This window comes from Streptomyces silaceus (genome assembly GCF_001419745.1).
In the GTDB taxonomy this organism is placed as follows: domain Bacteria; phylum Actinomycetota; class Actinomycetes; order Streptomycetales; family Streptomycetaceae; genus Streptomyces; species Streptomyces silaceus.
Genome location: NZ_LIRJ01000034.1, coordinates 57,672 through 115,342 on the forward strand (window position 1 = coordinate 57,672; position 57,671 = coordinate 115,342).

Sequence of the window (57,671 nt, forward strand, 5' to 3'; positions counted from 1 at the left end):
GCACCGCGCCGGAGTGCCCCGAAGAGACCGCCCGTGATCGCCCTCGTGCCCTGTTCCGTCGTCACGCGGATGCCCTGACGGCCCGTCGCTGCGCTGTGCCACAGGCGAAGCCCGCGGGTCGCGAGAGCGTGCGGTGTGAGTGCGGCGAGGTCTCGACTCCCCGTTCCGAAAGCGGTCCTTGTGGTCAGGGCCGCCGTCGTCCTCGGGATCATCCTGGTCATATCCCTCGGCGTCGTCCTCAAGGGGCGCACCCCGGAGTCGTGGCGGCGCTGGCCGGCGTCGCCGCGCTGCCCCTCTGGCTGCCGCCCCAGCAGCGCCGCGCCCTGGTGACCGGTGCGGCCACCTTGGGCGCGACGTTCCTCCTCGGCGCGGACCACTGGCGCGGACGGCCGATCGTCATCGGCCCGACTCTCGTGAACATCACGCTCCTCACCTGCCTCGCCCACCGCCTCGGCCGCAGGCCCTCCGGTCCCGTGGCGGACACCGGCCCGCCCGACTCACCGCACACCACGTCGACGCAGATCGGCGACGTCCGCGTGGAGATGCGCGCCCTGCCCGCCACGGCCGGCGGGTGCATGACCGCCGACTTCTGCGGCCTGCGGCCCACGCCGTTCGGGGTGCGCCTGCTCGTCGTCGACTTCGTGGGCCGGGGCACGGCCACCCGGGAGAAGGCCGTGAGGGTGCTCTACCAATGGGCCAGGGCCGCGGCCGAGGCACCGGGACTCGCGGAGTCGGCCCGGCGCCTCGACACCCTGCTCGCCAAGGAGGACCTGTTCGCCAAGGCACTGCTCGCCGGTGCCGCCGAGGACGGCACCACGACGCTGCTCTGCTGCGGCCATCCGCCGCCCCTGGTGGTGGAGGGCCGTACCGCGCACCCGGTCGACCTCGTCTCCCTGCTGCCGCCGCTCGGACTCTTCGACCTCTTCGACCTGGTCGACGAGGACATCCCCATCTATGCGACGACGGTCCGGCTCACCCCCGGGCGGCGCCTGCCTGGAACGTATGGCGGTGGAGCTGCGGGAGCACCTCGGCGAGCGGGCCAGGGACGAGGCGCTGCTGCTGATGGTCGAGTGCACGCCCCGACCGGTCATGTGGGCGGACCTGCAAGGGAGTTGAGGGGCCGTTCCGCCCGTGCCCGCGCAAGCTTTCCGCGGCGATTCGGGACTTTCGGCCCCTGGCCGCGCGGACAGCCGGCGTTTACGGTGGGGGCAATTCCGTCGGGATCGACGGGACAGAGCCGGGTCGAGACCGTCGAGCGGACCCGGCGCGACGCGTGGAGAGGAGGCGGTCCCCATGGACAAGAGTCCGAGTCGCAGTCGTCGACTCCTCAGCATCCTTCACCCGTCTTCTCGCGGTACGCGCTGACGCCACCTGCGTTTCCTCACGCTCCTCCTGTCGCGTCGACTCGCGCTGCCGCGCCGCCCTTTGGGAGGTGCCCCCATGACGTACATCGTCTTCGCCCACAAGCCCGTCGTCCGCCTCGCCCGCCGTGCCGCCCTGGTCTGGCGCCGGCTGGCCGACGCGCCCCTCGACAGCAGCACCGTCTGCGCCGCGCGTCCTGCCGTGCCCGGCGCGCGGCGCTGCCTGCGGCGCCCGGACCGCGGCCGGCCGCGCGCCAGGAGCCGCCGCTGACCGTCCACCGCCCGGCCAGGAGGCCCGTCCGGCACCCACGAGGGAGCGGACGAGATGGCTTTGTACGGCGGGGTGGGCGTCAAGCGCTGACGGGACGCCCGCGACGGGCGCGCCGCCGGACCTGGTCACGATCCGCGGGCACGGCCCCGACCAGGGGCGCCGCCCCCGTCACGGCCGCGCGTGCCGCCTCGGCCAGCGCGCGCCGGTCGGTGCCCAGCAGCGGGTCGTGCGCCGTGATCCGCGCGGTGAGCCCGCGCGCGGCGGCCACCCGGCGCAGCGAGGCGGCGAAGTCCTCGTCGCCCAGGAAGGCGGGCGCGGTACAGGGGGCGCCGCCCTGCCGGTACTCGACCGTCACCGGCCGCACGGGCGCGCCCGCGTCGGCCGCCGCCTGGAAGACGGCCCGCCGGAACCGGCCGCCCGTCGCGGCGCACCACGTCGTCGCCTGGGGGAACACCAGCAGCGAGGTGCCGCCGCGCAGGTCCCGGGCCAATTCCGCCACGGTGTGCGGCAGTTGGCGCGGGCTGCCGTCGCGGTCGATGAAGCGCGTCCCCACGCGCCGGGTGAGCGTGCCGACGACCGGCCAGCGGCCCACCTCCCGTTTGGCGAGGACGCTCACCGGTTCGACGGCGAGCAGCGCGACGACGTCGAGCCAGGAGACGTGGTTGGCCACGACGAGCGTGCCCACCCCGCCCTCGCGCGCGCTCAGCCGCCCGACTCCCCCGGGCCCCGCCTCCAGTCGCACCCCGAGGGCGCCGAGCACCGCGCGCGCCTCGGACCGCAGGACCCGTGGGTCGGCGAGCCGGTCGCCGCGCGCCACGGCCCGGGTGACGACCACCTCGCAGCGGGTGAACCGCTCGGCGTAGAAGGCGTGCAGTGCCTCGGCCGCCCGTGTCGACTGGAACGCCGCCGCGATGAAGGCGGTGGGTGCCGCGGCCGCCGCGTCGTCGGAGAAGGAATCGACCACTTCCTGTGCGAGCGCACGCAGGTCGCCCTCCAGGCTCCCGGTGTCCGGCGGGGCCCACGCGTCCTCGCCCGCCATGTCCAGAGCGTCGGCGACCAGCCCTTCAAGGCCGCCCCAGCGGCGGTACAGCGTGGTCTTGTGCACCCCTGAGTGATCGGCCACGTACTCGACGGTGAGGCCGGGGTAGCCGTGGTCCGCCAGGCCGCTCAGTACGGCGTCGCGGACGGCCGCGCGGGTGCGGGCTGTGCGGCCTCCGGGGCGGCGAGTGCCGGGTGCGGGGCGTGCGGTTTCCGCTTCGCCGGTGTTCGGTGCGCCACCGCTCCGGCCGGCCGCGACAGGCTTGTCCGCCATCGATTCGTTCCTTCTCCGTCGTCCGGTCCGACCATTCAATTGCAACTCGTGTTGCGTTAGTCGGGTCAGTGTGTCACACTCGCCGTAATGCAACATAGGTTGCGTTTGCTGGAAGTGGCTCTAAACCGGGGGTGCCTTTGCCTACTCAGATCTCTCTGCACGGCGTGACCATGACGCGAGGCGAGCGGCTGCTGCTCGACGCGGTGTCGCTGGCCGTCCGGCCGGGCGAGCGCATAGGCGTCGTGGGGGAGAACGGCGCGGGGAAGTCCACGCTGCTGCACCTGATGTCCGGCGACGAACGGCCCGACGAGGGCGAGGTCGTGACCGTCGCAGAGCGAGGGGCGGGGCTCCTCGCGCAGACTCCCCAGCTCCCTGCCGACCGCTGCGTCGGCGACGCGATCGACGCCGCCCTGGCCGAACTGCGCTCGATGGAAGGACGGTTGCGTGAACTCGAAGAGGGGCTCGGCTCCGCGACCGAGCAGCAGTTGGGTGAGTACGGCGACCTGCTGACGGCCTTCGAGCTCCGCGGCGGCTATGAAGCGGACGCGCGCGTGGACAAGGCGATGCATGGACTGGGGCTGGGACACATTGCCCGGGAAAGGCTCCTCGGCAGTCTGTCCGGCGGTGAGCAGGCTCGGCTCGGAATCGCCTGCCTCATCGCGGCGGCGCCCGAGGTGATGCTCCTGGACGAGCCGACCAATCACCTGGACGAGAGCGCGCTGGACTGGCTGGAGAGCGCACTGTCGGCACACCGCGGGACCGTCGTCGCGGTCTCCCACGACCGCACCTTCCTGGAGCGCGTGGCCACCGCGATCCTCGAAGTCGACGCCGACCGGCGATCGGTGGTGCGACACGGCGGCGGCTATCAGGGGCTGGTCGCGGAGCGGGCGGCGGCCCGGCTGCGCTGGGAGCAGGAGTACGCGCAGTGGTGCGACGAGACGAGCCGGCTCCAGGAGTTCATGACGACCACCGCCCACGCCGTGGCCGGTGGTCGGGGGATGAAGGACAACAACAAAATGGCGTACGACCGTGCGGGAGGCCGGGTCCAGGCCTCGGTCGCCGGACGGGTGCGCAACGCGCAAGAGCGACTTCGCAGGCTGCGGGAGAAGTCGGTGCCTAAGCCTCCCGAGCCGTTGCGCTTCGCGGCGCGCCCGGTGACAGGCGTGACCGAAGGTGCGCTGGTGACGCTGCGTGACGTGCGTGTGGGTGAGCGGCTGGCCGTGGACGAGCTCACCGTGTCGGCCGGTGAGCGACTCCTGATCCACGGGGGCAACGGAGCGGGAAAGTCCACGCTGCTGCGCACCATGGCGGGCGTGCTCGAACCCGACCACGGCACCGTCGCCCGCAGAGGCCGGATCGGATATCTCGCCCAGGAGATCCCGGTGCGCCGCCCCACGGAGCGCGTCCTCGAAGTCTTCGGCAGTGGACTGGGTCTCACGGAAGAGGAGCAGAGGGAGCTGCTCCTCTCGTACGGCCTGTTCCGCACCCGCGATCTGCACGTTCCCGTGGGGTCCCTGTCCGCGGGGCAGCGCCGGCGGCTGGCTCTCGCGCGGCTGCTGGCCAGGCCCGCCGACCTGCTGCTGCTCGACGAGCCCGCCAACCACCTGGCGCTCGGCCTGGTCGAGGACCTGGAGGCGGCGCTCGAGCAGTGGACGGGAGCCCTGGTCGTCGTCTCGCACGACCGGTTGCTGCGCCGGCGCTTCACGGGCCGAATACGCCGGATGGAGTCCGGACGGCTACCCGACTGAGCCGCCCGGCAGGAACCCGATCTAGGGTTTCCGCATGGCACGCCCGCGGCGCATCATCCTGGTCCGGCACGGCGAGTCGGCCGGAAACGCCGACGACACCGTGTACGAGCGCGAGCCCGATCACGCGCTCGCGCTCACCGAGACGGGGTGGTCCCAAGCGGCTGACACGGGCAAACACCTGCGGGAACTGTTCGGCCGTGAGCGGGTGAGCGTGTACGTATCGCCGTACCGACGCACCCACGAGACCTTCCAGGCGTTCCGGCTCGATCCCGAGCTGGTGCGTGTGCGGGAGGAGCCGAGGCTGCGGGAGCAGGACTGGGGAAACTGGCAGGACCGGGACGACGTACGCCTGCAGAAGGCGTACCGCGACGCCTACGGACACTTCTTCTATCGATTCGCCCAGGGTGAGTCGGGCGCGGATGTGTACGACAGGGTGGGGGCCTTCCTGGAGAGCCTCTACCGGAGCTTCGAGGCCCCGGACCATCCGCCGAACGTCCTCCTGGTCACGCACGGACTGACCATGCGGCTGTTCTGCATGCGATGGTTCCACTGGTCCGTGGCCGAGTTCGAGTCGCTGTCCAACCCCGGGAACGGCGAGATGCGAATGCTCGTGCTGGGCGAGGACGGCAAGTACACGATGGACCGGCCGTTCGAACGCTGGCGCGAGCCCGAGCCGTACGGAGACACGGGCTGGAGCGGTGTCACCGGATAGAGTGGCAGGGCGATGACCGCTGACTCCTCTCCCGACCGGCGCCTGGAGCGCGCTCTGGCCAGCCTGCACGGACTGGCGGTGGGGGACGCGCTGGGCTCCCAGTTCTTCGTGCCCGCGCACTACCCACTGCTCAAGAACCGACAGCTGCCGGATGCCCCTTGGCAGTGGACCGACGACACCGAGATGGCCTGCTCCGTGCTGGCCGTCCTCATCAAGCACCGACGGATCGACCAGGACGCGCTCGCCCAGTCGTTCGCCGAGCACCATGACTTCGACCGTGGCTACGGCCCTGCCGTGAACCGCCTGCTCCGGCAGGTCAGGGAAGGCGGGGACTGGCGGGAGCTGGCCTCCGCGCTCTTCAAGGGACAGGGCTCCTGGGGGAACGGCGCCGCCATGCGGATCGCCCCGCTCGGCGCCTGGTACGCGGACGACCCGGAGCAGGCGACGCACCAGGCGGAGATCTCGGCCTACCCCACGCACCAGCACCGCGAGGCAGTCGTCGGGGCCATGGCCGTGGCGGCGGCCTCGGCACTGACGGCCGACCCCGCCGGGCCGCCCACGCCGAAGGCGCTGCTCGACGGCGTCATCGCGTTGGTGCCGCGCAGCGCGGTCGGAGCGGGGCTGCGCCGGGCGCGGGACATGCTCGACTATGGCGACGCCGGGACGGTCGCGGCGGTGCTCGGGTGCGGGCGGCGTACGACGGCTCATGACACGGTGCCGTTCGCGCTGTGGTCGGCCGCGCGTGGCCTCGGTGCGTACGAGCGGGCCATCTGGGACACCGCGCAGGTCGGCGGCGACATGGACACGACCTGCGCCATCGTGGGTGGTGTGGTCGCGTCCGGTGCGGGCGGGGCGCCGCCCGCGGAGTGGCTGGAGCGGACCGAGGCGCTGCCCGGATGGGTTCCCGTAGGCGCGGGCTGATCGGTCCGATCCGTTCCTCGGGTCCTCGGCTCGCCTTCCTGTTCTTAGACGCCTCGGCTCGTCACAATCGGTACAGGTGCCACGGGCGTCACGCGAGCCCCGCTTGTCACGGTCGTGCCACAGGCCCTGCAGGGCCGGGGCCATCGGGACGGGCTCCCACTACTCTGATGCGGGCCGCTAGTTGATCTTGACTCGCGTGCGTTGAACGAGATGCCGGTCCCGGCAGTCGTACGGCCCCCGCGCGTGCCGTGTGCTGTGCGGGCACACCGGCCGGGAGGGGGTCCCGTGTCCGACACGCCAGCCAGAGGCGACGGAGCAGATGCGTCCGAGGGCGCTCGTGCGTCCGACGGCACTCAGGCGTCCGAAGACGCCCATGCGACCGAGGATGCTCATCCGTCAGAGGTGGCGGGCATCTCTGGGGCGACTGATGCGCCCGAAATAGCTGAGACGTCTGGGGCTTCCGAGGCGTCTCAGCCGCCGGATGCGACTGCACTGCCGGGCTCTACAGCGCCCCCGGACGACGAGGAGCCGCGCGACGCCCTCGAAAAGGCCAGCGCTGAGCGGCACGTCGACAGCGCGAGGGGAGACGAACCCGCAGACGCCGTCCCGGCCTCGGCCCCGAGCACGCCCCCCTCCCAGGCGCAGGCCCCGGCTGCCGGACCCGGACCGGCTCCGGCTGGACCTCAAGGCCATGCCCCGCGCTCCACCTGGGACTACCCCGCGCCCCAGCACACGCCGCTCCTCCACGACCTGAGGGCCGGGACGCCGGCTCCGGTGCGGACGGCGACGCTCTGCTCCGTACTCGCCACCGGTCTGCTGAGCATGCTCCTCGGTGACGGGCTTGCGCTGAACCTGCTCATCGTCGCCATCCCGGCCACGCTCGCCGCGTACTTCGCCGCCCGGACGGCAGGTCGTCGTCCCCGCCCCTGGTCATTGACGTGGGCTGTCGGCGGGCTCCTGCTGCTGATCGTGCCCGCGCTGCGTGACGCGGGATGGCCGTCGTTCCTGGCGATCGTCGCGTCGCTCGCGCTGGCCTCGCTCGCGCTGCACGGCTGCCGGACCTGGCCCGGCGTACTCCTGAGCCCTCTCGGCATCTTCGATGCGGTCTTCACCAGCCTCGGGTGGGGCTGGCGTGGCGTGCGGGAGCGGGCGAGTGGTGCGCGCGGCGCTGCGCCCGTGTTGCGCGCGGTCGCCGTGGCCGCCGTACTCCTCCTGGTCTTCGGCGCGCTGTTCGCCGGCGCCGACGCAGCCTTCGCCGATCTGCTCGGCGACCTCATGCCCGACGCGTCGCTCTCCGGGAGCCCCTGGCGCGTCCTGCTCCTGATCGTCGGAGTGATCTGCGCGCTTGCCGCCGCGCACACGGCTGCGGCCCCCTTGCGCTGGGACCGGCTCGTGGTGAAGCCCGGCCGGGCCCGCGGCCGACTCGAGTGGGCGCTTCCGCTGATCGTGCTCAATGTGCTGTTCGCGGCGTTCAACGCCGTCCAACTGGCAGTGCTCTTCGGCGGGTACGACGCCGTCCTCGACAAGACCGGACTCTCGTACTCCGACTATGCGCGGCAGGGATTCTGGCAGCTGCTGCTCGCCACCCTCCTCACGCTGATCGTCATCGTGTTCGCTCTGCGCTGGGCGCCTCGCGGCGGCGCGCGGGACCGCACGCTGGTCCGGGCGGTGCTCGGCACGCTCTGCGCCCTGACGCTCGTCGTGGTGGCGTCCGCGGTGCGGCGCATGGACATGTACGTGGAGGCGTACGGCCTGACCAGGCTGCGGATATCGGTCGTCGCCATCGAGCTCTGGCTCGGCGTGATCATTCTGTTGATCATGGCTGCGGGTGTCTGGGGCGCCCGGTGGCTGCCGCGCGGCGTCGCGGCCAGCGCGGCGGCCGGGGTGCTGGCCTTCGGCCTGGTGTCCCCCGATGCCCTGATCGCGGAGCGCAATGTGCAGCGCTTCGAGCAGACCGGCAAGTTCGACCTCGACTACACGCGCCAGCTGTCCGCCGACGCGGTGCCGGCCCTGGACAAGCTGCCGGAGCCGCAGCGTTCCTGCGCGCTCAGGCGCATAGCCGACGGCCTCGGGACGGATCCTGGCCCTTGGTACGCGACGAGCCTGGGGGAGTCCCGAGCCCGGCGGATCATCGACGAGCGACCGCCCTCGGTGGATCCGGGAGTGTGCGGTGAGCCGAGCGTGGACCCACCCTCCTACCCGTACAACTGACGTCGACGTGACCGGCCCATGGCAGAGCGGCAGCGGGCGCCGGGCCGGTCCGATCGACTCCCGGACGGGGCCGACCGACTCGTCGATCGGCCCCACCGATCTCTTGGCAGGCCCGGCGTCCGCAGCTTTCTCCAGTCAGCCGCCCGCCGGCCCCGCGGCGCTCGCCGTGCCCGAGAGTGCGTCGAGATCGCTCTTGCGCACGCGGATCACCAGCACGGCGGTGGCCAGGGCTATCAGGGCCATGACGACGGCCGGTATGAAGGCGGTCGATATGCCCTCGGCGAGTACTTCGTGACTCCAGGGCGCCGGGAGCTCGTGAGTCCTGGCGAATTCGGCCTTCTGCTCCGGTGTGGCGTGGGCCATGAAGTCGGCGACCTGCTCCTTGGCCTCGTCCCGGCTCGCCGTACCGAAGACCGTGGTGAGGATGGAGAGGCCGAGCGAGCCGCCCACCTGCTGGGTGGCGTTGAGCAGCCCGGATGCCGCGCCCGCCTCGTGGGGGGCCACTCCGGAGACGGCCGTCAGCGTCAGCGTCACGAAGTTCAGGCCCATGCCGAAGCCGAACAGCAGCATGGGGCCGAGCACCCCGCCGACGTAGGAACTGTCCGGGCTCAGCAGCGTCTGCCAGGTCAGTCCCAAGGCGACGATGATCGAACCCGCCACCATGAACGGCTTGGGGCCGAACACCGGAAGGAACTTCTGCGAGAGCCCCGCACCGATCGCGATCACGAACGTGACCGGCAGGAAGGCCAGGCCTGCCTCGATCGGGGTGTAGTTCAAGACGTTCTGCACGAAGAGGACGATGAAAAAGAACATGCCGAACATCGCGGCCGCCAGGCTGAGCATGATCACGTACGTGCCCGAGCGGTTGCGGTCGGCGAACATCCGTAGTGGAGTGATCGGTTCTTTCGCCCGGTTCTCGATGATCACGAAGGCCACGAGCAGAACGGCCGCCGCCGCGAACGATCCCAGGGTGAGGCCGTCGCGCCAGCCCTCCTCGGACGCGCGGATGAATCCATAGACCAGGGAAGCCATGCCCGCTGTCGATGTGAGTGCGCCCAGGAGGTCGAAACGTCCAGGGTGGCGCTCGGATTCGCTGATGTACAGCGGGGCGAGGACGGCGATCAGAATGCCGATGGGCACGTTCACGAACAGCACCCAGCGCCAGTTGAGCCACTCGGTGAGCATGCCGCCCGCCAGCAGACCGATCGCGCCACCGCCCGCGGAGACGGCGGCGAAGACGCCGAACGCGCGGTTCCGCTCCGGGCCTTCGGGGAAGGTCGTCGTGATGAGCGCCAGCGAGGTCGGTGACGCGATGGCGCCCCCGACGCCCTGCAGGGCGCGCGCGGCCAGCAACTGCCACGGCTCCTGGGCGAATCCGCCGAGGAGGGAGGCGAAGGTGAAGAGGAGGATGCCGGCCATGAAGACCCGGCGGCGCCCCAGAATGTCACCGGCCCGGCCACCGAGCAGCAGCATTCCGCCGAAGGTGAGGGTGTACGCGCTGACGACCCACGTGAGGTCGGTCGTGGAGAAGCTGAGCGCGCCCTGGATGTGGGGCAACGCGATGTTCACAATCGTCGCGTCCAGGACCACCATGAGTTGGCAGGCCGCGATGACGGTGAGGGCTATGCCGGGATGTCCCTCCCGGCGTGCGGCCCCAGGCTTTCGATCTTGCGTCAGTTGAGAGGTGCTCGTCATGATCCCCCGCAAGTGCCTTAGTGAACGGCATCGTTCACTGTTACCTACGACGGTAGTGACTCGCCTTCAGTGAACGCAAGCGTTCACTGAAGCTTCTTGCTCGCTGCCTTCTCGCTTGCTCGATTTCGCTCAACGGAGAGAAAAAGATGGTTACTTCGCGCTGGACGGACGCTCGCGCCCAGGAGGCCTCCTCGCGGCGTCGAGGGCCTGTGCTGGAGCGGGCGATCCTCGATGCCGCCCTGGAGCAGCTCAGCACCGTCGGCTGGAGCGGACTGACCATGGAGGGTGTGGCCGCGGGGGCGCAGACCGGCAAGGCGGCGGTGTATCGCCGCTGGCCGTCCAAGGAGGACCTCGTCGTGCACGCGCTGCGGTTCGGGCTGCCGCAGCTCCAGAGCGCTCCCGACCTGGGGGGCGTCCGAGAGGATCTGCTGCGGCTGTGCGGGCAGATGCGGGAGGCGATGTTCTCGCGCTCCGGATTCGCCCTGCGTTCAGTGCTTCACGAGTGCGACTCGGCAACGGCTGAGCGCTTCCATGAAGTGATCTTCGAAGGTGTCATCGAACCGAGCGTGAAACTGATCAAGGAGGTGCTGAGCCGTGGGATCGAGCGCGGAGAGGTGCGTTCCGGAGGCCTGGACAGTTATGTGTGTGACGTCATTCCGGCCATGCTGATGTATCGCTCGAAGGTGTGCGGCAGCGAATGGTCGGACGAGGAATTCGAGGCCTTGGTCGACCAGGTGATGATGCCGCTGCTGCGCCGCTGACGAGCTGGTCGCGCAGGTCCGGTGAGCTGCCGAGGGTGGCTGATCACCGCCTCGGCGCCAGTCGGTGAGGCGTCGGTCCGCGTGTGCGGAAACCGCCCGCCCCCGCACTCGTGCAGGCGAGCGAAGGCATTCCGGCCAAGAGTGCGGAAAGAGCTCGGGGGCGACTCGGCGGGCCTGGGTGTCGCGGGTGGCCCTCGGCGGCGTACGCTGTCTGGCGCCATGCCGTACGAAGCACCCACCCACACTGTCGAGCGCTCCTTGCGCGCCACCACCGGAGCGAAGATCGTCGCCGGTGTCGACGAGGTCGGGCGCGGCGCGTGGGCGGGCCCGGTCACCGTCTGTGCGGCGGTCACGGGACTGCGCCGGCCGCCCGAAGGGCTCACCGACTCCAAGCTGATCAGTCCGAAGCGACGCAACGAGCTCGCGGAGGAACTGGAGAGCTGGGTCACGGCGCACGCCCTCGGTCACGCCTCGCACGACGAGATCGACGAACTGGGGATGACGGCCGCGCTGCGGCTCGCCGCGGTGCGTGCCCTGGAGGGGCTGCCGGTCCGGCCGGACGCGGTCATCCTCGACGGGAAGCACGACTATCTCGGGGCTCCCTGGCGGGTTCGTACGGTGATCAAAGGCGACCGGTCCTGTGTGGCCGTCGCGGCGGCTTCGGTGATCGCCAAAGTCCGGCGAGACAAAATGATGGCCGAACTGGGCATCGAACATGCAGACTTCGGTTTTGCGGCCAATGCCGGCTATCCCTCGCCGGTGCACAAGGCCGCGCTGGAGGAGCGGGGGCCCACCCCGTACCACCGGCTTTCATGGGCGTATCTTGATGCGCTGCCCCAGTGGCGGCACCTCAAGAAGGCCCGCAGCTGGGCGGACGGAAAAGTTCCGGAAATCGAGGGTCAGCTCGGCTTTGAGTTCTGACGTCGTTCCCGGCACTTCCGATCGCACTCATGTGCCACCCGCCGACGCGATTCGCATCGGCGTTTGATAGACAACAACCCATGCCTCTCATTCCCGAGGAGCCTCAGATTCACGAGAGTGCCCAGGGTCCCCGCGCCACGCCCGCCAGCGGCCGTACCGCGCCGACCCCTCGCCCCGTACCCGGCCCGCGTCCCGCGGCTCCGCCGCGCCCCGGCCGCCCGGGTCCCGCCCGGCCGATGCCGCCCGCGCAGCGCACGTCGCGCGACGCGGCCGCGAAGCCCGGGCCGTCCGCCCCAGCTGCCGCCGCCCCCGGTCCCGTCACTCCTGGAGTGACCGCTTCCGGAGCGTCTGCCGCCGGTGCGCCCGCCGCTTCGGTTCCGCAGATCCAGCTGATCCCGGCCTCGGCCGAGGGCGCGCTGGACGCGGCCGAGGAGGCCGTCGACCTGCTTCTGGACTCCGGGCGCGCGCCCGGAGACGTCCTGGTGATCACTACCGGTGAACCGCACCCGTGGGCCACGCACGAGCTGTCCTTCGGCGAGGCCGCCTACTGGGCTCAGCTCGACGCGGGCGACGACGTCTTCTACGCCGACGCCGCCGCCCTGACCCGTGCCGTGACCCGCCCCGTGGTCGTCGTCGCCGTCAACGGTGGCAGCGAAGAGACCGCGGTCGCGGCCCTGCCGGCGGCGCTCGCCCGGGCCGGTGCCCTGCTGATCGTGTGCGGTGACCCGCAGCGGATCAACTCGCTGCTGGGCGCGGGCGTCTGACGTCAGCGTCCGGCAGCAGCGGTCGTCCGGCGCGGGTCGTCCGGCGGGTCGTGCGCTAGTGCCGCGCGGTCGGCCGGGTGGCCTTGCCGCGCGGTGCCCTGAGCGCCGTGCGGCCTGAGCCGGTGACGATGTCTCGCGCAGGGCAGGGCCAGGCCGGCGGAGTGCCTGTCTGTGCCGTGTCGTACGCGGAGTTGGGGTCGGTACGCGGAGTCGGGGTCGTACGCGGAGCTCGGTCGTGCTGGCGCGGCCGTTGCGTCGCCTGCGGCAGGTAGACAGACGGGTCCGGTGAGCGATGGGCTTGTCCGCGCTCGGCCCGTCGGTGCTCGGTCGGTCCGTGTCTGGTCGGTCTGTGCTCAGTCGGTCGGTGTCTGGCTGACCCGTGCCCGGAAGGTCGGCCTTCGGCTTCTCCAGGCCCCTCGCGTGGGTTTCGGTTCAGCGTCCGGACCGCTCGCGCGCGGGCGGCGTTGAGTGCGGTGGGCAGTGGGCGTGTGGTGAGGCTGTCGTCGGTGCGAGGTGGGGCTACGGGCGGCGACGCGGTATCAGCGCGCTGCCGCGCGACGCAGTACCTCGGAGGCGGCGCCTCCGGTACGAGGCGTCAGCGGCTCGGTCTCGGGGAAGAGCTCGGGCCGCGATCCGGCGCTCGGCCGACGTCCGCCCCGCCCCTCGCCGAGCACCTGCCAGCCGTCGCGCGTCAGCGTGATGTACGCGCCGCACCGCAGCCCGTGCAGCGTGCAGGCGTCCCGGAGCCCCCACATCCAGGCTCCGTCCTCCTGGGTCCAACGGGCGTCCCCGTCACGGCAGTAGAGCAGCACCGCGGTGCGCACAGGTGTGCGGCGCCGCAGGTCGTGCGGGATGACCCGACGCAACTGCGCGAGCAGGGCGTTGCGGAACACCCACCCGTCCATCGCGGTCGAACGCCGGGAGAACGAGGCGCTCGCCCGCAGCCGTTCATCGGGGTCCAGTACGGCCACGACGGCCGTCGCGGGCGTCGGCCGGTGGCGGGAGTGCAGGCCGCTCACCACTTCGCGTGGATTGCGCAGCAGGGGGATTCCCGCGGCCGACCACTCCGCGGGTTCAAGCATCCGGGTCAATCGGTGGGCGGAATCGGCGGACATCTGGGCCGACGTCGATGCCGCGGCGGACGGAGCGAATCCGAAGGTCACGGTCCTCCCTTCGGCTACGCGCCCATACGGGGGCGGGGGCGGACTGGGGGAGCGCACCGCGGCACAGCCCTACCGGACCACGGGGAGCCGCGCGGGGAGCGGCTCCAATTCTTCCCGTCGTAGTCGCTTGCGGCAACGCGCAATTGGGACCGCATTCCGGTATCGGACGATGCGACGTCTATATCCCTGCCCAATCAGCGGCCCATCGACGCCTGGGTCATCCCTGTACAGCCAGGACCAGCGGCAACACCCCCTTGGCTCCGGCGCGACGGAGCATGCGTGCTGCCACCGCGAGGGTCCAGCCGCTGTCGGTCAGGTCGTCCACGAGGAACACCGGCCCGTCGGCCTCCTGGAGCGCGGCGGCGAGCGCGGGAGGCACCGTCAACGCGCCGTCGAGTGCGCGCAGACGCTGTGCGCTGTTGCTCCGAGGCACCCGTGCCGTATCCGCTCCCGCCGCGTACTCCAGTGACCCCAGGTGCGGCAGCCGGCCGATCTCGGCGATCCGCGCGCCCAGCGACTGGATCAACTGGGGGCGGGTGTGCGAGGTCATGGTCACCACGCCGACCGGGCGCGGCTGCGCGTCGCCCGCACTCGAAGCCCATCCGCCGGGACCCTTCGCCCAGTCCGCGAGCACCTCCACCACTGCCGTCGCCACGTCGTCGGGCACCGGCCCGTCCGGGGCCTGCGGCGCGAGCATGGGACGGAGCCGGTTGCCCCAGCCGATGTCGGAGAGCCGCCCCAAGGCCCGCCCGGGACCGGCCTGCTCGCCCGCGGGGATGCGTCCCTTGAGATCCACGCCGACCGCGGCCAGGCCGGTCGGCCACATCCTCCGGGGCTCCACATCGACACCCGCGCGCTTGAGCTCGCCCTGCGCCGCGTCCAACGCAGAGGTGGACACCTCCTCGCCGAACCGCGCGCCCGCGCAGTTGTCGCAGCGTCCGCACGGGGCCGCGCCCTCGTCGTCCAGCTGGCGGCGCAGGAACTCCATGCGGCAGCCGGGTGCCGACGCGTACTCGCGCATCGCCTGCTGCTCGGCCTGCCGTTGCTTGGCGACCCAGGCATAGCGCTCGGTGTCGTACGCCCACGACTGGCCGGTGGAGATCCAGCCGCCCTTGACGCGCCGGACCGCGCCGTCCACGTCGAGGACCTTGAGCATGGTCTCGAGGCGCGAGCGGCGGAGCTCGACCAAGGGCTCGAGGGCGGGCAGGGACAGTGGCCTGTCGGCCTGGGCCAGCACGTCGAGCGTGCGCCGCACCTGCTCCTCGGGAGGGAAGGCGAGCGAGGCGAAATAGTTCCAGATCGCCTCGTCCTCCTTGCCCGGCAGGAGCAGCACCTCGGCGTGGTCGACGCCACGGCCCGCACGCCCCACCTGCTGGTAGTAGGCGATCGGCGAGGACGGGGAGCCGAGGTGGACCACGAACCCCAGGTCGGGTTTGTCGAAGCCCATGCCGAGCGCCGAGGTGGCGACGAGCGCCTTGACGCGGTTGGCGAGCAGATCCTCCTCGGCCTGCTGACGGTCTGCGTTCTCGGTCTTCCCCGTGTACGAGGCCACGGTGTGCCCGCACTGCCGGAGGTAGGCGGTCACTTCCTCGGCGGTGGCGACCGTGAGGGTGTAGATGATGCCGGACCCCGGGAGGTCGTTCAGATGGTCGGCCAGCCAGGCCAAACGGTGTGCCGAGTTCGGCAGTTGGAGCACGTTCAGACTCAGGCTCTCCCGGTCGAGCGGGCCGCGTAGGACCAGGGCGTCCGAGCCGCCGCCCGTGCCGAGCTGCTCGGCCACGTCCGCCGTCACGCGCGCGTTGGCCGTCGCGGTGGTGGCCAGGACGGGCACGTCGGGCGGGAGGTCGGCGAGCATGGTGCGCAGCCGGCGGTAGTCGGGCCGGAAGTCGTGGCCCCAGTCGGAGATGCAGTGCGCCTCGTCGACCACGAGCAGGCCGGTGGCCGCGGCGAGCTTGGGCAGGACCTGGTCGCGGAAGTCCGGGTTGTTGAGCCGCTCCGGGCTCACCAGCAGCACGTCCACGTCACCCGCGGCGACCTCGGCCTGAACCGTCTCCCACTCCTCGGTGTTGGAGGAGTTGATCGTGCGGGCGCGGATCCCTGCCCGTGCGGCCGACTCGACCTGATTGCGCATGAGGGCGAGCAGCGGGGAGACGATCACGGTCGGGCCCGCGCCGCGCTCCCGCAGCAGGGCCGTCGCGACGAAGTACACCGCCGACTTGCCCCAGCCCGTGCGCTGCACGACCAGCGCCCGGCGCTTCTCCGCGACCAGCGCCTCGATGGCACGCCACTGGTCCTCGCGCAGCCGGGCGCCGCTGGACGGCGACGCCTCGCCGGATGCGGAGGAGGGGCCGCCGACGAGGCGGGCGAGGACGGCGTCGGCTGCCGTGCGCAGGTCTTCGTTGCTCATGCCCCCATGCAACCCGATGGGTCGGACATTAGGCGAACGAGCCCGCGAGGCTGTGGATAACTCTTGGCGTGGCCCTGACCGAGGTTATCCACAGGGTCAACCGGAATCTTGTGATCCGCGGGAGAGTCGGCGCATGACGAATCACAGCGAAGCAGCCGGCCCGATCGACCCTGACGACTTCACTCGCGGCGAGGACTCGGCTCGTGGCGAGCATTCGGCTCGTGCCGGGGACTCGGCTCGTCCCAGCGACTCTGCCGGTCCCAACGGCTCTGACCGGCACGGGACTTCCGGCGGGACGAGTGGGAACGGCGGCACGGGCCGGACTGGTGAAACAAGGCGGACCGGCGGGGCTTGCGGGCCTGTCGGGCCTGAGAGGGCTGTCGGACCCGAGGGGCTTGGCAGGCCCGGCGACGCAAGCGGTCCAAGTCCAAACGGCTCGGGGCTCAGCGGCCCGAGCCCGAGCGCCCAGGTCGGTCCGAGCGCTCAGGCCGGTGCGAGCGGGCGAACCGGCCTCGGCGACTCACAGGGCCTCGCCGGGTCACTCGACGAGCCCGTGGTCACGCTGCGCACGCCGGCCGAACTGGCGGACGCCTTGCCGTACTTGCTCGGTTTCAAGCCGGAGGAGAGCATCGTGCTCATCGCCATGCACGGTGATCGAGGGCGGTTCGGCGGTCGGGTGCGCCTCGGCATCCCCGACCGCGTCGGGGACTGGCCGTGCGTCGCGGAGCAGCTGGCCCAGTGCCTGGTGGGAGGCTGCGAGAGGAGGGGAGCCCGTCCCGACGGCGTCGTCGCCTTCCTGTGCCAGGAGCCCGTCGGCCCGGAATCGGGACGGCAGGTCATGGAGCGGCTGAGGCCGCTGGCACAGGTGATCCGCACGGCATGCGGCAGCCTCGACGTCCCGGTGTTCGAAGTCGTGTGCATCTCGGACGGGCGTTTCTGGACCTACTGCTGTCCCGACACCCGATGCTGCCCGCCAGAGGGCATCCCCCTGCTCAGGCCGGGCACCTCGGTGCTGGCAGCCGCCGCGACCTACATGGGGGTCCGAGCGAGTGCCACGCAGAGGGAGATCAGGGCGCGGCTCGCCCCATGGGAGACCGCTGCGGCGACGGACCAGGAACGCGCGCTCGACGCCGCCGGTCTCACCCTCATCCCCAAGCTCCTCAGCGACGAAGAGGGCGACGTCGCGGCCGAAACCCTCGACCTGGCCCGCCGCGTCATGGGGCGCTTCGAAGCCGCACCCCCTGCCTCCGGCCCCGGCACACTGGAGGCCGACAACAGGGACGACGAACTGATCGCACATGACGAGGCCGCCGCCTTGATCCTCGGCCTCCAGGTCCGTACGACCCGCGATTGCGCGGCCGAATGGATGGAAGGCGGGGAAGCGCTTCCCGCTCTGCGTCTCTGGAGGGCCCTGGCCCGACGCTGCGTCGGTGCCTACGGCGAGCACGCCGCGGCGCCTTTGACTCTCGCCGGCTGGGTCGCCTGGTCCCTCGGAGACCTCACGGAAGGCCAAGAAGCCCTGGACATGGCGCTGAGCGCCGACTCCGGCTACACCTTCGCCCGCCTCCTGAACCACGCGTGCAACGAGGACGTGGACCCGGAGTCGATCCGCCGCTGTCTGCGCAGGCAGCGCGACGAGCGCATCGCGGAGGCCGCCCAGGAGAGGGAGGACGCGGCAGAGCCACGGCTGGAGGGACCGGCGGAACCCCCGCAGCCTTCGCGGCCTGCCGAGGCGTTGGAGGAGGAAACGCCGGATGCGTCGGAAGGTGCTCCCCGGTGGCGCCGTCGCCGCCCGCCACGCTCTGCCGGAGGAGAGACACGGACCGCCGGCGGCTCCAGGGGCTCGGGACGTTCCCGAGCCGCCAGCACCGGCCCGGGCTCGGGCCCACGAACCTCCGGCGGCTCGGGTACAGGGCCGCAGAACCGTCGCCGCACCCTGCGGCGGAACGCGAGGAACGGACGATGAGTACGCCGCTCGGGTGGTGGGCCAGATGGGTGGCAAGGCCGCTGCCGGGCCTGGCACGACTGGTCGGTTGGCTCCACGTGTTCGGCTTCCTGCCGCAAGGGCGTGACTTGGGACAGGGGCGCTCCGTTCACCTGAGTGGCGGTACCCGTGGCCGGGTCGCGCCACCGCACCACTTTCGACCTTCCGTAGCGCAGACAACGCAGAAGAAGCCGCCCCATGTCCCTTCCTGCTCCGTCTCCCGTCTCCGACAGAGAGGGGCCCCGGCGCATCGTGCAGGCCCCCGTGCACCAGCCAGGCGGGCCGACACCGGCTCCGGTGTCGCGTCCTCCCGCAGAGCTCCCACCGGCGCATGCCGTCCTCATGTGTGTCGCCCTGCCCGCCCTCGCGATCTCCACGGACCAAGGGCAGTTGACCGGTCGCGGACTGGAGGGCTTCTACCGCTCGGGGCGCCGGATCCTGTCCCGCTGCCAGCTGCGCGTGGCGGGACGCGAGCCGACCGCGGTGCAGGCCCGCATGCTCTCCGCGGACAGCGCCCGGTTCGTTGCGACGCTCCGCCTCTCCACGGACGGCGGCCCCGATCCGGAAGTCGTCGTCGAGCGGATCCGATACGCGGACGGCACCGAGCGGATCGCCCTGCACAGCGCGTCCGCGCGCCCCCTGCGACTGCCCGTCGAGATGTCGCTCGGCACGGACCTGGCCGAGGTGGGCCTGGTCGCGTCCGGCAGGGCCGGGCCCGAACTGCCCGCCAGCGTGCACGACTCCGGTATGCGCTGGTCCTCCGCCACGGCCCACTGCGTGGTCACGGCCGACCCCGCCCCCGAGGACGCCCTGGCGTCCGCCGGCCTGCTGCGCTGGGAGATCGACCTGCCGCCGGGGGCCTCACGGACCGTGGAGCTGCGGGTGCGTCCCGAAGGCGGCGGGCCGATTCGCGCGGCGGGACACAGCGCGCTGCGCTCCGCCGCCACGGCACGGGCCGTCGGCGACGACCCCCGGGTCCAGCCGCTCCTCGACCGGTCCGTCGAGGATCTGCAGGCGTTGCTGTTGCGCGACCCCGAGCACCCGACCGACACGTACCTGGCCGCGGGGGCACCGTGGCGCTGCGGGCTGGCACCGGCGGAGGCGCTGGCCGCCGCCCGTATGGCGCTGCCCCTTGGTACGCGCCTCGCGGCCGGAACACTGCGCACGCTCGCCCGGAGCCAACTCGCGGGACCCGGGCCGAAGTCGGGCATGATCCCGGGGCCGCTGCGGGACGCGGGACCGTATCTGCCGCCCGGTTGCACAGGTACGGAGGCGACCCTGCTCTTCCCGGTGCTTCTCGCGGAGGCGTGGCGTTGGGGGCTCCCTGGGCAGGAGGTGGCGCAGCTGCTGCCCACGGCGGAGCGCTGCCTGCGGTGGCTGTGCTCGGCGGTCGACGACGGCGTGTTCCTGGTGGACGCGGCCCATCCGCGTGGCCCCGCGCGTTGCGAGGTCCAGGCGCACGCGCACCGGGCCGCGCTGCTCGGTGCCGATCTGCTCGATGCCCACGGCCATGGGGACTCCCTCGGCCTGCGGCAGTGGGCGGGGCGGCTGCGGTCCGCGTTCCGGGAGGCTTTCTGGGCGGAGGACCGGGCGGGTGGGAGGCCTGCCGCCGCCCGCCTGGCCGACGGACGGCTCGTGCCTCATCTCGCGGGCGGAGCGGCTCACCTCTTGGACACGGGTCTGCTGGGGTCCGGCACGCTCGCCCCCGGGTTGCTCGACAAGGTGCAGACCGAGCAGCTGGCCAGGTTGCTCGGGGGGCCTGCGATGGACACCGGCTGGGGTCTGCGGAGCTTGGGGGCGAAGGAGGCCGCCTACAACCCGTTCGGACATCGCGGCGGGGCGGTCCGGGTCCATGAGACGGCGGTCGCCGTCGCCGGTCTGGCGGCGGCCGGGTACGAGAAGGAGGCGAGCTCGCTGCTGCGCGGCTTGCTGGCGGCGGCCGAGTCCTTCGGCCACCGGCTGCCCGAGATGTACGCGGGGGAGCAGCGGACGGAGGGCGGTGCCCCGCTGCCGCACCCGGCCGCATGCCGACCCGCGGCCACTGCCGCGGCCGCCGGGGTGCACGTCCTCACGGCACTCGCCGGGATCCGGCCGGACGCGCCGGCCGGGACGGTGACGTTGCGCCCGGTCCGCAGCGCCCCGCTCGGGGAGCTGGGACTGACCGCGCTCAGCGTCGCCGGTGCCCCCTTCTCCGTACGCGTGAGCCGGCTGGGCCTGGCCATGGTGGAGGAGGCGGCCGACGGGCTGCAGTTGGGCGTGTGATCCGGCCGCAGCCGGATCGGTGGCGCGCCATGGGGCGGACACGTGTGTCCGGTGAACCGGACCGGGAAGCAATGGGCGAAGGAGATGTTTATCGTCAGGCAGACGACTATGATCGCGGCATGTCGCCCTACGACCCGTCGGCCTTCCCGCCCTTCGCTGTCACTGTCGACCTGGTCGTGCTGACCGTGCGCCGTCACGCGCTCTGCGCGCTGGCGGTTCGGCGCGGTGAGCAGCCGTTCCAGGGGCGTTGGGCGCTGCCGGGGGGATTCGTACGACAGGACGAGGACCTGTCGGCGGCGGCTGCGCGCGAGCTGATCGAGGAGACGGGGCTCTGCGCCCATGATCCCGACGGGCCGGTCCAGGCCAATGGGGCACACCTCGAACAGCTCGCCACGTACGGCGACCCCAAGCGCGATCCGCGCATGCGGGTGGTCAGCGTGGCGCACCTCGCGCTCGCTCCCGACCTGCCCGCTCCCCGGGCCGGCGGCGACGCGCACAGTGCGCGCTGGGCGCCGGTCGAGGCGCTGCTCCAGCAGGGGGGCTATGGACGCGAGGGCGAGCAGGCGGCTCCGCTCGCCTTCGACCACGCGCAGATCCTCGCGGACGGTGTGGAGCGCGCTCGTTCCAAGATCGAGTACTCGTCGCTGGCCACGGCCTTCTGCCCGCCGGAGTTCACCGTCGGCGAGTTGCGACGGGTGTACGAGGCGGTCTGGGGCGTCGTCCTCGACCCGCGCAACTTCCATCGCAAGGTGACCGGCACGCCCGGGTTCCTCGTGCCCACCGGCGGGACGACGACCCGGCAGGGCGGGCGCCCCGCGCAGCTCTTCCGTGCGGGTGGGGCGACGCTCCTCAACCCGCCGATGCTGCGTCCCGAGATCTGACGCCCGGGTTCGGCGTCACCTGCCGCTCCTGCCGTTCCGTGCTGGCTGTCGGACACCCGTGGCTCATGCCCTGCCCGAAAAGCCGGAAATGTCGCGTTATCTTGCTGAAGTACCCACGGGGTTCGTCCGTCCCGAACCGGCGGACTGATCCCGGCCGCCGAGCGGTCGCACGTCCTGCGAGAGAAGCGATGATCCAGGCCATCGGACTGACCAGCAATCCCCGTCAGGAGCTCCCGCCCGCCGTCGACGACGTGTCCTTCGAGGCACGCACCGGCCGTGTCACCGCGCTGCTCGGTGCGGAGGCAGCCGGCAAGACCACGGCACTGCGGCTGATGCTCGAACTTCAACAGGGCCGTGGAATCACGTACTTCAGAGGCCGCCCGCTGCACCGCATCGCCCAACCGACGCGTGAAGTCGGCGTTCTTCTGGGCGATGTCCCAGGGCATCCCGCGCGCTCGGTGCGCGGTCACCTGCGCATGCTCTGCGCGGCCGCTGGAGTGCCCGTCCAGCGCGCCGACGACGTCCTGGAGGCCGTCGGTCTCGTCAGCCTCAGAGATCAGCGCCTCGGCACCCTCTCGCGCGGCATGGACCGCCGCCTGGGGCTGGGCTGCGCGCTGGTCGCCGATCCGCACACGCTCGTCCTGGACGGGCCCGCCGAGGGGCTCTCGGCGCGGGAGGGTGCGTGGCTGCACGGAATCCTGCGGGCTCACGCGGGCCAGGGCGGCACGGTGCTCTTCACCACGGCCGACCCCAAGGAAGCCGCCCGGACCGCCGACCGCGTCGTGACGCTGGAGGCAGGGCGGCTCGTCGCGGATCAAGAGGTCGCGGACTTCGCGCGCACCAGGCTGCGGCCCCGTGTCGCCGTCCGGAGCCCGCACGCCGTCCGCCTGGGCGCCCTCCTCGCCAAGGAGGCGCGCGCGGGGCAGCGCTCGATCGAAGTGGTCAAGGAGGACGGCAACCGGCTTTCCGTGTACGGCAGTAACTGTGCCGACGTTGGGGAGGCCGCGTATCGGCACAGCATCCTCGTGCACCAACTCGCCGATGAGGTCGGCGATGCGGGACCGCCTGAGCGGCCGGAGACGGCCGAGCCCGCCGCGCGGGGGGAACGGGCGGAACCCTGCCCGCCCGAGGCTCAGGCCACAACCTCGACCGAAGGCTTGGGGGAGGCCGCGACTGACCGCGCAACGGCACGCGACGCAGAAGAGCAAGCGGACAGCACAGCAGAAGGGCAGGTCGAAGCAGCGCGGTCCCTGCTGGTCCCGCTGGCTCCGCTGGAGGCCGACGACACCATTCCGTTCGAGGGCGATGCCGTGCGCGTCACCGGGGCTCCTCCGGCGCGGCCCGCTCCTCGGGACGCGGTCTCGTCCTTGCCGCCTCCCATCACCGTCCGCCCGAGCCGCAGCCCGCTTCGCCCGCTGCGCTACGAACTGCGTCGCCTGCTGGGTGTCGGCACCGGCTACCTGGCCTTGGCCGCCGTCCTCGCCACCTCCGCCCTGATCTGCGTCTTCCTGGCGCGGGCCGGCCACACGCCGCAGCCGCGCCTTCTCGCCGCCTGGCCCCAGGAGCTCCCGCTGCCACCCGCGGCCCTCGGTGCCGGACTGCTCGGCGCCCTCGCGTTCGGCGACGAGTTCCGCCATCCCGCCCTCGCCGCGGACCGGGGAACGGTGCCCCGGCGCCTCGGTCTGCTCGCCGCCAAGCTGCTGGTCGCCGCCGCCACGGCGCTGCTGCTCGGCAGCCTCGCGGTGGCCTCCGACGCGGCGCTGCTCCACCTTGTATACGGAAACGAGCTCACGAGAGTTCCCGCCGACTGGTTGTCGCTCAGTGCGAGTTGGGGTGCTCTGGTGACGGGTTGTGCGTGGGCGGGCGTCCTCGCCGCGGGTGTCTTCAGGTCCACGACCGCCGGTCTTGCCGCTGTCCTCGCGGTGCCGATCATCGTCGTACCCGTCGTACAAAAGGCCGTCGAAGGACCGTCTGTGCGATCGGCCGCCGGACTTCCGGGGCGGTTGAGGGACCTCGCTCTGGTGCAGTGGCCGTTCGGAGCGGAGCGATATCTGGCGGCGGGAGTCCGCATGATCGCCCAACCCGTGGGCGGTGCGCTGATGTTGTCGCTGACCGCTCTGCTCTGCGCATATCTGCTCATGGCGATGCGCACGAGAGTCCGTTGACGACCGTCCGTCGCCTTCCGGTGCGGGCCTGTGCGCAACTCCCCGGATAACGCCCACTTCTTTCCGATAAGGCGTCAATTGCGGCAGGGTGAGCGATCACCCTTTCGTGTGCTTTTCACCAAAGACCTCAAGGGAGTTGGGGGCAGCGCCGACAACTGATCCGTGAGTACCCTTGCGCACACCATGATGACCACCGCCCGCTCCGCCGACTCCGGTCTCGCCGGCCCGGGCGGCCTCGACCGATACCCCTACAGCGAGTCCCCTGGCGGCGAGCGCGTCGTCGCTCCCGTGTGGGACGGCGCCGAGCAGGACCTGGGGCGTGTGGGCCGCCGCACCGCCGGAAGCCGCGGCCGCGGGCTGCACGGCCAACTCGTCCAGCAGCTGGGGCAGATGATCGTCTCCGGTGACCTGGGCGCCGACCGCCCGCTGGTCCCCGAGGAGATCGGCCAGCGGTTCGAGGTCTCCCGCACCGTCGTCCGCGAGTCCCTGCGCGTCCTCGAGGCCAAGGGCCTCGTCAGCGCGCGGCCCAACGTCGGCACGCGCGTGCGTCCCGTCAGCGACTGGAACCTCCTCGACCCGGACATCATCGAGTGGCGGGCCTTCGGGCCGCAGCGCGACGACCAGCGGCGCGAGCTCGGCGAGCTGCGCTGGATGATCGAGCCGCTCGCCGCCCGCCTCGCCGCGGGGCACGGTCGCGAGGAGGTGCAGCAGCGCCTCGCCGACATGGTCGAGATCATGGGGCACGCGCTCGGGCAGGGCGACTCGATCACCTTCTCCCGCGCCGACGCGGAGTTCCACTCGCTGCTGATCCAGGTCGCGGGCAACCGCATGCTGGAGCACCTGTCCGGCATCGTCTCGGCCGCCCTGCAGGTCTCGGGCGGGCCGATCACCGGCTGCGACCGCCCCAGCGAGGCCTCGCTCGCGCACCACTCCCGCATCGTCGACGCCCTCGCGGCGGGTGACGGGACCGCTGCCGAGACCGCCATGCGGCAGCTGCTCACCGTCCACCCGGAGGTGGAGCGCGTCGTGCCCGCCCCGCGCGAGCACTGACCGCGCGGCCGCACCGCCGCCGCCGGTGCGCGCGTGGCGTGCGGTACCGCGACGTCGTCGCGTGCGTCGCTCCGTACGCCGTTCGACGGTTCTGCCGTCGTGTCCAGTCACTCCGTGTCGTCGGACCGCAGCGGGCTCCTCGGGGGCTCCGCGCGGTCCGAGGCACGGAGTGAGGGTTGCTTCGCCGGGTATCGGGGGATCATTCGTGCATGCGCATAGGTCGCTTGTGACCGTATCTGGATGCTTTTGAGTACTTACGGGGTGTGACTCGGGCCACGTAGATTGGGCGTAACGCTCCAAGGAACAGCGCGATGACCTAAGAGGTGATAGCCGAGGAGGGAATACAGCAGTCGTTCGCGGCGCTGTGTAGCTCCCCGGCCCCGCCCGCGCCGTCGGCCCAATCCCCAGCCGCCGGTCGTCGGCTCCGGTCCACAATGGACGGGGCCGGAAGCCGTTTTCCAACGTTCCGAGAGGTTGTTCGTGTCGGCCAGCACATCCCGTACGCTCCCGCCGGAGATCGCCGAATCCGTCTCTGTCATGGCGCTCATCGAGCGGGGAAAGGCTGATGGGCAGATCGCCGGCGATGACGTGCGTCGTGCCTTCGAAGCTGACCAGATTCCGGCCACTCAGTGGAAGAACGTTCTGCGCAGCCTCAACCAGATCCTCGAGGAAGAGGGTGTGACGCTGATGGTCAGTGCCGCGGAGCCAAAGCGCCCCCGCAAGAGCGTCGCAGCGAAGAGCCCGGCCAAGCGCACCGCGACCAGGACGGTCGCGGCCAAGACCGTCACGGCGAAGCCCACCGCCACCGCCGCCACTGAGGCGCCGACCGCGGACGGCGCCGCCGAGGACGCGCCCGCGAAGAAGGTCGCCGCCAAGAAGACGACGGCCAAGAAGGCCGTCGCGAAGAAGACCACCGCCAAGAAGACGGCGGCCAAGAAGACCTCCGCCAAGAAGGACGCCGACGAGCTCCTGGACGACGAGGCCACCGAGGAAGCACCCACCGCCGGCAAGCCCGGCGAGGGCGAGCCCGCCGAGGAGGGCGCCCAGGGCTTCGTGCTCTCCGACGAGGACGAGGACGACGCGCCGGCCCAGCAGGTCGCCGCGGCCGGCGCCACCGCCGACCCGGTCAAGGACTACCTCAAGCAGATCGGCAAGGTCCCGCTGCTCAACGCCGAGCAGGAGGTCGAGCTCGCCAAGCGCATCGAGGCCGGTCTGTTCGCCGAGGACAAGCTGGCCAACGCCGACAAGCTCGCGCCGAAGCTCAAGCGTGAGCTGGAGATCATCGCCGAGGACGGCCGCCGCGCCAAGAACCACCTTCTGGAGGCCAACCTCCGTCTGGTGGTCTCCCTGGCCAAGCGCTACACCGGCCGCGGCATGCTCTTCCTGGACCTCATCCAGGAGGGCAACCTCGGTCTGATCCGTGCGGTCGAGAAGTTCGACTACACCAAGGGCTACAAGTTCTCCACGTACGCCACCTGGTGGATCCGTCAGGCGATCACCCGCGCCATGGCCGACCAGGCCCGCACCATCCGTATCCCGGTGCACATGGTCGAGGTCATCAACAAGCTCGCGCGCGTGCAGCGCCAGATGCTCCAGGACCTGGGCCGTGAGCCCACTCCGGAGGAGCTGGCCAAGGAACTCGACATGACCCCGGAGAAGGTCATCGAGGTCCAGAAGTACGGCCGTGAGCCGATCTCCCTCCACACCCCCCTGGGTGAGGACGGCGACAGCGAGTTCGGTGACCTCATCGAGGACTCCGAGGCGGTCGTGCCGGCCGACGCGGTCAGCTTCACGCTCCTCCAGGAGCAGCTGCACTCCGTCCTGGACACCCTGTCCGAGCGTGAGGCGGGCGTGGTCTCCATGCGCTTCGGCCTCACGGACGGCCAGCCCAAGACCCTCGACGAGATCGGCAAGGTCTACGGAGTGACGCGTGAGCGCATCCGTCAGATCGAGTCGAAGACGATGTCGAAGCTGCGTCACCCGTCGCGTTCGCAGGTTCTGCGCGACTACCTCGACTAGGCGTCGGCACTCGCCGGAGTGCTCATCAGAAGGCCCGAAGTCCGCATCGCGTGACTTCGGGCCTTTTCGTGCGCGGGTGCGCTGTGTGCGGGGCTGAATGACTCTGGGTATGCCATGGCAACCCAGAGTGAGGAGATCGCATGCGTCGTCCCTTCGCCCGAGCGTGGACGGGGGCACTGGCCGCGGTGGCCGCTGCCGCCGCCCTGCCGCTGGCTTCCCCGGTGCCCGCGGCGGCCGACAGTGTGGTCATCGGGGGCAGACCGGTGGAGGTGTCCGACAGCCCATGGACGGTGGCGCTCTCCAGCCGTGACCGGTTCGGGGGTACCCGAGCGGGACAGTTCTGCGGCGGCGTGGTGGTGTCGCCCACGACGGTCCTGACGGCGGCCCACTGCATGAGTGAAGACGTGCTCGGCGTGCCCCTGGGCGAAGTGTCGGACCTGAAGGTCATCGCCGGCCGCGGGGATCTACGAGAGACGGACGGCAAGGAGATTCCCGTACGTGACGCCTGGGTCAATCCGGAGTACGACGGCTACACGAACTCCGGCGACGTGGCGGCGCTGACGCTGTCCGAGCCGCTTCCGGAGGGCTACGTGATCCCGATGGCCGGGGAGGGCGATCCCGCGTACGAGGCGGGCACAGGCGCTGCCGTGTACGGCTGGGGGGACACCACGGGGGCGGGCAACTACGCACACTCGCTGCGCTCGGCACGCGTGAAGGTCCTCCCCGATGCCGTGTGTGAGCGGGCGTATCCGGGCAGTGCCGACGGGAAGTACGTGGCCGAGACCATGCTCTGTGCCGGGGAGATGGACGGCCGACGGGACGCATGCCAGGGGGACAGCGGCGGGCCGCTGGTCGCGCACGGGCGGCTCATCGGCCTGGTGTCCTGGGGGAGTGGATGCGGGCGCGCGGGGAGCCCGGGGGTCTACACGCGGATCTCGGATGTCGCCAGAGTGATGCGTGCGTACAGCTGAGGCGGTGCTCCGCCGCATGGCCGAGGCGGGTGCTCCAGAGCGGTAGGCCGGGCGGGTGGGTGGCCCGGGGCGGCTCCGTCGGAGTCGCCGGAAGCCCTTTCCGTCGAGGCCCTTGCTGTCGAGGCCCGCTGGGTGAGTGTCCAGGGCGGCCCTGAAGGGCCCTGGGTGCCGCTGTGACGAGAGCGGGCGGCCGCCCCTACCTGTTGGCAGGGGCGGCCGCCCGTTCGCCGGCCTGGTGTGCCGGAGCTGGCTCGTCGTGAATGCGAGGTGTCAGCGTTCCTCGTCGGAGGCGCTTTCGGGAACGGCGGTCAGTCGCTCCGTCTCGTCCTGTATCTCAGCGGCGATCTTCTTGAGTTCCGGCTCGAACTTGCGGCCGTGGTGGGCGCAGAAGAGCAGTTCACCGCCGCTCAACAGGACGACGCGCAGGTATGCCTGGGCGCCGCAGCGGTCGCAGCGATCAGCGGCCGTCAGGGGGCTCGCGGGGGTCAGAACAGTAGTCACGTCGCCTCTTCTCTAGCTCGACGAGCTGTCGTACCAGGGTCAACATCCAACCAGGCCGAAAACGTTCCCGCTCGTGGCTTTTCCTCGAAATTTCTTCTCGAGGAGGTTGTCCGTTGCCGGTTGGCGGCGAATGTGCCGTATTGCGTCTCTTACGTGTCTTACGGTTTCGCGCTGTCTGTCAGGTCAGGTCCTCCCCGGCTGGCTTGCCGGTTGTTCATGAGGACGTGCCCGGAGCCTAAATGGTTCATGCCTGGAAGGGAACGTGACGTGCGCTTCACTCCATCGAGGGATCGAACATGTATGCGAGCCTGGACTAGTCTGAGTTGAGACGAGGGTGGCGTTACAACGGCTCTACCAGGCCTCGGTACCCTCTGAGCGGCAACCGAAGCCGCGTCCTTACCCCAAAGGACTCCCTTTGAAATTCAGCGAGGAGCGAACCGCGTGACCGCCGAGACGTCCGTGCCGTCCACAGCGTTGCTGACCGGAGCAGACCGGGACGGTTCCAACTACACCGCGCGGCACCTGCTCGTCCTGGAGGGGCTCGAGGCCGTCCGCAAGCGTCCGGGCATGTACATCGGGTCGACGGACAGTCGTGGCCTGATGCACTGCCTGTGGGAGATCATCGACAACTCCGTCGATGAGGCTCTGGGCGGGTACTGCGACCGCATCGAGGTCATCCTCCACGACGACGCGTCCGTGCAGGTCCGGGACAACGGCCGTGGCATCCCCGTGGACACCGAGCCCAGGACGGGTCTCTCCGGAGTGGAGATCGTCATGACCAAGCTCCACGCGGGCGGCAAGTTCGGCGGTGGCTCCTACGCGGCCTCGGGCGGTCTGCACGGCGTGGGCGCGTCCGTGGTGAACGCGCTCTCCGCGCGCCTGGACGTCGAGGTGGACCGCGCCGGCCACACGCACGCGATCAGCTTCCGGCGCGGTGTCCCGGGCGCCTTCGCCAAGCCGGGGCCCGACGCTGCGTTCGACCCCTCGGCCAAGCTGAGCAAGGTCAAGAAGATCCCCAAGGCGCGCAGCGGCACGCGCGTCCGGTACTGGGCCGACCGCCAGATCTTCCTCAAGGACGCCAAGCTCTCCCTGGAGAACCTGCACCAGCGCGCCCGTCAGACCGCGTTCCTGGTCCCGGGGCTGACCATCGTCGTCCGAGACGAGTTCGGCCTCGGCGAGGGCGGCACCAAGGGTGAGGAATCCTTCCGTTTCGATGGCGGTATCAGCGAGTTCTGTGAGTACCTGGCGCAGGACAAGGCGGTGTGCGACGTCCTCCGGTTCTCGGGGCAGGGGACGTTCAAGGAGACCGTGCCGGTACTGGACGAGCACGGGCAGATGACGCCGACGGAGGTCACCCGGGAACTGGGCGTCGATGTCGCGCTGCGCTGGGGCACCGGGTACGACACGACGGTGCGGTCGTTCGTGAACATCATCGCCACGCCCAAGGGCGGCACCCATGTGAGTGGGTTCGAGCGGTCGCTGACCAAGACGATGAACGAGGCGCTGCGGGCGCAGAAGGTGTTGCGGGTGGCCGAGGACGACATCGTCAAGGACGACGCGTTGGAGGGGCTGACCGCGGTGGTGACGGTGCGGCTGGCGGAGCCGCAGTTCGAGGGCCAGACCAAGGAGGTGCTGGGTACCTCGGCGGCGAACCGGATCGTGGCCACGGTGATCGCTCGTGAGCTGAAGGCGTTCTTGACGTCGACCAAGCGGGATGCGAAGGCGCAGGCCCGGGCGGTGATGGACAAGGCGGTGGCGGCGGCGCGGACGCGGATCGCGGCGCGTCAGCACAAGGATGCGCAGCGGCGCAAGACGGCGCTGGAGTCGTCTTCGTTGCCGGCGAAGCTGGCGGACTGCCGCAGTGATGACGTGGGGCGCAGTGAGCTGTTCATCGTGGAGGGCGACTCGGCGCTGGGCACGGCGAAGCTGGCGCGGAACTCGGAGTTCCAGGCGCTACTGCCGATCCGCGGGAAGATCTTGAACGTGCAGAAGGCGTCCGTGACGGACATGCTGAAGAACGCCGAGTGCGGGGCGATCATCCAGGTGATAGGGGCGGGGTCGGGGCGTACCTTCGATCTGGACGCGGCCCGCTACGGCAAGATCATTCTGCTGGTGGATGCGGATGTGGACGGGGCGCACATCCGGATTCTGCTGCTGACGTTGTTCCAGCGGTACATGCGGCCGATGGTGGAGGCGGGGCGGGTGTTCGCGGCGGTGCCGCCGTTGCACCGGATCGAGCTGAGCCAGCCGAAGAAGGGGCAGGACAAGTACCTGTACACGTACTCGGACCGGGAGCTGCGGGAGACGCTGCTGGAGCTGCAGCGTACGAATGTGCGGTACAAGGACTCGATCCAGCGGTACAAGGGTCTGGGTGAGATGGATGCCGATCAGTTGGCGGAGACGACGATGGATCCGCGGTTCCGGACGCTGCGGCGGATCAACATCTCCGATCTGGAGGCGGCCGAGCAGGTCTTCGACCTGCTGATGGGCAACGACGTCGCGCCCCGCAAGGAGTTCATCACCAGCTCCGCCGCCACACTCGACCGCTCGCGCATCGACGCGTGAGGCGTCATGCGCATCGCGGGCCGGGCACGGGCATCGAGCCTCGTCGGGGTCCGCGTCGCGACCTGAGCCTCGCACGTCGTCGGAGCTCGTAAAGAGTCATGGGAGCCGTGCTCTCCACCCTCGGGTGGAGAGCACGGCTCCACCCATGTTCCACCCCTGCTCCGATCTCATGATCCGGCCTTTTCCGTAGCGTCGAAGGCGTCGATCCTCCCCGGATCGGCCTGGTTCCTGCTCGCCGTACGGAGGCTGACATGTCCGGGTTCACCAACGCACTGGTGATCTGCGCCGTCGTGGTGCTCGTGGTCGTCCGTCAGTTCAAGCCACAGCAGATCAGCACGGACAGGAGCTGGTGGGTGATACCGGCGGTGCTGATCTTCATGTCCGTGCGCGAGCCCGATCTGATCGACCCCGGGCACGAGGCGTCATCAGTGGCCCTGCTCGCCGTCGAACTGCTCGTGGGGCTGGCCATGGGAGTCGGCTGGGCGCGCACCTCGCACGTGTGGACCGAGCGGGACGGCACGGCATGGAGCAAGGGCACCAAGGCCACCGCGGTCGTCTGGGGCGTCGGGATCGGCCTGCGGGCCGCTCTGTTCGGCGTCGGCGAGCTGCTGCACGTGCGGCAGGGAAGCGCCGCGCTGATGCTGGCTCTCGCGGCCACCCTGCTGGTCCGCAGCGGTCTGCTCCTGCTCCGGACCAGGACCACGACGGGCATGGGTATCGGCGGGGCGGCCGGGCACTCGACGTACGGTGTGGGCGACGCGGCGTACGAGCCGATGCGGAAGGACCCCGTGTGACGTGGGAAACCTGGACGAGATGGCCCTCCCGGGAGGCGCTGACCTGGGCGGGGCTGAGCCTGGCCCGGCTGTGGTTCGTCAGAGTCGTGCGCGTGGTGGTCCTCGCCTGCCTGCTGTGGGACGCGTTCCACGCGGACCGCGGCTGGCGCCTGGCGGCCGGAGTGCTCATGGTCCTGGCCGTCACGTTCGTGGGATGGGCGTTCTTCCGTGTCTCGTACGGCCATCGGCTGTGGCCCTCCCTGGGGCTGATGGCGCTGCTCATGGGGGCGGCGTTCGCCGCGGAGTTCGGCGGCTGGCGGATGCTCGCCATGGTGCTGTGGTGCGGCTCGGCCGTATCCGCCCTGGAGCGGTTGCCGCTCGCCGCGTGCGTGCCGTGCGTCGCCGCCGCGATGACCGGATACGTCGCGTACATCAACGACAGCTGGCTCGTCACGGGGCTCACCGTTGTCGGCCTGATCCTCGCCGGGTACACCCTGCGGCTGGACGCCGAGGCGCGGGGCAGTGCCCATCGTCTGCTCGCCCAGGAGCGGGCCGCGCGCGCTGCGGAGGCGGAGTCGGCCGCACTGGCCGAGCGGGCCCGGATCGCCCGTGAGATCCACGACGTGCTCGCGCACAGCCTCTCCGCGCAGCTCGTCCACCTGGAGGCGGCCCGGCTGCTGATCGAGAGGGACGCGACCAAGGAGCAGGTCCTGGACCGAGTCGTGGCGGCGCGGTCCATGGCGAGAGAGGGGCTCGCCGAGACCAGGCAGGCGCTGTCCGCGCTGCGTGGGGAGATGACACCGGTCGAGGACTTCCTGCGGGAGCTGGTCAGCGCGGACCGCGCGGCGGTGACCGTGACGGGGGAGCGGCGGGCCTTGCCGGCCGAGGCGTCCCAGGCGGTGCGCAGGGTGGCGCAGGAGGCCCTGACGAACGTGCGCAAGCACGCGCCGGGCGCGAAGGTGCAGGTGTGCCTTCAGTACGGGGAGGGTGAAGTGAGGCTCGACGTAAGGGATTCGGGAGGGAGCTCGCCGGGGGAACTGGCCGCGTCCGGAGGCGGGTACGGTCTGCTCGGCATGCGGGAGCGCGCCGAGTTGCTGGGCGGGTCCCTGGAGGCGGGGCCGGGCGAGGAGGGCTTCGTGGTGACGTTGAGGGTGCCGGGATGACGAGGGACGACGGCGCCGTGAGGGCCGCGGGTGACGGGGTGATGAGGTTCGTGGGTGACACGGCGGGCGGGGGCGCGAAGGCCGGGAAGGTCAGGCCTGAAGGGGGCAGGCCGGTCAGGCCCGAGGTGGAGAGACGGGACGGCTCGGTGGGCGGCGGCCCGGAGAGATCCGAAGGTGGCGGCAGCCTGCGGAGATCCGATCAGGGGGGCAGCCCGGAGAGGTCCGAGGGACAAGGTGGTTCAGGGGCGTCCGGCAAGGCGTGCGGTGCCGAGACGGTCGACGGACGTGACCCCAAGGGCGCGGCCGGCGGGGGCGGTGGCAAGCCACCCGCGCGGGTGGTCGTGATCGACGATCAGACCGTGGTGCGCGAGGGGATCGTGATGCTGCTGGGGCTGCTGCCCGGGATCGAGGTCGTGGGTTCCGGGGGTGACGGGGAGGAGGCTGTCCGTCTGGTCGGTGAACTCTCCCCGGACGTGGTCCTGATGGACCTGCGCATGCCCCGATGCGACGGCGCGGAGGCCACGCGACGGATCCGCGCCCAGTATCCGGGGACGCAGGTCGTGGTGCTCACCACCTACGCCGACGACGATTCGCTGTTCCCGGCGCTCAAGGCGGGTGCGCGGGGGTATCTGACCAAGGACGCCGGCGGGGACGAGATCGTGCGGGCCGTCGAGGACGTGCTCTCGGGGGACGCGGGGCTGTCTCCGAAGATCCAACGGCGGCTTCTCGAGCGGCTGTCGGAGCCTGAGCCCGTCTCCGCTCCGGAGCCGCCCGACGGCCTCACCGGACGGGAGACCGAGGTGCTCGCCCTGATCGCCGAGGGGATGAGCAACCACGAGATCGCCCGGACGCTTCAGGTCTCCACCGCGACGGTGAAGACGCACATCAACAATCTCTTCGCGAAGGCGGGGCTCAAGGACCGTGCGCAGGCGGTGCGTTACGCCTACCAGCACGGGATCGCCAAGCCCCCAGGAGGCCGCCGTGCCTGATGAGCCTTCACCTGATGGGGTGAAGAGCGTGGGGAGAAGAGTTGGGGATCTTTCCGTTCTGTCCATCCTTGGGCACGTGGCCGAACAGGGCTGCGGACTAAGGAGAGTTCGGTGGAGAAGCACGACGGCCCCGCTGCGGCGCCGGGCCGGGGCGAGGCCGGCCGGGATCGCCCCGGTGAGCTGAGAGACCCCTGGTACGACGCGTTCGCCGCCGGCTGGGGCGAGGTGGACGGCGCGGGCGCCACGGCTTCGGTGGTGGCGCCCCGGGACGGGGGCCGACAGCGGGGCGCGAGTGCGGCGGACATCTACCTGGAGGTGCAGCGCAGCGCCGCCTTCCAGGAGGTGCGCCGGCGGTACCGGAGATTCGTGGTGCCGGCGGTCGCCGTCTTCTTCACCTGGTACGTGGCGTACGTCGTGACCGCGACGGCGGCGCCGGGGCTGATGGCGCGGCCCGTCGCCGGAGCCGTGAATGTGGCGATGGTGGCGGGGCTCGGACAGTTCCTCACGACGTTCCTGCTGACCTGGGCGTACTCGCGGCATGCGCGGTTGCGTCGGGACAGGGCGGCGATGGAGCTGCGCTGGGCCGTGTTCGAGCAGGAGAGGGAGCAGGAGCAGGAGAAGCGGCGAGGGCCCGGCGCGGTGCGGGAGCGGGGGGAGGGGCGATGAGGGGAGACCACCAGTCCCTGGCTCTGCTGCTGTTCGGGGTATTCGTGGCCGTCACGCTCGCGATCACCACGTGGGCGAGTCGGAAGAGGCACGGTTCGGCGGAGGAGTTCTATGCGGGAGGGCGGCTCTTCTCCCCCATGGAGAACGGTTTCGCCATCGCGGGCGACTACATGTCGGCCGCCTCCTTCCTCGGTATCTCGGGGCTGATCGCGCTCTTCGGGTACGACGGGCTGCTCTACTCGGTGGGGTTCCTCGTCGCCTGGCTCGTCGTGCTGTTCCTCGTGGCGGAACTGGTGCGCAACTGCGGGCGGTTCACGCTCGCCGACGTGGTCGCCGCGCGGATGAAGGAGCGTCCCGTACGGATCGCGGCGGGAACGTCCTCGGTGACCGTGTCCGTTCTTTATCTGGTGGCGCAGATGGTGGGTGCGGGCTCGCTGGTGGCGCTGCTGCTCGGGGGGACGAACGGGGTGGCGCAGACCTGGACGGTGATCGGCGTCGGCGCGCTCATGGTGATCTATGTGTCGTTGGGAGGGATGCGGGCCACCACGTGGATCCAGATCGTCAAGGCGGTCCTGCTGATGGGCGGTGCGATCGCGCTGACCGTGCTCGTTCTGGTGCGCTTCCACGGGGACTTCGACCAGTTGCTGCGGACGGCGGCCGATCGCAGCGGTCACGGTGAGAGGTTCCTCGCGCCCGGACTGAAGTACGGCGGCGACTGGACCGCGCGGCTCGACTTCATCAGCCTCGGGCTCGCGCTCGTGCTCGGCACCGCGGGGCTGCCGCACATCCTCTCCCGCTTCTACACCGTGCCGACCGCGCGGGCCGCCCGTCGCTCGGTCGTCTGGTCCATCGGGCTCATCGGCGGCTTCTACCTGATGACGATCGTGCTCGGGTTCGGCGCGGCCGCGATCGTGGGATCCGACGCGGTGCGGGGTTCGAACGCCGCGGGGAACACGGCGGTTCCGCTGCTCGCGCTCGATCTGGGAGGCGGCCCGGACTCCACCGGGGGAACGGTTCTGTTCGCGGTCGTCGCCGCCATCGCCTTCGCGACGATCCTCGCCGTGGTCGCGGGCATCACGCTCGCCTCGTCGGCGTCCGTGGCCCACGACCTGTACGCGTCGTTGCGGCGCAGGGACGCGAAGCCGCGCAGCGAGGTGGCGGTGGCGCGCATCGCCGCGGCCGGGGTCGGTGTGGTCGCGATCGGCCTCGGGCTGCTGGCACAGGATCTCAATGTGGCGTTCCTGGTGGGCCTCGCCTTCGCGGTGGCCGCGTCCGCCAACCTGCCGGTGCTGCTCTACTCGCTGTTCTGGCGGAACTTCACCACGCGCGGTGCGGTGTGGTCGGTGTACGGCGGACTGCTGCCCGCGCTCGCGCTGGTGCTCCTGTCACCCGTGGTCTCCGGAGGGCCGAGCTCCTTGTTCCCCGGAGTGGACTTCCAGTACTTCCCCCTGGAGAACCCGGGCCTCGTCTCGATTCCGTTGGGCTTCCTCGCGGGCTGGCTCGGCACGGTGACTTCGCGCGAGGAGGCGGACGAGGCCAAGCATGCGGAGACGGAGGTGCGTTCGCTCACCGGCGCCGGCGCGGTGTAACGATTCCCCCGGGTGCCGGGTGCCGGGTGCCGGGTGCCGGGTGCCGGGTGCCGGGTGCCGGGTGCCGGGTGCGGTGGCCGGTCAGGCGCTGGCCGCCCACTCGTAGCGGTGCTCGGGGCGGCCCGTGTCGCCGTACTTGAGGCTCAGCCTGACCCGGCCCGTGCGCTCCAGGAGCTTCAGATAGCGCTGTGCCGTCTGTCGGCTCAACCGTGTGCGGTCCGCCAGCTCCTGGGCGGAGAGCGGCCCGTCCGCGGCCATCAGCGCCCGGCGCACCAGCTCCGCCGTCGTGGGGGAGTGGCCCTTGGGCAGCTCCGGTGCCGGAGTCGCCGAGAGGGCGCCGAAGATCCGGTCGACCTCGGCCTGTTCGGCCTCGCCGCCGCCGTCCAGGGTGCGGCGCAGGGTCGCGTACGCGTCGAGCTTGGCGCGCAGACCGGCAAACGAGAACGGCTTGACCAGGTACTGGAGCGCGCCGTGCCGCATCGCCGCCTGGACCGTGGCGACATCGCGCGCGGCGGTCACCATGATCACGTCGGTCTGGTGGCCGCGCTCACGCAACGTACGGACGACCGAAAGACCCGTCTCGTCCGGCAGATAGTGATCCAGCAGCACCAGGTCGACGGGGACGTCCTCGACGAGGCGCAGCGCCTCGGCGGCGTTGTGGGCCTTGGCCGTCACCCGGAAGCCGGGGATCTTCTCCACGTAGGCGGCGTTGACGTCCGCGACCCGGGGGTCGTCGTCCACGACCAGGACGTCGATCACCGTGCCTCCTCCGTGACGGTGAGTTCCGGCTCGGTCAGTGCTTCCGGCAGGGCGACGGTGAACTCCGCGCCCCCGTCGGGTGCTTCGCCGACCTCCGCGCTGCCGCCCTGTCGCTCGGCGAGCCGGCGGACCAGGGCGAGGCCGATGCCGCGCTTGCCGTGGGCCGGCGGCTCCTTCGTGGTCCAGCCCTCGGTGAAGATCGTCTCGCGTCGCTCGGCGGGGACTCCGGGGCCGGTGTCGCGCACCCGGAGGATCACGGCACGTTCCTCGGTGCGCACAGCGACCTCCACGCGCGCGTGGCGGGTGCCCGCGGCGGCGTCGAGGGCATTGTCGACGAGGTTGCCGACGATCGTGACGAGGCCGCTCGGGTCGACGAGCCGGTCGGGCAGCGCGGTGTCGCGCGGCACGGACAGGGCCACGCCGCGCTCCGCCGCGACCGTGGCCTTGCCGACCAGCAGGGCCGCGAGCAGCGGGTCCCGGATCTTCTCGGTGATCTGCTCGGCGGTCACGCGGTGCGCGCCCGCCACCTCGCCGACGAACTCCGCGGCCTCCTCGTACATCTCCAGTTCGAGCAGGCCGAGAAGCGTGTGCATGCGGTTGGCGTGCTCGTGGTCCTGGGCGCGCAGGGCGTCGATGAGACCGCGCGTGGAGTCGAGTTCGCGGCCGAGCTGCTCCAGCTCCGTGCGGTCGCGCAGGGTGGCGACGGCGCCTCCGTCGTCGGTGGGCATGCGGTTGGCGACCAGGACGCGCTGTCCGCGCACGGTCAGCAGGTCCGTGCCGGTGACCCGGCCGGCCAGGACATCGGTCGTACGTCCCGGGCCGAGCGCCTCGTCGAGCGGCTGCCCGATCACCTCCGTGCCGAGGCCCAGGAGGCGCTGCGCCTCGTCGTTGAGCAGCCGGATCCGGCCGCCGCGGTCCAGGGCGACGACTCCCTCGCGGATGCCGTGCAGCATGGCCTCGCGCTCCGCCAGCAGGGCGGAGATGTCGGAGAAGGCCAGATCACGGGTCTGTCGCTGCACCCTGCGGGAGATCAGATACGCGGCCAGCGCACCGACGGCGAGCGCACCGCCCGCGTAGGCGAGCAGCCCCGGGATGGAGTGGATCAGGCGGTCCCGCACGCTGTCGTACTCGATGCCCACGGAGACGGCGCCCACGATGTCCCCGCCCGCGTCCCGCAGCGGCACCTTGCCGCGCGCCGAGCGGCCCAGCGTGCCGTTGTCGATCTCCATGACGTCGCGGCCCGCGAGCGCGTCGCTGGGATCCGTCGAGACGACCTTGCCGATCTGGTCGCGGTCGGTGTGGGACCAGCGCACCCCGTCCTTGTTCATGATCACGACGTACTCGGCGCCGCTGGCCCGCCGGATCCGTTCGGCCGCCGTCTGCACCGGCCCGTCGGCCGTGGGCCGCGAGGTCTTCAGGTCCGCCGCGATACGCGGCTGGGCGGCCGTCGTCTGGGCGATGGCCAGCGCGCGGCGCATGGCCTGGTCGTCGAGCTGGTCGCTCAGCGGCGCGAGGAAGAGGCCCGTGGCGAGCACCGCGACCCCGGCGGCGATCGCCAGCTGCATCAGGAGCACCTGCGAGAACACGCGCCGTGGCAGGCCGAGGCGCAGGCGTCGCGCGGGGGAGGTCGGGCTCATGTGTACGAACGGTACGGCCGCGGGCGGTCTACTCCGAAGTCACTGTGGCGCGGATCTCCTGCCCGTCGGGCTCCGCGCCTGGCTTGCCGCTGCCCTGCCCGTCGGGCTCCGCGCCGGGCCTGCCGCTGCCTTGCCCGCCCTCGCCCCGGCTCTGCCCGCCCTCGCCCCCGTCGGGACCGTCGGCGCTCTCCTCCGGAAGGCCGCGCACCGCCACCACGTCCATCCGTGCCGGGGACCCGAGTGCCGCGCCGCAGCTCTCGGGGCGGGGCGGCAGCGAGGTGCCCTGCGCGACGGTGACCCGCCAACGGCGGCCGTCGGTGTGGGCGACGGTCACCTCCCAGGTCGGGGCCGCGCCGTCCGCGCGGACGACGCTCAGGGCCCCGGCGGCGTCCTCGCCCGTCGCCTCGCGCACCGCCAGCTCCGCGGCCTGGCCGGGGCGGTCCCACGCGGAGACGCCCCGGCAGCCCTCGGTGACGACGCGATCCGCGCGGACGGCTTCGAGGATCTCCTTGACGGCGCGGGCGCCGGTCCGGCCGTACGCGTATCCGTACGGCAGCACGAGCAGCGTCGGCGAGAAGCGGTGGCCACCCAGATGAGTGATTTCCCAGGCACCCTCCTCACCGGCGTCGGCGAGCTCGGCGGCGAGGGGCCTGCCGAGCAGGGCGCAGCAGCGGTCGCGCTTGCCGTTGGTGCACACGAGCGCGAGCGGCGCGCCCGTGTGCGGGGTGCCGAAGCCGCCGTGGTCGCCCGCGCCTAGGGCTGCGAAGTCGAGGTCCAGCAGTTCACGCGGGTCGTCGGTCACCGCGCCGCGCAGCCAGGTGCTGCCGGGCACGGTGTGCGCCACGTACACCTGGTGGCGGGTCGGCGTGTGGCAGTCCGCGTGACGGCCGGGGCGGCGGATGAGCGCGACGCGTACGCCGGTCCCCTCGGCCGCGGCCTCCAGGGCGCGGCCGACCTCCGGGTCGAGGTGGCTGGAGGTCAACGCCTTGGCGCCCCAGGGGCCGGACTGTTCCAGCAGAAGCCATGTCCTGGCGGTGGCCGCGGTCCCCGCGAGAGGCTCGTCCAGGTCCCGCGAGGCGGTCGCGCACGTACTCACGCAGGTGAGCCTAACCCGCGCCTCTTCCCGGCCATTTCGCGCCTCACAGGGCACGGCCATTTCACGCCTCACACGTCGCGGCCATTTCGCGCCTCACGGGTCACGGCTGTTTCATGCCTCGTGCGAGGTGTCCGCCGTGGTGGGCAGGGGCTGGGGCGGGCACAGTCCCACGTACTGGCCGCTGGGGCGCATGCGCAGCGGCCGTTCCTCGTACTCCTCCAGGGCGTGGGCGATCCAGCCCGCCGTGCGGGCCACGGCGAAGATCGTCTCGCCGGCCTCCGCGGGCATCCCGGAGGAGGCGGTGAGGACGGCGAGGGCGAGGTCGACGTTGGCGTGCAGGTCCGTGTGGCGGGCGGTCGTGGCCACCACGTCGCAGGCCGCGGCGAGGGCGGGCCCGGCCTTCGGGATCACTTCCAGGAGGCCGAACAGGGTCTGTGCGCGCGGGTCCTCGCCCGGGTAGAGGCGGTGGCCGAGGCCTGGGACGCGGCGGCCCGCGCGGAGCTCGTCGGCCACCACGGGGGTGGCGCTGCCCCGGTCGAGCACGTCGAGGAGCATGCGGTGGGCGAGGGCGCTGGCCGCTCCGTGCAGCGGGCCCTCCAGGACGCCGAGCCCCGCCGACACCGCGGCGTAGGGATGGGAGCGCGCCGACGCGGCGACCCGTACGGCGAGCGTCGACGCGGCGAGGTCGTGGTCGACGAGGAGTGCGAGGGCCGTGTCCAGCGCGCGCAGCGAGGCCTCGTCGGGTTCCCTGCCGGTGAGCCGGGCCCACAGGCGGCGGGCCAGCGGGCCCTCGTCCCGGTGGCCGCGCAGGACCGGCGGAAGCGCGGTGACGAGTGTGGGGATCAGTGTGCGCGCGGTGCCGATGACCGCCTCTTCGGAGAGGTCGAAGCGGAGCGGGTCGGCGGTCGCGGCGGAGATGGCCGCGACGCGCAGCCGGTCGGTCGGGCCGCTGTGCTCGGGCAGCGCGCCGACGGCGCGGCGGGCCGCGGAGACGGTCTCCTTGGGGGCGGTGAAGGCGACGCCGGGGCGCAGGACGCCGGTCCACAGCCACTCGGCGACCTCTTCGTAGGAGTGCGCCAGGGCGAGTTCCGCCGCGTCGACCCCGCGGTAGTAGTAGCGGTCCTTGTCGATGAGCGTGATGCGGGTGCGTACGGAGAGTTCGTCGGCCGATGTCGACGCGGCGGGCTCCCGCCGGTTCCTGCGGGCCAGCGCCTCGACCTCCTTCGCGTCGAACGTGCTGCCCCGTGACCCCGGGCCGCGGCGGCTGCTGAGCTGGCCGCGGCTCACGTACGCGTACACGGTCTCGGGCTTCACGCCGAGCAGCTCGGCGGCTTCCTTAGTGCTCAGCCGTCGGCCGTCGTGCGTGGTTCCTTGCTCCGTCATGGGCGCCACCGTATCCGCATCGCGATGAGTGGATCGTCATGTTGATTCAATCAATATTGACAGAGCTTCAGTCAAGCATGGACAGTCGAATCAAGTCCAGGGAGGAAGTCGAGGAAGAACATGCCGATCAATGGCTCCGCCGCCACCCCCACCGAGCCCGTCCAGGTCCCACGAGGACTCGCGGGCGTCGTCGTCACCGAGACCGAACTCGGCGACGTCCGGGGATACGAGGGCTTCTACCACTACCGCCAGTACTCGGCCGTCGAGCTCGCCCAGAGCCGCAGCTTCGAGGACGTATGGCATCTGATGTTCCACGGCGGGCTGCCGGACGCCGGGCGGAGCGCCGCCTTCGCCGCGCGGTCCGCGCGGCTGCGGCATCTGCCCGACGAGGTGCGCGACGCGCTGCCCGCCATCGCGCGCGCCAGTGTGCTGTCGGGGCCGCTCTCCGGGCTGCGCACGGCCCTGTCGCTCTTCGGGGCGTCGAAGGGCTTCCGTCCGGTGTACGACATCGACGACGACCGGCGCCGCGAGGACGCGCTCGCCGCGTCCGCCGTGGTGCCGACGCTGCTCACCGCGCTGTACCGGCTCGGCCAGGGCCTCGACCCCGTCGAGCCGCGCGACGACCTGTCGTACGCCGCCAACTACCTGTACATGTTGACCGGTTCGGAGCCGGACGCCGCGCGTGCGCGGGCGATCGAGCAGTACTTGATCTCGACCATTGACCACGGGTTCAACGCGTCAACGTTCACTGCGCGGGTCATCACCTCGACGGGCGCGGACGTGGCGGGCTGTCTGGTGGGTGCGGTCGGCGCGCTGTCGGGTCCGCTGCACGGCGGGGCGCCGAGCCGGGCCCTGGACACGCTCGACGCGATCGGTACGCCCGAGCGCATCGACGGCTGGATCCGGGAGCGCGTCCTGGCGGGCGACCGCATCATGGGCTTCGGGCACCCCGTCTACCGCACCGAGGACCCGCGGTCGCGCATGCTGCGGGACATCGCCCGGCGGTTCGGCGGCGACATGGTGGAGTTCGCGGTCGAGGTCGAGGGGCGCGTCGAGGCGATCCTGGCGGAGCTGAAGCCGGGGCGGGAGCTGCACACGAACGTGGAGTTCTACGCCGGCGTGGTCATGGAGCTGTGCGGTCTGCCGCGCGAGATGTTCACGCCGACGTTCGCCTCGGCGCGGGTGGTCGGCTGGAGCGCCAACATCCTGGAACAGGCGCGGGATTCGAAGATCATTCGTCCGGCGGCGCGGTACGTGGGGGCGGCGGCGCCGGTTCCGGTACCGCCTGGGGCGGTGTCGCAAGAGGTCTGACGGCCTGCGGGGGGGGGAGAGAGAGAGAGCCGACAGCCTGCGGGACAGGTCTGACGCCAGGCGGGAGAGGTCTGACGGCAGGCAGGCGAGGTTCGAACAGCGGGCGGGCCTGGCCCCTCGTGAGGTGGCCAGGCCCTGGTGGTGGATATGTCGAGCTCCAGATCGCCCGCGCGAGGCGGCGTGCTTGCCGGAGGGTGACTCATCGGTCAGACATCAGGGATGTCGATCTTGGCGCGAAGTAGCGTCTCGCGGGTGATGACCACGATCCGTTCTTCACTCGAACGCCCGGCGTCGGACGGGAGCTTGCTGTCAAGTGCGGCTGTCCTGTCGGCTCCGATGACAGCGAAAGAGCCATCACTGAGCTCAAAGATGTCGGGGCACGTATTGCCGTCGAGGCTGCCGCGCTGACGAGGGGAGGCGCCGATGCGGCGGGTGATGTCTGGTGTCGTCACGAGCGGTAGGTTCCCATCTGTCGAGGGCGCGATTTCGCCAATATCACCCAAGAGGACAGGCGAGAATGAGCCAACCTGCGCTCTGATGTGCCGACAGGCGGGCACGTCTGCGGGCCGTCGCCGGAGGAAGGCCCTCAGGAGGCGCCGGGCGGCGCGGCCGGAGGGGGCGCGGCCGGGCGAGGCGCGGCCGGAGGAGGCGGGGTCGGCTCCACGAAGTACGCGGTGGACGGCACGGGCGGCCCCGTGGACACGGCGGCGGCGTACGCCTCGTCGGCGATCCGCACGAAACGGCAGAGCCGGCGGTCGGCGCCCGACTCCGTGAGCCGGTGCCAGGACGGTGCGCTGTTCGCCCAGTAGGCGCGGCCGACCTCGCCGCGGAAGTAGTCCAGCAGCGTGGACCGGATCGTGGGCTCGTCGCACAGGTTCAGCTTGAAGTCGGTGCTCCACATGCTGACGATCAGGTTGCTCACGAGGAGCTGGCGCCAACGCTCCTGTGTGACCGGCGTGTTGGGCGGCTCCCAGCAGACCAGGAACGCGGGGTCGTTCAAGGTGAGCAGGGTGAGCTCGCGGTGCGCGGACCGGTGGGCCTCTTCGTGCTGTATGCGGGTCTGTCGCGCTTGGTGCGCGATGGAGAGCACGATGCCCACCAGGGCGGCGGCGGAGAAGATCGCGGACAGGGCGCCGTACGTCTGGCTGATGTCGCTGAGGCGGTTCCAGTCCATCCCGTGCGGCGCGAGGCCGTCGAGAAGGAAGGGAGTCGCGGAGATGGCGGCGAGCGAGGCCAGGGCCGCGCCGCTCCATATCGCCGCGCCGCGGGACCTGCTGCTGGGTGGTGTCACGGTGTGCCTCCTCCGGCCACGCCATGGGCGTAGCCGCCCTGTTCGTCGCTGGAAGGCGCACTGCGGTACGGACGGCGTCCGTACCGCAGAACGGTCACTGCATTGCTAGCTGTCGGGAATGTCGGCCTTGGCCCGGATCAACGTTTCTCGGGTGACGACGACGATGCGTTCGTAGTCGGCTCGTGCGGCGTCGGACGGCAGCTCTGGTTCCAGCAGCTCGGTCTGATCTGTGCCGATGACGGCGAAGCTGCCGTCGGACAACTCGAAGACGTCGGGGCAGTTCTGCCCGGAGAGGCTGCCCCGTTGACGGGGGGACGCACCGATGCGGCGCACGATCTTCAAAGGGATCCCGGTCCTGTGAATGCAGCGGATGGGTCGGCGGAAGGGTACTGGTGACGTGAGGGGATATTCCGCTGATGCAGCGACAAAAGTCGGATTCACAGGAGAACTACATCCACTCGTGATGCCTCGGCTCCGCCTGTGACGTCTCGGCCCCGCGCACCGGCCCGGCCGGCTGTTCCGTCGTACCGGGCGATGACCTCGTCCGTCATTCCGGTGGCGTGCCTACGACCCACCATTCCTCTGTGTCGGCCTCGTCCAGGTCGTGGACCAACTCGTCGACCATCCTGCCTATTCGGGCCTCGACGGAGTCCTCTCCGAGGCTTGCCCGGGCAGGCCTCGTGGCCTCCCAGTACTCGCGGAAGATGGGGTTCTGGAGTGTCCCGCGCAGGTGGCCGAAGAGCTCCGCCCGGCTGACGTTGCCGATGCGGTAGGCCAGCAGGGCGTTGGTGTAGAGGGCGTTGGCGAAGAGGAACTGGCGGTGCTTCGCGGGCGGGACGGAACCCTCGTAGGTGTCGAGCACGGCGGCCAGCGCGGGATCCTCCATCGCCTTGCTCAACAGTTCCCACTGGAGGCGCTGCTGGTTGGCGAGGTCGATGTGCCGCTGCTGTTCGCTCCGGTCCGTCTGCTCGTATCGGTAGATCCGCAGCCGCAACTTCTTGAGCTGGTGTTGCTGGTTGATGAGGGCACCGACGGTGCCCACGGTCAAGGCCAGGCCCGCCGCCGCGGCAGGGCCCACCCCCCGTGTCCAACAGTTCTGTGTGGCCATGTCAACCCCCGAATCGGCGACCGTCCGCCGGTCGTCGGGCGCGGGTCGACAGGGAGCGGACCGGCGAGCGGTGGGCGGTGCGCTTGCCGCCTCCCAGGGTGCCGAGCGGCTCTGATCGGCGGGGGAGGCGGAGAGGAGGCGCACGGAAGGAAGCGGCGGTCGCACATCCCGGCGCCGTGCCAGATGTGTGCCCCGCGAGCGCCGCTAACAATCGTTCACTTCGTGGCCCGACTACGCACACCTATCCTGGGGCGGTCTTCCATCGTCGTACGGGATCCGCCCGGTTTCCGTACGAATGTCGGCACGAGAGGTCCACGTGAACAAGCAGCAGATCCCGGTCGTCGTCCTCGCCGGCTTCCTGGGTTCTGGCAAGACGACCCTGCTCAACCATCTGCTGCACCGCAGCGGCGGCACCCGGATCGGTGCGATCGTCAACGACTTCGGGTCCATCGAGATCGACGCCATGTCGGTCGCGGGGCAGCTCGGCGACTCGACCGTCTCCCTGGGCAACGGCTGTCTCTGCTGTGCCGTGGACGCGAGCGAACTCGACGAGTACCTGGAGCGGCTCGCCCGGCCCGCCGCCGGGATCGACGTCATCGTCATCGAGGCGAGCGGGCTCGCCGAGCCGCAGGAGCTCGTGAAGATGCTGCTCGCCAGCGAGAACGCGCACATCGTCTACGGAGGGCTCGTCGAGGTCGTCGACGCCGCCGAGTTCGACACCACCAGGGAGCGGCACCCCGAGCTGGACCGGCATCTGGGCATCGCCGATCTCGTCGTGGTCAACAAGGCCGACCGGGTGGCCCCGGCGGAGTACGAGCGGGTTCTCGGGGTGGTCGCCGGGCTGACGGACCGGGCGGCCGTGGTGCCCGCCTCGTACGGGCGCGTGGACGTGGAGATGATCCTCGACCGCAAGCCCGTGGGGGAGCGGATCGGGCAGTTGTCGTTCGAGGACCTGCGTGAGGACGGTGGCGCGGGTGAGGGGGAGGACGAGGACGGTGGGAGCGGCCGCGGCTCTTGCGATCACCCGCACTGCGAGGGCAGCCACGACGCGCACTCCGAAGGCAGCCACGGACACCCGCACTCCGGAGGTGGCCACGGCCACCTGCACTCCGCCTACGAAAGCCTCTCCTTCACCTCCGAAGCGCCCCTGGGCCCCCGCCCCTTGATGGCCTTCCTGGACAGCAGGCCCGAGGGGCTCTACCGCATCAAGGGGTACGTCGACTTCGGCCCGGCCGACCCGAAGAACCGGTACGAGGTGCACGCCGTCGGGCGGTTCCTGCGCTTCTATCCGGAGCCCTGGGGTCCGGGCGAGCCGCGGCTGACGCAGCTCGTGCTCATCGGGGCGGGCATCGACGTACCCGCCCTGGAGAAGGGGCTCCAGGCCTGTCGTGAGAACGCCCCACAGGCCGATGAGCACGGCATGTGGGGCGTCCTGCGGTACGTCCAGGAGGTCCAGGAGGTCCAGGAGGTCCAGGAGGTCCAGGAGGTCCAAGAACTCCAGGACCTTCAGCCGGAGGACTGAGCCGGCTACACCGGACCCGCCACCGCCGCCACCGGCTTCTTGAGGGAGACGCCCGAGCCGTCACGGCGCGGGTCGACCTCCGGGAGCTCGGCCGGCGTGCCGTTGCGCTGCGCCGCGTGCGGCGGCGTCGGGCCCGCCCAGGCGAAGCTCAGACAGTCCTCGCCCTTCAGGAACCGCTGGACCCGCACACCACCGGTGGCACGCCCCTTGCGCGGGTACTGGTCGAACGGCGTGAGCTTGGCGGTCGTCTGCACCGAGTCGTCCAGCGTGCCGCGCGAGCCCGCCACCGTGAAGACGACCCCGTCCGTCGCCGGGTCCACCGCGGTGAAGGAGATGACCTTCGCGCCGTCGGCGAGCTTGATGCCCGCCATGCCGCCCGCCGGACGGCCCTGCGGGCGTACCTGCGAGGCCTGATAGCGCAGCAGCTGGGCGTCGTCCGTGATGAAGACGAGGTCCTCCTCGCCGGTGCGCAGCTCGGCCGCGCCGACGATCCGGTCGCCGTCCTTGAGGGTGATGACCTCCAACTCCTCCTTGTTGGACGGATAGTCGGGGACCACGCGCTTGACGACGCCCTGCGCGGTGCCGAGCGCGAGCCCCGGGGACGACTCGTCGAGCGTCATCAGACAGATCAGCGTCTCGTCGCCCTCCAGGGAGAGCAGCTCCGAAACGGGTGCCCCTCCGGAGAGGTTGGGCGCGCCCGCCGTCTCCGGGAGCTGCGGAAGGTCCACTACGGAGAGGCGCAGCAGCCGTCCCTCGGAGGTGACCGCGCCGACCTCGCCGCGCGCCGTCGCCGGCACCGCGGAGACGATCACGTCGTGCTTGACGCGCTTGGTGTCGCCGTCGGCGAAGGGCTCGCCGTTCGCCGTGCGGGCCAGCAGGCCCGTCGAGGACAGGAGCACCCGGCACGGGTCGTCCGCGACCTGGAGGGGGACCGCGGTGGCCGCGGTGCCGGAGGACTCCAGGAGCACCGTGCGCCGGTCGGTGCCGAACTTCTTCGCCACGGCGGCCAGTTCGGAGGAGACCAGCTTGCGCAGCTCGGCGTCCGACTCCAGGATGCCGGTCAGCTCGTCGATCTCGCCGTTGAGCTTGTCGCGCTCGGACTCCAGCTCGATGCGGTCGTACTTGGTCAGACGGCGCAGCGGGGTGTCCAGGATGTACTGCGTCTGGACGTCGCTCAGCGAGAAGCGCTCCATCAGGCGCTCCTTGGCCTGCGCGGAGTTCTCGCTGGAGCGGATGAGGCGGATGACCTCGTCGATGTCCAGGAGGGCGACCAGGAGGCCCTCGACCAGGTGCAAGCGGTCGCGCTTCTTGCCCCGGCGGAACTCGCTGCGGCGGCGCACCACGTTGAACCGGTGGTCGAGGTAGACCTCCAGGAGCTCCTTGAGGCCGAGCGTCAGGGGCTGGCCGTCCACCAGTGCCACATTGTTGATGCCGAAGGACTCCTCCATCGGCGTCAGCTTGTAGAGCTGCTCCAGGACGGCCTCGGGGACGAAGCCGTTCTTGATCTCGATGACCAGGCGCAGGCCGTGCGCGCGGTCGGTGAGGTCCTTGACGTCGGCGATGCCCTGCAGCTTCTTCGAGCCGACCAGGTCCTTGATCTTGGAGATGACCTTCTCGGGGCCGACCGTGAAGGGCAGTTCGGTGACGACGAGGCCCTTGCGGCGCGGCGTCACGTTCTCCACGGAGACCGTGGCGCGGGTCTTGAAGGTGCCGCGGCCCGATTCGTACGCGTCCCTGATGCCGCTCAGGCCGACGATCCGGCCGCCCGTGGGCAGGTCGGGGCCCGGCACGAACTTCATCAGCGTCTCGAGGTCGGCCCCCGGGTGCTTGATGAGGTGGCGGGCGGCGGCGATGACCTCGCCGAGGTTGTGCGGCGCCATGTTCGTCGCCATGCCGACCGCGATGCCCGACGAGCCGTTCACCAGGAGGTTCGGGTACGCGGCCGGGAGGGCGGACGGCTCCATCTCCTGGCCGTCGTAGTTCGGCGTGAAGTCGACCGTGTCCTCGTCGATCGACTCCGTCATCAGGGAGGTGGCGTCGGCCATCCGGCACTCGGTGTACCGCATGGCGGCCGGCGGGTCGTCGTTGCCCAGCGAGCCGAAGTTGCCGTGGCCGTCGACCATCGGCAGGCGCATGGAGAAGGGCTGGGCCATACGGACCAGCGCGTCGTAGATCGACGCGTCGCCGTGGGGGTGCAACTTACCCATGACCTCGCCGACGACGCGGGCACACTTCACGTAGCCGCGGTCGGGGCGCAGGCCCATCTCGTTCATCTGGTACACGATCCGGCGCTGCACGGGCTTCATGCCGTCGCGCGCGTCCGGCAGGGCACGGGAGTAGATGACCGAATACGCGTACTCGAGGAAGGAGCCCTGCATCTCGTCGACGACGTCGATGTCGAGGATCTTCTCCTCGTACGAGTCGTCGGGCGGCGGGGTCTTCGTGCTGCGGCGGGCCATCGCTGCTGCGGCTCCTTCACCAGGCAAGTGCGGGATCTGACGCCGACCATTGTGGACCGTCCCACTGACAACGCCGACCACGACCCGTGCCACGGCGCTGTCACCCGCGACTACGCCGAGGGCGGACCGGGAACTTCGTCAGGTGTCAGCACGCTTGCATACAGTGGCAGGACTGGCAGGAAAGTTCTGAAAAGCAGCGATCGAAGGGACGTACATGCCCATGGGTCACACGGCCACGGCCGAGGCCGGCTCCGGCGGCCTGACAGCGACCGAGCACCGGCTGGCCAACGGCCTGCGGGTGGTGCTCTCGGAGGACCATCTGACCCCGGTCGCCGCGGTCTGCCTCTGGTACGACGTCGGCTCGCGCCACGAGGTCAAGGGCCGTACCGGCCTCGCCCACCTCTTCGAGCACCTCATGTTCCAGGGCTCGCAGCAGGTGCACGGCAATGGCCACTTCGAGCTGGTCCAGGGAGCGGGCGGCTCGCTGAACGGCACGACGAGCTTCGAGCGCACCAACTACTTCGAGACCATGCCGGCCCACCAGTTGGAGCTGGCCCTGTGGCTCGAGGCCGACCGCATGGGCTCGCTGCTCTCCGCGCTCGACGACGAGTCGATGGAGAACCAGCGGGACGTGGTGAAGAACGAGCGCCGCCAGCGCTACGACAACGTGCCCTACGGCACGGCGTTCGAGAAGCTGGTCGCCCTCGCGTACCCGGAGGGGCACCCCTACCACCACACGCCGATCGGCTCGATGGCCGACCTGGACGCGGCCACCCTGGAAGACGCGCGGCACTTCTTCCGCACGTACTACGCGCCCAACAACGCCGTCCTGTCGGTCGTCGGCGACATCGACCCGGAGCAGACGCTCGCCTGGGTCGAGAAGTACTTCGGGTCGATCCCCTCGCACGACGGAAAGCAGCCGCCGCGCGACGGCGCCCTGCCCGAGCGCATCGGCGAGCAGCTGCGCGAGGTCGTCGAGGAGGACGTCCCGGCCCGCGCCCTGATGTCCGCCTACCGCCTCCCGCACGACGGCACGCGCGCGTGCGACGCCGCCGACCTGGCCCTGACCGTCCTCGGCAGCGGCGAGTCCTCCCGGCTGTACAACCGGCTCGTGCGCCGCGACCGCACCGCCGTCGCCGCCGGGTTCGGCCTGCTGCGCCTGGCCGGCGCGCCGTCGCTCGGCTGGCTGGACGTGAAGACCTCCGGCGACGTCGAGGTGCCCGTCATCGAGGCCGCCGTCGACGAGGAGCTCGCCCGCTTCGCCGAGGAGGGCCCCACCGCGGAGGAGATGGAGCGCGCGCAGGCGCAGCTGGAGCGCGAGTGGCTCGACCGCCTCGGCACGGTCGCGGGCCGCGCCGACGAACTGTGCCGGTACGCCGTCCTGTTCGGCGACCCGCAGCTCGCCCTCACCGCCGTGCGGCGCGTCCTCGACGTCACCGCGGAAGAGGTCAAGGAGGTCGCGGCCGCCTGCCTGCGCCCGGACAACCGCGCGGTGCTCGTGTACGAGCCCGTGACCGCCGACGAGGCCGACACCGACGAGACCGCATCCGCCGCCGACGCGAGCGCACAGGAAGAGGAGGCGGCGAAGTGACCGAGGCCGCGACGATGCAGTTCCACCCCCAGCCGCAGGCCGGCCCGGCCCGGCCGTGGGCCTTCCCCGCGCCCGAGCGCGGCGCGCTCGCCAACGGCCTCACCGTGCTGCGCTGCCACCGCCCCGGCCAGCAGGTCGTCGCCGTCGAGATCCACCTGGAGGCGCCGCTGGACGCCGAGCCGGAGGGCCTGGACGGCGTCGCCACCATCATGGCGAGGGCTCTCTCCGAAGGCACCGACAAGCACTCCGCGGAGGAGTTCGCCGCCGAGCTCGACCGCTGCGGCGCCACCTTCGACGCGCACGCCGACCACCCCGGCGTCCGCGTCTCCCTCGAAGTGCCCGTATCCCGCCTGCCGAAGGCGCTCGGCCTGGTCGCCGACGCCCTGCGGGCCCCGGCCTTCGACGACAGCGAGGTCGAGCGCCTCGTACGCAACCGCCTGGACGAGATCCCGCACGAGGCCGCCAACCCGGCGCGCCGCGCCGCCAAGGAGCTCTTCCGGCAGCTCTTCCCCGCCTCCGCGCGCATGTCGCGGCCGCGCCAGGGCACCGAGGAGACGGTCACCGCCATCGACTCGGCGGCCGTGCGCGCCTTCTACGAGAAGCACGTGCGGCCCGCCACGGCCACGCTCGTCGTGGTCGGCGACCTCACGGGCACCGACCTGGACGCCGTCCTCGCGGACACCGTCGGCGCCTGGACGGGCTCCGCGGCCGAGCCGCGCCCGGTGCCGCCGGTGACCGCCGACGACCACGGCCGCGTCGTCATCGTGGACCGCCCCGGCGCCGTCCAGACGCAGCTGCTGATCGGCCGCATCGGCGCGGACCGGCACGACCGCGTGTGGCCCGCCCAGGTCCTCGGCACGTACTGCCTGGGCGGCACCCTCACCTCCCGCCTGGACCGCGTCCTGCGCGAGGAGAAGGGATACACCTACGGCGTACGGGCGTTCGGCCAGGTGCTGCGTTCGGCGCCGGACGGATCGGGCGCCGCCATGCTCGGCATCAGCGGCTCGGTGGACACGCCGAACACCGGCCCGGCCCTCGACGACCTCTGGAAGGTCCTGCGCACCCTCGCCGCCGAGGGCCTCACGGACGCCGAGCGCGACGTGGCCGTGCAGAACCTCGTGGGCGTCGCCCCGCTGAAGTTCGAGATGGCCGCCTCCGTGGCGGCCACGCTCGCCGACCAGGTCGAGCAGCACCTGCCGGACGACTTCCAGGCGCGCCTGTACCAGCAGTTGGCCACCACGGGCACCGTGGAGGCCACCGCCGCCGTCGTGAACGCCTTCCCGGAGGACCGTCTGGTGACGGTCCTGGTCGGCGACGCCGCGCAGATCGAGGAGCCCGTCAAGGCGCTCGGGATCGGCGAGGTGACGGTCGTCACCGGCTGAGTGACCGTCAGACGGTCCGGCCCCCGGGTGCCCGGGAGGCGGACCGCCGGACAGTCAGGACATTTCGTGACCCCGGCGACCGTTTCGGCCGCCGGGGTCCTCATATGTCCGAATTCATATGGAGGTTGCCTGTCTGGTGTGTGGCGTGCGCTACAAAACACCGGTTCTGTTTGTCGATCGAAAGATGCCCCGTTTAGCGTCGGTCCGGCTGTCCGTCACGCAGTACGTCGCATCCGCGACACCGGACAGTCATCGCCGAGTCCCCGTACGGCGCGAGCCAGGGGAGCCGGGGACCCACACGTCCCTTGGGGTGAATCGGACACCTTGCCGCGAGGCGAGGGATCCGTAGGAGACCTTCCTGCTCCGAACCCGTCAGCTAACCCGGTAGGCGAGAGGGAAGGAAAGGACCAGCCGCTTCATGGCGTTCACCCGTGCCACCGGGAAGCACCGTCGTCCGAGCCGACTGACGCGCACCACGGCGAACGCCGCGGGTGTCGCGGCGCTCACCACCACCGGCGTCATCGGAGGCCTCGCGGGCCAGGCGTTCGCCGCCCCCGACGACATGGCCGTCGAGCACACCGGACTCACCCAGGCCGTCTCCGTGGGCGACTCGCTCGCCGCGGGCGTCGACGCGCAGGCCGTCGCGCAGAAGCAGGCGGCCGCCGACGCCGCTGCCGCCGAGCAGGCCGAAGAGGCCGCCAAGAAGAAGGCGGCGGAGCAGAAGCGCAAGGCCGAGGCCGAGGCCAAGGCGAAGGCCAAGAAGGAGCGCGAGGCCAAGGAGCGCGCCGCCCGCGAGGCCGAGCGCAAGCGCCTGAACACCTACGTCTCCCCGATCTCCGGCAGCTACGTCTCCACGGGCTACCAGACCGGAGGCGCCATGTGGTCCTCCGGCAGCCACACCGGCGTCGACTTCCACGCCGCGTCCGGCACCACGGTCCACGCGGTCGGCTCCGGCACCGTCGTCGAGGCCGGCTGGGGCGGCGCCTACGGCAACAACGTCGTCATCAAGATGAACGACGGCACGTACACCCAATACGGCCACATGTCGTCCCTCAGCGTCACCGTCGGCCAGACGGTCACCCCGGGTCAGCAGATAGGCCTCTCGGGCTCCACCGGCAACTCCAGTGGCCCGCACCTCCACTTCGAGGCCCGCACCGGCGCCGACTACGGCTCGGACATCGACCCGGTCTCGTACCTGCGCTCGCACGGCGTCAACGTCTGACCGACGCGACCCGCGGCGCCCTCGCGCCCACGCGGCGCACCCCGCACCACCTCGAAAGCCCCGGCTCGCCCCGAGCCGGGGCTTTCGCCGTTCACCGCCCGGGGCGCCTTCCGGACCTTCGTGTACTCCACGTCTTCCGGGCCTTCCTGCCCGTCCCCGCCTTCTTGGCCAAAAGATATCCATGGATTCCCGCCCGCCGTCGGAAATTGCGGCGCTCTGCAATAGAGTCGCAGAACGAGCGTCGGTCGACCGCGTTTCGCGGGGATTAAGGCGGAGGTCCGGTCATGCGCATTCCGGCGCATTCGGTATGCACGGCGATCCGGGACGACATTGTGTCCGGTGTGTATGAAAGAGGCGGCCGCCTCACCGAGGACCTCCTCGCGCGCCGCTACGGCGTCTCCCGCGTCCCCGTGCGCGAGGCGCTGCGCACCCTGGAGGCCGAGGGCTTCGTCGTCACCCGCAGGCACGCGGGCGCGTGCGTGGCCGAACCGACGGAGGAGGAGGCCGCCGACCTCCTGGAGATCCGGCTGCTGCTCGAACCGCTCGCCGCGGCCCGCGCCGCGCAGCGCCGCACCGAGGCGCACCTCAAGGTCCTGCGCGGCCTCGTCAGGCTGGGCCAGGAGCGGTGCAGGAGCGGCCGGGGGGAGGATCTGGCGTCCCTGGGCGGCTGGTTCCACGAGACGCTCGCCCAGGCGTCCGGCAGCGCCGGGCTCGGTACCCTGCTCACCCAGCTCCGCCACAAGATCGCCTGGATGTACGTCGTACGGCCGTCGGCGGCGCCGGCCGAGTCCTGGGCCGAGCACGCCGCGATCGTCGACGCGGTGGCCCGCGGGGACGCGGAGCGGGCCAGGACGCTCACCGCGGCGCACGCCGAGCGCGTGGCGGCGGCGCATCAGTGGCGCCCCGTGCGGCCGGGCATCCCGGTGAGGGATTCGCAACATGCCGTAAACACGGTGAGCCTCCCGAATTAACGGGAGCGCCGTATACAAAGAGAGGTGCGCGTTCGTCGCATGTAAAAGCAATTGCGGAGGCGCCGTATGTGGCGGTGATTGCGTAATCTTCGCGCGCGGAGTAATTGTGGAAGCCTCGTGCGCGAAGGTGATGAATTCCGTGCGGCTACGTCATCGCGCGTGCGCGCAAACGTCGAGGGGGTCGCCCGGAATTCCGGGCGACCCCCTCGACGTTCTGCGGGGAAACGTGTCCTAGACCGTCTCCGGAAGCTCCTCGAGCCCCTCCGCGACCAGCTTCGCCAGACGGTCGAGCGCGGCGTCCGCGCCCTCGGCGTCGGAGGCCAGGACGACCTCCTCGCCGCCCTGGGCACCCAGGCCGAGCACCGCGAGCATCGAGGCGGCGTTGACCGGGTTGCCGTCGGCCTTGGCGATCGTCACGGGGACGCCGGCGGCCGTGGCCGCACGGACGAAGATGGAGGCGGGTCGGGCGTGAAGGCCCTCGGCCCAGCCGACGTTGACGCGGCGCTCAGCCATGTGTTGCTGCCCTTCCAGGTGTCTCACACTTGTCTAGACCAGTGTCTCATGCCGTCGCGGGTGCTCCGTCGGACTCACGTCCGGACCTGCCCGGACGTGAGTCCATGGCCGCCCGGCCGTACGCCCCGCGCCCGGCCGCCGTTCGACCCGTCCTAGCCTGCCCCGGCCCCGGCGGCCGCGCGACCCGTACCCTGGCCCCATGCAGACCCCGTCGGATCAGCAGGATCGGCACGACTATCCCTCCCACTGGGAAGCCGACGTGGTGCTGCGCGACGGGGGCACCGCCCGCATCAGGCCCATCACGGCCGAGGACGCGGACCGCCTGGTCAGCTTCTACGAACAGGTCTCGGACGAGTCGAAGTACTACCGCTTCTTCGCGCCCTACCCGCGCCTGTCCGCCAAGGACGTGCACCGCTTCACCCATCACGACCACGTCGACCGGGTGGGCCTCGCCGCGACCGTGGGCGGCGAGTTCATCGCCACCGTGCGCTACGACCGCATCGACGCGCGCGGCATGGCCGCCAGCGCCCCCGCCGACGAGGCCGAGGTCGCCTTCCTCGTGCAGGACGCCCACCAGGGCAGGGGCGTCGCCTCCACTCTCCTGGAGCACATCGCGGCCGTCGCCAGGGAGCGCGGCATCCGCCGCTTCGCCGCCGAGGTGCTGCCCGCCAACACCAAGATGATCAAGGTGTTCACCGACGCGGGCTACCAGCAGAAGCGCAGCTTCGAGGACGGCGTCGTCCGCCTGGAGTTCGACCTGGAGCCGACCGACCGGTCGCTGGCCGTGCAGCGCGCCCGTGAGCACCGCGCCGAGGCCCGGTCGGTGCAGCGGCTGCTCACACCGGGGTCGGTGGCCGTGATCGGCGTGGGCCGCACCCCCGGCGGCGTGGGCCGCAGCGTGCTGCGCAACCTCCGGGAGGCCGGCTTCACCGGGCGCCTGTACGCGGTGAACGCCGCGTTCACCGAGGGCACCGAGATCGACGGGCTGCCGGCGCACCGCTCCGTGGCGGCCGTCGAGGAGCCCGTGGACCTCGCCGTGATCGCCGTACCCGCCGACCGGGTGCCCCAGGTCGTCGCCGAGTGCGGCGAGCGCGGGGTGCGGGGCCTCGTGGTGCTCTCCGCCGGGTACGGGGAGAGCGGCGCCGAGGGCCGCGAGCGGCAGCGCGAACTGGTGCGCCAGGCCCGGTCGTACGGCATGCGCCTGATCGGCCCCAACGCCTTCGGCGTCATCAACACCTCGCCCGGGACGCGGCTCAACGCCTCACTCGCCCCGCAGCCGCCCGCGCGCGGGCGCATCGGTCTGTTCACCCAGTCCGGCGCGATCGGCATCGCCCTGCTCTCCGGTCTGCACCGGCGGGGCGCGGGCCTGTCCACCTTCGTCGGCTCCGGCAACCGCGCGGACGTGTCCGGCAACGACGTCCTCCAGTACTGGTACGAGGACCCGGACACCGACGTCACGCTGATGTACCTGGAGACCATCGGCAACCCGCGCAAGTTCACCCGCCTCGCCCGGCGCTCGGCCACCGCCAAGCCGCTCGTCGTCGTGCAGGGCGCCCGGCACAGCGGCATCGCCCCCACGGGGCACGCCGTGCAGGCCACGCGGCTGCCGCACGCCACCGTCTCGGCGCTGCTGCGCCAGGCGGGGGTCATCCGTGTCGACACCGTCACCGAGATGGTCGACGCGGGCCTGCTGCTCGCGGGGCAGCCGCTGCCGGCCGGGCCCCGCGTGGGCATCCTCGGGAACTCGGAGTCCCTCGGGCTCCTCACGTACGACGCGTGCGTCGCCGACGGACTGCGGCCGCTGCCGCCGCGCGACCTGACGACCGGTGCCACTCCGGCCGACTTCCGGGCCGCGCTCGCCGAGGCGCTCTCGGACGACACCTGCGACGCGGTGATCGTGAACGCGATCCCCTGGGTGGGCGAGGACGGGGACACGGCGGACCCCGAGACGCTGGCCACGGAGCTGCGGGCCGCCGCCGCGGGGTGCCCCGCCAAGCCGGTCGCCGTGGTCCACGTCGAGCTCGGCGGCCTCGCCGACGCGCTGGCCGCCGCCGCGAGCACCCGGCCCGACGCCCCCGCCCCCGGGACGGCCACTCCGGAGCAGCGCTCCACGGAACGCCCGCCCACGGAACGCCTGCCCTCGGCAGAAGCGGAACACACGTCCCGGCCAGGAGCGGAACACCCGTCCTCGCCAGAAGCGGAGCACCCGCACCCGCCGGAGGCGGCCCCCGCCGACCCCCTCGCCGAGCAGTACCGCATCCCCGCCTACCCCGCCGCCGAGCGGGCCGTCCGGGCGCTCTCCGAAGCCGTGAAGTACGCGCAGTGGCGGGGCGAGGCCGCCGAGCCCGGCCGGGTGCACGAGTACGACGACATCGACGAGAACGGCGCCGCCGACCGCATCACCGAGCTCCTCGCCAAGGACGGCGATCCGCGCGGGGTCACCCTCGCCCCGGCCGACGCCCACGAACTCCTCGGGCGGTACGGCATCCCCGTACGGCAGGCCCTGCCCGCGCCCGATCCCGACGCGGCGGTGGCGGCCGCCCGCACGCTCGGCTACCCGGTGGCCCTGAAGACCACGGCCCCGCACCTGCGCCACCGCGCCGACCTCGGGGGAGTGCGCCTCGACCTCGCCGACGAGGAACAACTGCGCCGGGCGTACCAGGAGTTGACGGACCTCTTCGGAAGGCCCGCCGAGCTGCGGCCGGTCGTCCAGGGCATGGTGCCGCGGGGTGTCGACACCGTCGTGCGCGCGGTCATCGACCCGGCGGCCGGAGCGGTGCTCTCGTTCGGGCTCGCGGGCGCCCCGTCCGAACTGCTGGGCGACACGGCACACCGCCTCATCCCGGTGACCGACCGCGAGGCCACCTCCTTGGTCAGGTCGATCCGGACCGCACCTCTCCTGTTCGGCTGGCGGGGCTCGGCCCCCGTGGACACCCCCGCCCTCGAAGAACTGCTCCAGAGGGTCTCCCGGCTCGTCGACGACCACCCCGAGGTGGTCGCCGTCTCCCTGGAGCCCGTGGTCGTCGCCCAGCACGGCCTCTCCGTGCTCGGCGCCACGGTCCGTCTCGCGCCGCCGCCCGCGCGCGACGACCTCGGCCCGCGCACACTGCCCGGGTACTGACGCACGCCCCTTCCGGGTGCCGAAGGGCGCATCTCGGGTACGGGAGCACGTGTCCCGGGTACGTGAGCACCCCGCCCGGGAGCGAGGCGGCCCACGGGGGCACCGTGCGCCCCGCACCGGGCCGTAGGATGGAGGGCATGGCAAAGACCGGTACGACGACCCAGGGGCTGCGCGCGGCGATCGAGCGCAGCGGCTACTACCCGGCCCTCGTGGCCGAGGCGGTGGAGGCCGCGATCGGCGGCGAGGCCATCGGGTCGTATCTGGTCCACCAGGAGACGACGTTCGACGCCAACGAGGTGCGCAGGCACGTCACGGTCCTCGTGCTGACCGGCACGCGCTTCATCGTCAGCCACACCGACGAGCAGGCGGCGGACAGCACCTCCCCGACGCCGTACGCGACGACCTCCACCGAGTCGGTCGAGATCGGCCGCATCTCCTCCGTCGTGGTCAGCCGCGTCGTCGCCAACCCCGAGAAGTACG

45 protein-coding genes, 1 pseudogene and 1 riboswitch (1 of these 47 only partly in view) are annotated in these 57,671 nt (G+C 71.4%); of the genes and pseudogenes, 31 read left to right on the forward strand and 15 right to left on the reverse strand.

The window, feature by feature from the left end; all coding sequences use genetic code 11:
* Positions 1 to 575 precede the first annotated feature (575 nt).
* The 3 genes and pseudogenes from AOK22_RS43950 to AOK22_RS03685 form a co-directional block, all read left to right on the forward strand.
* A pseudogene (locus AOK22_RS43950) lies at positions 576 to 908 on the forward strand (SpoIIE family protein phosphatase); the annotation flags it as partial.
* A gap of 46 nt (positions 909 to 954) precedes the next feature.
* A complete protein-coding gene (locus AOK22_RS41265; RefSeq protein WP_157872171.1) occupies positions 955 to 1,116 on the forward strand; it encodes a hypothetical protein in 162 nt (53 codons plus the stop codon).
* Between the two features lie 324 nt (positions 1,117 to 1,440).
* Positions 1,441 to 1,632, forward strand: a complete 192-nt coding sequence (locus AOK22_RS03685; RefSeq protein ID WP_055697080.1) for a hypothetical protein — start codon at positions 1,441 to 1,443, stop codon at positions 1,630 to 1,632.
* Between the two features lie 79 nt (positions 1,633 to 1,711).
* On the opposite strand, the gene AOK22_RS43955 is transcribed toward AOK22_RS03685, so the two are convergent.
* On the reverse strand, positions 1,712 to 2,944 hold the full coding sequence (locus tag AOK22_RS43955; protein WP_079036316.1) for a 1-acyl-sn-glycerol-3-phosphate acyltransferase: 1,233 nt from the start codon (positions 2,942 to 2,944) through the stop codon (positions 1,712 to 1,714).
* A 137-nt stretch (positions 2,945 to 3,081) separates the two neighbouring features.
* On the opposite strand from AOK22_RS43955, the gene AOK22_RS03695 reads away from it, so the two are divergent.
* The 4 genes from AOK22_RS03695 (at position 3,082) to AOK22_RS03710 (ending at position 8,536) form a co-directional block, all read left to right on the forward strand.
* Entirely contained in the window at positions 3,082 to 4,692 is a 1,611-nt protein-coding gene (locus AOK22_RS03695) for an ABC-F family ATP-binding cassette domain-containing protein (protein WP_425263994.1), read from the forward strand.
* A 34-nt stretch (positions 4,693 to 4,726) separates the two neighbouring features.
* Positions 4,727 to 5,404 (forward strand): histidine phosphatase family protein, encoded by a 678-nt coding sequence (locus AOK22_RS03700; protein ID WP_055697081.1) that lies wholly within the window; start codon positions 4,727 to 4,729, stop codon positions 5,402 to 5,404.
* Positions 5,405 to 5,416: 12 nt separating this feature from the next.
* Entirely contained in the window at positions 5,417 to 6,325 is a 909-nt protein-coding gene (locus AOK22_RS03705) for an ADP-ribosylglycohydrolase family protein (protein ID WP_055697082.1), read from the forward strand.
* 492 nt (positions 6,326 to 6,817) lie between these two features.
* Complete coding sequence (locus AOK22_RS03710; RefSeq protein WP_425263995.1) at positions 6,818 to 8,536, forward strand: DUF4153 domain-containing protein; 1,719 nt, start codon at positions 6,818 to 6,820, stop codon at positions 8,534 to 8,536.
* Between the two features lie 135 nt (positions 8,537 to 8,671).
* Here AOK22_RS03710 and AOK22_RS03715 read toward each other — a convergent pair whose 3' ends face one another.
* Positions 8,672 to 10,231, reverse strand: a complete 1,560-nt coding sequence (locus AOK22_RS03715) for an MFS transporter (RefSeq protein ID WP_055697083.1) — start codon at positions 10,229 to 10,231, stop codon at positions 8,672 to 8,674.
* 146 nt (positions 10,232 to 10,377) lie between these two features.
* Here AOK22_RS03715 and AOK22_RS03720 point away from each other — a divergent pair, with 146 nt between their 5' ends.
* From AOK22_RS03720 to AOK22_RS03730, 3 genes are all read left to right on the forward strand, one after another.
* Positions 10,378 to 10,992 carry a TetR/AcrR family transcriptional regulator gene (locus tag AOK22_RS03720; RefSeq protein WP_055697084.1) on the forward strand — a complete coding sequence of 205 codons (615 nt, stop codon included), beginning with the start codon at positions 10,378 to 10,380 and terminating at the stop codon, positions 10,990 to 10,992.
* Between the two features lie 219 nt (positions 10,993 to 11,211).
* Entirely contained in the window at positions 11,212 to 11,913 is a 702-nt protein-coding gene (locus AOK22_RS03725; protein WP_055697085.1) for a ribonuclease HII, read from the forward strand.
* Positions 11,914 to 11,993: 80 nt separating this feature from the next.
* On the forward strand, positions 11,994 to 12,677 hold the full coding sequence (locus tag AOK22_RS03730) for a hypothetical protein (RefSeq protein ID WP_079036318.1): 684 nt from the start codon (positions 11,994 to 11,996) through the stop codon (positions 12,675 to 12,677).
* A gap of 539 nt (positions 12,678 to 13,216) precedes the next feature.
* Here the strand turns inward: AOK22_RS03730 and AOK22_RS03735 are convergent.
* Together AOK22_RS03735 and AOK22_RS03740 are read right to left on the reverse strand one after the other, a co-directional pair.
* Positions 13,217 to 13,840 (reverse strand): hypothetical protein, encoded by a 624-nt coding sequence (locus AOK22_RS03735; protein ID WP_055697087.1) that lies wholly within the window; start codon positions 13,838 to 13,840, stop codon positions 13,217 to 13,219.
* A gap of 217 nt (positions 13,841 to 14,057) precedes the next feature.
* On the reverse strand, positions 14,058 to 16,247 hold the full coding sequence (locus AOK22_RS03740) for a RecQ family ATP-dependent DNA helicase (protein ID WP_055697088.1): 2,190 nt from the start codon (positions 16,245 to 16,247) through the stop codon (positions 14,058 to 14,060).
* 553 nt (positions 16,248 to 16,800) lie between these two features.
* Between AOK22_RS03740 and AOK22_RS03745 the strand changes: the two genes are divergently transcribed.
* The 7 genes from AOK22_RS03745 (at position 16,801) to AOK22_RS03775 (ending at position 27,579) form a co-directional block, all read left to right on the forward strand.
* A complete protein-coding gene (locus AOK22_RS03745; protein WP_055697089.1) occupies positions 16,801 to 18,213 on the forward strand; it encodes a DUF4192 domain-containing protein in 1,413 nt (470 codons plus the stop codon).
* Positions 18,214 to 18,573: 360 nt separating this feature from the next.
* Positions 18,574 to 20,493 carry a glycogen debranching N-terminal domain-containing protein gene (locus AOK22_RS03750; RefSeq protein WP_055697090.1) on the forward strand — a complete coding sequence of 640 codons (1,920 nt, stop codon included), beginning with the start codon at positions 18,574 to 18,576 and terminating at the stop codon, positions 20,491 to 20,493.
* Between the two features lie 119 nt (positions 20,494 to 20,612).
* Positions 20,613 to 21,374: an NUDIX hydrolase gene (locus tag AOK22_RS03755; RefSeq protein WP_055697091.1), complete on the forward strand. Its 762-nt coding sequence runs from the start codon at positions 20,613 to 20,615 to the stop codon at positions 21,372 to 21,374.
* Between the two features lie 188 nt (positions 21,375 to 21,562).
* The gene (locus AOK22_RS03760) at positions 21,563 to 23,539 is read left to right on the forward strand and encodes an ABC transporter ATP-binding protein (protein WP_055697092.1); all 1,977 of its coding nucleotides are present in this window, start codon (positions 21,563 to 21,565) and stop codon (positions 23,537 to 23,539) included.
* 162 nt (positions 23,540 to 23,701) lie between these two features.
* Positions 23,702 to 24,589 carry a FadR/GntR family transcriptional regulator gene (locus AOK22_RS03765; protein ID WP_193433159.1) on the forward strand — a complete coding sequence of 296 codons (888 nt, stop codon included), beginning with the start codon at positions 23,702 to 23,704 and terminating at the stop codon, positions 24,587 to 24,589.
* 474 nt (positions 24,590 to 25,063) lie between these two features.
* Positions 25,064 to 26,608: an RNA polymerase sigma factor gene (locus AOK22_RS03770; RefSeq protein WP_079036321.1), complete on the forward strand. Its 1,545-nt coding sequence runs from the start codon at positions 25,064 to 25,066 to the stop codon at positions 26,606 to 26,608.
* 140 nt (positions 26,609 to 26,748) lie between these two features.
* Positions 26,749 to 27,579, forward strand: a complete 831-nt coding sequence (locus AOK22_RS03775) for a serine protease (protein WP_055697094.1) — start codon at positions 26,749 to 26,751, stop codon at positions 27,577 to 27,579.
* Positions 27,580 to 27,849: 270 nt separating this feature from the next.
* Here AOK22_RS03775 and AOK22_RS03780 read toward each other — a convergent pair whose 3' ends face one another.
* Positions 27,850 to 28,080 carry a DUF7455 domain-containing protein gene (locus AOK22_RS03780; protein ID WP_055697095.1) on the reverse strand — a complete coding sequence of 77 codons (231 nt, stop codon included), beginning with the start codon at positions 28,078 to 28,080 and terminating at the stop codon, positions 27,850 to 27,852.
* Positions 28,081 to 28,521: 441 nt separating this feature from the next.
* Between AOK22_RS03780 and AOK22_RS03785 the strand changes: the two genes are divergently transcribed.
* The 6 genes from AOK22_RS03785 (at position 28,522) to AOK22_RS03810 (ending at position 35,825) form a co-directional block, all read left to right on the forward strand.
* The gene (locus AOK22_RS03785) at positions 28,522 to 30,645 is read left to right on the forward strand and encodes a DNA gyrase/topoisomerase IV subunit B (protein ID WP_055697096.1); all 2,124 of its coding nucleotides are present in this window, start codon (positions 28,522 to 28,524) and stop codon (positions 30,643 to 30,645) included.
* Positions 30,646 to 30,896: 251 nt separating this feature from the next.
* A complete protein-coding gene (locus AOK22_RS03790) occupies positions 30,897 to 31,439 on the forward strand; it encodes a DUF1453 domain-containing protein (RefSeq protein WP_055697097.1) in 543 nt (180 codons plus the stop codon).
* Positions 31,436 to 32,581 carry a sensor histidine kinase gene (locus tag AOK22_RS03795; RefSeq protein ID WP_055697098.1) on the forward strand — a complete coding sequence of 382 codons (1,146 nt, stop codon included), beginning with the start codon at positions 31,436 to 31,438 and terminating at the stop codon, positions 32,579 to 32,581. The genes AOK22_RS03790 and AOK22_RS03795 overlap by 4 nt, the downstream gene beginning before the upstream one ends.
* A gap of 380 nt (positions 32,582 to 32,961) precedes the next feature.
* Positions 32,962 to 33,570, forward strand: a complete 609-nt coding sequence (locus AOK22_RS03800; RefSeq protein WP_237773248.1) for a response regulator — start codon at positions 32,962 to 32,964, stop codon at positions 33,568 to 33,570.
* A gap of 111 nt (positions 33,571 to 33,681) precedes the next feature.
* Positions 33,682 to 34,236, forward strand: coding sequence for a DUF485 domain-containing protein (locus tag AOK22_RS03805; RefSeq protein WP_079036322.1), 555 nt, complete (start codon positions 33,682 to 33,684; stop codon positions 34,234 to 34,236).
* Positions 34,233 to 35,825 (forward strand): solute symporter family protein, encoded by a 1,593-nt coding sequence (locus AOK22_RS03810; RefSeq protein ID WP_055697100.1) that lies wholly within the window; start codon positions 34,233 to 34,235, stop codon positions 35,823 to 35,825. The genes AOK22_RS03805 and AOK22_RS03810 overlap by 4 nt, the downstream gene beginning before the upstream one ends.
* An 81-nt stretch (positions 35,826 to 35,906) precedes the next feature.
* On the opposite strand, the gene AOK22_RS03815 is transcribed toward AOK22_RS03810, so the two are convergent.
* From AOK22_RS03815 to AOK22_RS03830, 4 genes are all read right to left on the reverse strand, one after another.
* The gene (locus tag AOK22_RS03815; protein WP_055697101.1) at positions 35,907 to 36,584 is read right to left on the reverse strand and encodes a response regulator; all 678 of its coding nucleotides are present in this window, start codon (positions 36,582 to 36,584) and stop codon (positions 35,907 to 35,909) included.
* On the reverse strand, positions 36,581 to 38,221 hold the full coding sequence (locus AOK22_RS03820; RefSeq protein WP_055697102.1) for an ATP-binding protein: 1,641 nt from the start codon (positions 38,219 to 38,221) through the stop codon (positions 36,581 to 36,583). The genes AOK22_RS03815 and AOK22_RS03820 overlap by 4 nt, the downstream gene beginning before the upstream one ends.
* A 28-nt stretch (positions 38,222 to 38,249) precedes the next feature.
* Positions 38,250 to 39,317: a sucrase ferredoxin gene (locus tag AOK22_RS03825; RefSeq protein WP_079036323.1), complete on the reverse strand. Its 1,068-nt coding sequence runs from the start codon at positions 39,315 to 39,317 to the stop codon at positions 38,250 to 38,252.
* A gap of 111 nt (positions 39,318 to 39,428) precedes the next feature.
* Positions 39,429 to 40,700, reverse strand: coding sequence for a citrate synthase family protein (locus tag AOK22_RS03830; protein ID WP_055697103.1), 1,272 nt, complete (start codon positions 40,698 to 40,700; stop codon positions 39,429 to 39,431).
* 120 nt (positions 40,701 to 40,820) lie between these two features.
* Between AOK22_RS03830 and AOK22_RS03835 the strand changes: the two genes are divergently transcribed.
* A complete protein-coding gene (locus tag AOK22_RS03835; RefSeq protein WP_055697104.1) occupies positions 40,821 to 42,011 on the forward strand; it encodes a citrate synthase/methylcitrate synthase in 1,191 nt (396 codons plus the stop codon).
* A gap of 206 nt (positions 42,012 to 42,217) precedes the next feature.
* Here AOK22_RS03835 and AOK22_RS03840 read toward each other — a convergent pair whose 3' ends face one another.
* The 4 genes from AOK22_RS03840 to AOK22_RS03855 form a co-directional block, all read right to left on the reverse strand.
* Entirely contained in the window at positions 42,218 to 42,463 is a 246-nt protein-coding gene (locus AOK22_RS03840; RefSeq protein WP_055697105.1) for a hypothetical protein, read from the reverse strand.
* Positions 42,464 to 42,597: 134 nt separating this feature from the next.
* Complete coding sequence (locus AOK22_RS03845; RefSeq protein ID WP_055697106.1) at positions 42,598 to 43,302, reverse strand: DUF6082 family protein; 705 nt, start codon at positions 43,300 to 43,302, stop codon at positions 42,598 to 42,600.
* A gap of 105 nt (positions 43,303 to 43,407) precedes the next feature.
* Entirely contained in the window at positions 43,408 to 43,644 is a 237-nt protein-coding gene (locus AOK22_RS03850) for a hypothetical protein (RefSeq protein ID WP_055697107.1), read from the reverse strand.
* 205 nt (positions 43,645 to 43,849) lie between these two features.
* The gene (locus tag AOK22_RS03855) at positions 43,850 to 44,344 is read right to left on the reverse strand and encodes a DUF6082 family protein (protein WP_341845548.1); all 495 of its coding nucleotides are present in this window, start codon (positions 44,342 to 44,344) and stop codon (positions 43,850 to 43,852) included.
* 382 nt (positions 44,345 to 44,726) lie between these two features.
* Between AOK22_RS03855 and AOK22_RS03860 the strand changes: the two genes are divergently transcribed.
* Complete coding sequence (locus AOK22_RS03860) at positions 44,727 to 45,932, forward strand: CobW family GTP-binding protein (protein ID WP_482255550.1); 1,206 nt, start codon at positions 44,727 to 44,729, stop codon at positions 45,930 to 45,932.
* A gap of 5 nt (positions 45,933 to 45,937) precedes the next feature.
* Here the strand turns inward: AOK22_RS03860 and AOK22_RS03865 are convergent, their stop codons facing one another.
* Positions 45,938 to 48,391 carry a DNA gyrase/topoisomerase IV subunit A gene (locus AOK22_RS03865; protein WP_055697110.1) on the reverse strand — a complete coding sequence of 818 codons (2,454 nt, stop codon included), beginning with the start codon at positions 48,389 to 48,391 and terminating at the stop codon, positions 45,938 to 45,940.
* Between the two features lie 214 nt (positions 48,392 to 48,605).
* Here AOK22_RS03865 and AOK22_RS03870 point away from each other — a divergent pair, with 214 nt between their 5' ends.
* The 4 genes from AOK22_RS03870 to AOK22_RS03885 all read left to right on the forward strand — a co-directional run bounded on the left by AOK22_RS03870 (position 48,606) and on the right by AOK22_RS03885 (position 53,557).
* Positions 48,606 to 49,982 carry a M16 family metallopeptidase gene (locus AOK22_RS03870; RefSeq protein WP_063795190.1) on the forward strand — a complete coding sequence of 459 codons (1,377 nt, stop codon included), beginning with the start codon at positions 48,606 to 48,608 and terminating at the stop codon, positions 49,980 to 49,982.
* Positions 49,979 to 51,364: a M16 family metallopeptidase gene (locus AOK22_RS03875; protein ID WP_055697112.1), complete on the forward strand. Its 1,386-nt coding sequence runs from the start codon at positions 49,979 to 49,981 to the stop codon at positions 51,362 to 51,364. The genes AOK22_RS03870 and AOK22_RS03875 overlap by 4 nt, the downstream gene beginning before the upstream one ends.
* A gap of 243 nt (positions 51,365 to 51,607) precedes the next feature.
* A riboswitch (cyclic di-AMP (ydaO/yuaA leader) is annotated at positions 51,608 to 51,770 on the forward strand.
* 12 nt (positions 51,771 to 51,782) lie between these two features.
* Positions 51,783 to 52,586, forward strand: a complete 804-nt coding sequence (locus AOK22_RS03880; protein WP_055697113.1) for a M23 family metallopeptidase — start codon at positions 51,783 to 51,785, stop codon at positions 52,584 to 52,586.
* A gap of 284 nt (positions 52,587 to 52,870) precedes the next feature.
* On the forward strand, positions 52,871 to 53,557 hold the full coding sequence (locus AOK22_RS03885; protein WP_055697114.1) for a GntR family transcriptional regulator: 687 nt from the start codon (positions 52,871 to 52,873) through the stop codon (positions 53,555 to 53,557).
* Positions 53,558 to 53,788: 231 nt separating this feature from the next.
* On the opposite strand, the gene AOK22_RS03890 is transcribed toward AOK22_RS03885, so the two are convergent.
* The gene (locus AOK22_RS03890) at positions 53,789 to 54,070 is read right to left on the reverse strand and encodes an HPr family phosphocarrier protein (protein ID WP_055697115.1); all 282 of its coding nucleotides are present in this window, start codon (positions 54,068 to 54,070) and stop codon (positions 53,789 to 53,791) included.
* A 199-nt stretch (positions 54,071 to 54,269) separates the two neighbouring features.
* Between AOK22_RS03890 and AOK22_RS03895 the strand changes: the two genes are divergently transcribed.
* Positions 54,270 to 57,191 carry a bifunctional acetate--CoA ligase family protein/GNAT family N-acetyltransferase gene (locus tag AOK22_RS03895; protein ID WP_055697116.1) on the forward strand — a complete coding sequence of 974 codons (2,922 nt, stop codon included), beginning with the start codon at positions 54,270 to 54,272 and terminating at the stop codon, positions 57,189 to 57,191.
* Between the two features lie 137 nt (positions 57,192 to 57,328).
* Positions 57,329 to 57,671: the 5' portion of a DUF5998 family protein gene (locus tag AOK22_RS03900; RefSeq protein WP_055697117.1), read on the forward strand. 245 nt of this gene lie beyond the right edge of the window; 343 of the gene's 588 nt are visible here — the first part of the coding sequence; its start codon is at positions 57,329 to 57,331; the stop codon falls past the right edge of the window.

What these genes read in the sequence shown, in the direction of transcription:
- AOK22_RS41265 (WP_157872171.1), top strand. Translation starts at nt 955, where the DNA reads ATGCGACGACGGTCCGGCTCACCCCCGGGCGGCGCCTGCCTGGAACGT.
- AOK22_RS03685 (WP_055697080.1), top strand. Translation starts at nt 1,441, where the DNA reads ATGACGTACATCGTCTTCGCCCACAAGCCCGTCGTCCGCCTCGCCCGC.
- AOK22_RS43955 (WP_079036316.1), bottom strand. Translation starts at nt 2,944, where the DNA reads ATGGCGGACAAGCCTGTCGCGGCCGGCCGGAGCGGTGGCGCACCGAAC.
- AOK22_RS03700 (WP_055697081.1), top strand. Translation starts at nt 4,727, where the DNA reads ATGGCACGCCCGCGGCGCATCATCCTGGTCCGGCACGGCGAGTCGGCC.
- AOK22_RS03705 (WP_055697082.1), top strand. Translation starts at nt 5,417, where the DNA reads ATGACCGCTGACTCCTCTCCCGACCGGCGCCTGGAGCGCGCTCTGGCC.
- AOK22_RS03715 (WP_055697083.1), bottom strand. Translation starts at nt 10,231, where the DNA reads ATGACGAGCACCTCTCAACTGACGCAAGATCGAAAGCCTGGGGCCGCA.
- AOK22_RS03720 (WP_055697084.1), top strand. Translation starts at nt 10,378, where the DNA reads ATGGTTACTTCGCGCTGGACGGACGCTCGCGCCCAGGAGGCCTCCTCG.
- AOK22_RS03725 (WP_055697085.1), top strand. Translation starts at nt 11,212, where the DNA reads ATGCCGTACGAAGCACCCACCCACACTGTCGAGCGCTCCTTGCGCGCC.
- AOK22_RS03730 (WP_079036318.1), top strand. Translation starts at nt 11,994, where the DNA reads ATGCCTCTCATTCCCGAGGAGCCTCAGATTCACGAGAGTGCCCAGGGT.
- AOK22_RS03740 (WP_055697088.1), bottom strand. Translation starts at nt 16,247, where the DNA reads ATGAGCAACGAAGACCTGCGCACGGCAGCCGACGCCGTCCTCGCCCGC.
- AOK22_RS03750 (WP_055697090.1), top strand. Translation starts at nt 18,574, where the DNA reads ATGTGTGTCGCCCTGCCCGCCCTCGCGATCTCCACGGACCAAGGGCAG.
- AOK22_RS03755 (WP_055697091.1), top strand. Translation starts at nt 20,613, where the DNA reads ATGTCGCCCTACGACCCGTCGGCCTTCCCGCCCTTCGCTGTCACTGTC.
- AOK22_RS03760 (WP_055697092.1), top strand. Translation starts at nt 21,563, where the DNA reads ATGATCCAGGCCATCGGACTGACCAGCAATCCCCGTCAGGAGCTCCCG.
- AOK22_RS03775 (WP_055697094.1), top strand. Translation starts at nt 26,749, where the DNA reads ATGCGTCGTCCCTTCGCCCGAGCGTGGACGGGGGCACTGGCCGCGGTG.
- AOK22_RS03790 (WP_055697097.1), top strand. Translation starts at nt 30,897, where the DNA reads ATGTCCGGGTTCACCAACGCACTGGTGATCTGCGCCGTCGTGGTGCTC.
- AOK22_RS03800 (WP_237773248.1), top strand. Translation starts at nt 32,962, where the DNA reads ATGCTGCTGGGGCTGCTGCCCGGGATCGAGGTCGTGGGTTCCGGGGGT.
- AOK22_RS03810 (WP_055697100.1), top strand. Translation starts at nt 34,233, where the DNA reads ATGAGGGGAGACCACCAGTCCCTGGCTCTGCTGCTGTTCGGGGTATTC.
- AOK22_RS03820 (WP_055697102.1), bottom strand. Translation starts at nt 38,221, where the DNA reads ATGAGCCCGACCTCCCCCGCGCGACGCCTGCGCCTCGGCCTGCCACGG.
- AOK22_RS03830 (WP_055697103.1), bottom strand. Translation starts at nt 40,700, where the DNA reads ATGACGGAGCAAGGAACCACGCACGACGGCCGACGGCTGAGCACTAAG.
- AOK22_RS03835 (WP_055697104.1), top strand. Translation starts at nt 40,821, where the DNA reads ATGCCGATCAATGGCTCCGCCGCCACCCCCACCGAGCCCGTCCAGGTC.
- AOK22_RS03865 (WP_055697110.1), bottom strand. Translation starts at nt 48,391, where the DNA reads ATGGCCCGCCGCAGCACGAAGACCCCGCCGCCCGACGACTCGTACGAG.
- AOK22_RS03870 (WP_063795190.1), top strand. Translation starts at nt 48,606, where the DNA reads ATGCCCATGGGTCACACGGCCACGGCCGAGGCCGGCTCCGGCGGCCTG.
- AOK22_RS03880 (WP_055697113.1), top strand. Translation starts at nt 51,783, where the DNA reads ATGGCGTTCACCCGTGCCACCGGGAAGCACCGTCGTCCGAGCCGACTG.
- AOK22_RS03885 (WP_055697114.1), top strand. Translation starts at nt 52,871, where the DNA reads ATGCGCATTCCGGCGCATTCGGTATGCACGGCGATCCGGGACGACATT.
- AOK22_RS03890 (WP_055697115.1), bottom strand. Translation starts at nt 54,070, where the DNA reads ATGGCTGAGCGCCGCGTCAACGTCGGCTGGGCCGAGGGCCTTCACGCC.
- AOK22_RS03895 (WP_055697116.1), top strand. Translation starts at nt 54,270, where the DNA reads ATGCAGACCCCGTCGGATCAGCAGGATCGGCACGACTATCCCTCCCAC.